56 protein-coding genes and 4 tRNA genes (2 of these 60 only partly in view) are annotated in these 56,812 nt (G+C 67.5%); 46 read left to right on the top strand and 14 right to left on the bottom strand.

Translation table 11 applies throughout. From position 1 onward, the window contains the following. From ffh to leuB, 8 genes are all read left to right on the top strand, one after another. Positions 1-861: the 3' portion of a signal recognition particle protein gene (gene ffh, locus GDI_RS14670; RefSeq protein WP_012227450.1), read on the top strand. The gene continues 525 nt to the left of window position 1, outside the view; the window shows 861 of its 1,386 coding nt (coding positions 526-1,386); the start codon falls outside the window, past its left edge; its stop codon occupies positions 859-861. A gap of 64 nt (positions 862-925) precedes the next feature. Continuing rightward, positions 926-1,267: a 30S ribosomal protein S16 gene (rpsP, locus tag GDI_RS14665; protein ID WP_012227448.1), complete on the top strand. Its 342-nt coding sequence runs from the start codon at positions 926-928 to the stop codon at positions 1,265-1,267. A 37-nt stretch (positions 1,268-1,304) separates the two neighbouring features. Further along, positions 1,305-1,871: a ribosome maturation factor RimM gene (gene rimM / locus GDI_RS14660; RefSeq protein WP_012227446.1), complete on the top strand. Its 567-nt coding sequence runs from the start codon at positions 1,305-1,307 to the stop codon at positions 1,869-1,871. Beyond that, positions 1,868-2,581 (top strand): tRNA (guanosine(37)-N1)-methyltransferase TrmD, encoded by a 714-nt coding sequence (gene trmD, locus GDI_RS14655; protein WP_012227444.1) that lies wholly within the window; start codon positions 1,868-1,870, stop codon positions 2,579-2,581. Before rimM ends, trmD begins: the two co-directional genes overlap by 4 nt. Before the next feature lie 16 nt (positions 2,582-2,597). Beyond that, positions 2,598-2,978: a 50S ribosomal protein L19 gene (rplS, locus tag GDI_RS14650; RefSeq protein WP_012227442.1), complete on the top strand. Its 381-nt coding sequence runs from the start codon at positions 2,598-2,600 to the stop codon at positions 2,976-2,978. Between the two features lie 111 nt (positions 2,979-3,089). Beyond that, positions 3,090-4,493 (top strand): 3-isopropylmalate dehydratase large subunit, encoded by a 1,404-nt coding sequence (gene leuC, locus GDI_RS14645; RefSeq protein ID WP_012554863.1) that lies wholly within the window; start codon positions 3,090-3,092, stop codon positions 4,491-4,493. Positions 4,494-4,496: 3 nt separating this feature from the next. Then, on the top strand, positions 4,497-5,120 hold the full coding sequence (leuD, locus tag GDI_RS14640; protein WP_012227438.1) for a 3-isopropylmalate dehydratase small subunit: 624 nt from the start codon (positions 4,497-4,499) through the stop codon (positions 5,118-5,120). A 33-nt stretch (positions 5,121-5,153) separates the two neighbouring features. Further along, positions 5,154-6,266, top strand: a complete 1,113-nt coding sequence (leuB, locus tag GDI_RS14635; RefSeq protein ID WP_012227436.1) for a 3-isopropylmalate dehydrogenase — start codon at positions 5,154-5,156, stop codon at positions 6,264-6,266. 114 nt (positions 6,267-6,380) lie between these two features. Here the strand turns inward: leuB and rpsU are convergent, their stop codons facing one another. Beyond that, the gene (rpsU, locus tag GDI_RS14630) at positions 6,381-6,584 is read right to left on the bottom strand and encodes a 30S ribosomal protein S21 (RefSeq protein WP_010506446.1); all 204 of its coding nucleotides are present in this window, start codon (positions 6,582-6,584) and stop codon (positions 6,381-6,383) included. A 217-nt stretch (positions 6,585-6,801) separates the two neighbouring features. Between rpsU and def the strand changes: the two genes are divergently transcribed. From def to GDI_RS14605, 5 genes are read left to right on the top strand one after another with little or no spacing between them, the layout of a single operon-like run. Continuing rightward, a complete protein-coding gene (gene def, locus GDI_RS14625) occupies positions 6,802-7,332 on the top strand; it encodes a peptide deformylase (RefSeq protein ID WP_012227430.1) in 531 nt (176 codons plus the stop codon). Continuing rightward, entirely contained in the window at positions 7,329-7,973 is a 645-nt protein-coding gene (locus GDI_RS14620; RefSeq protein WP_012227428.1) for a ubiquinone biosynthesis protein COQ9, read from the top strand. Before def ends, GDI_RS14620 begins: the two co-directional genes overlap by 4 nt. Before the next feature lie 13 nt (positions 7,974-7,986). Further along, positions 7,987-8,538 (top strand): MarR family winged helix-turn-helix transcriptional regulator, encoded by a 552-nt coding sequence (locus GDI_RS14615; RefSeq protein ID WP_012227426.1) that lies wholly within the window; start codon positions 7,987-7,989, stop codon positions 8,536-8,538. Positions 8,539-8,554: 16 nt separating this feature from the next. Then, a complete protein-coding gene (locus GDI_RS14610; protein WP_012554864.1) occupies positions 8,555-9,289 on the top strand; it encodes a response regulator in 735 nt (244 codons plus the stop codon). Positions 9,290-9,339: 50 nt separating this feature from the next. After that, a complete protein-coding gene (locus tag GDI_RS14605) occupies positions 9,340-10,689 on the top strand; it encodes an ATP-binding protein (RefSeq protein ID WP_050935144.1) in 1,350 nt (449 codons plus the stop codon). 8 nt (positions 10,690-10,697) lie between these two features. On the opposite strand, the gene GDI_RS14600 is transcribed toward GDI_RS14605, so the two are convergent. Beyond that, complete coding sequence (locus GDI_RS14600) at positions 10,698-11,267, bottom strand: outer membrane protein assembly factor BamE (RefSeq protein WP_012227420.1); 570 nt, start codon at positions 11,265-11,267, stop codon at positions 10,698-10,700. Positions 11,268-11,413: 146 nt separating this feature from the next. Here GDI_RS14600 and GDI_RS14595 point away from each other — a divergent pair, with 146 nt between their 5' ends. The 7 genes from GDI_RS14595 to GDI_RS14565 all read left to right on the top strand — a co-directional run bounded on the left by GDI_RS14595 (position 11,414) and on the right by GDI_RS14565 (position 15,849). Further along, positions 11,414-11,959, top strand: coding sequence for a YceD family protein (locus GDI_RS14595; RefSeq protein WP_012554866.1), 546 nt, complete (start codon positions 11,414-11,416; stop codon positions 11,957-11,959). Positions 11,960-12,097: 138 nt separating this feature from the next. Beyond that, a complete protein-coding gene (gene rpmF, locus GDI_RS14590; RefSeq protein WP_012554867.1) occupies positions 12,098-12,301 on the top strand; it encodes a 50S ribosomal protein L32 in 204 nt (67 codons plus the stop codon). A gap of 124 nt (positions 12,302-12,425) precedes the next feature. Next, on the top strand, positions 12,426-13,523 hold the full coding sequence (plsX, locus tag GDI_RS14585) for a phosphate acyltransferase PlsX (RefSeq protein ID WP_012554868.1): 1,098 nt from the start codon (positions 12,426-12,428) through the stop codon (positions 13,521-13,523). Positions 13,524-13,604: 81 nt separating this feature from the next. After that, complete coding sequence (locus GDI_RS14580; protein WP_041249515.1) at positions 13,605-14,588, top strand: beta-ketoacyl-ACP synthase III; 984 nt, start codon at positions 13,605-13,607, stop codon at positions 14,586-14,588. A gap of 69 nt (positions 14,589-14,657) precedes the next feature. Then, positions 14,658-15,011, top strand: a complete 354-nt coding sequence (locus GDI_RS14575) for an integration host factor subunit alpha (RefSeq protein WP_261375509.1) — start codon at positions 14,658-14,660, stop codon at positions 15,009-15,011. Next, positions 15,008-15,703 (top strand): MerR family transcriptional regulator, encoded by a 696-nt coding sequence (locus GDI_RS14570; RefSeq protein WP_012227409.1) that lies wholly within the window; start codon positions 15,008-15,010, stop codon positions 15,701-15,703. Before GDI_RS14575 ends, GDI_RS14570 begins: the two co-directional genes overlap by 4 nt. A gap of 72 nt (positions 15,704-15,775) precedes the next feature. Beyond that, a tRNA-Pro gene (locus GDI_RS14565) sits at positions 15,776-15,849 on the top strand. A 21-nt stretch (positions 15,850-15,870) separates the two neighbouring features. Here the strand turns inward: GDI_RS14565 and GDI_RS14560 are convergent. The 4 genes from GDI_RS14560 to GDI_RS14545 form a co-directional block, all read right to left on the bottom strand. Further along, complete coding sequence (locus tag GDI_RS14560; RefSeq protein ID WP_012227406.1) at positions 15,871-17,016, bottom strand: AI-2E family transporter; 1,146 nt, start codon at positions 17,014-17,016, stop codon at positions 15,871-15,873. Between the two features lie 43 nt (positions 17,017-17,059). After that, positions 17,060-19,147 (bottom strand): S9 family peptidase, encoded by a 2,088-nt coding sequence (locus GDI_RS14555; RefSeq protein ID WP_012227405.1) that lies wholly within the window; start codon positions 19,145-19,147, stop codon positions 17,060-17,062. An 87-nt stretch (positions 19,148-19,234) separates the two neighbouring features. Beyond that, a complete protein-coding gene (locus GDI_RS14550) occupies positions 19,235-19,660 on the bottom strand; it encodes a DUF3574 domain-containing protein (RefSeq protein ID WP_012227403.1) in 426 nt (141 codons plus the stop codon). Further along, on the bottom strand, positions 19,657-20,523 hold the full coding sequence (locus GDI_RS14545; protein WP_041249514.1) for an NUDIX hydrolase: 867 nt from the start codon (positions 20,521-20,523) through the stop codon (positions 19,657-19,659). Before GDI_RS14545 ends, GDI_RS14550 begins: the two co-directional genes overlap by 4 nt. A gap of 126 nt (positions 20,524-20,649) precedes the next feature. Between GDI_RS14545 and GDI_RS14540 the strand changes: the two genes are divergently transcribed. The 4 genes from GDI_RS14540 to fusA all read left to right on the top strand — a co-directional run bounded on the left by GDI_RS14540 (position 20,650) and on the right by fusA (position 25,623). Then, a complete protein-coding gene (locus tag GDI_RS14540) occupies positions 20,650-22,479 on the top strand; it encodes an ABCB family ABC transporter ATP-binding protein/permease (RefSeq protein ID WP_012227400.1) in 1,830 nt (609 codons plus the stop codon). Positions 22,480-22,567: 88 nt separating this feature from the next. Next, a complete protein-coding gene (locus GDI_RS14535; protein WP_012554873.1) occupies positions 22,568-22,861 on the top strand; it encodes a hypothetical protein in 294 nt (97 codons plus the stop codon). Between the two features lie 166 nt (positions 22,862-23,027). Further along, complete coding sequence (rpmB, locus tag GDI_RS14530) at positions 23,028-23,330, top strand: 50S ribosomal protein L28 (RefSeq protein ID WP_012227397.1); 303 nt, start codon at positions 23,028-23,030, stop codon at positions 23,328-23,330. Positions 23,331-23,535: 205 nt separating this feature from the next. Then, positions 23,536-25,623 (top strand): elongation factor G, encoded by a 2,088-nt coding sequence (fusA, locus tag GDI_RS14525; RefSeq protein ID WP_041249513.1) that lies wholly within the window; start codon positions 23,536-23,538, stop codon positions 25,621-25,623. 77 nt (positions 25,624-25,700) lie between these two features. Here fusA and GDI_RS14520 read toward each other — a convergent pair whose 3' ends face one another. The 3 genes from GDI_RS14520 to GDI_RS14510 are packed head-to-tail and all read right to left on the bottom strand — an operon-like array spanning position 25,701 to position 31,096. After that, complete coding sequence (locus GDI_RS14520; protein WP_012227393.1) at positions 25,701-27,335, bottom strand: S10 family peptidase; 1,635 nt, start codon at positions 27,333-27,335, stop codon at positions 25,701-25,703. A 60-nt stretch (positions 27,336-27,395) separates the two neighbouring features. Next, on the bottom strand, positions 27,396-28,244 hold the full coding sequence (locus GDI_RS14515) for an MBL fold metallo-hydrolase (protein WP_012227390.1): 849 nt from the start codon (positions 28,242-28,244) through the stop codon (positions 27,396-27,398). Between the two features lie 38 nt (positions 28,245-28,282). Then, positions 28,283-31,096 (bottom strand): phosphoenolpyruvate carboxylase, encoded by a 2,814-nt coding sequence (locus GDI_RS14510; protein ID WP_041249512.1) that lies wholly within the window; start codon positions 31,094-31,096, stop codon positions 28,283-28,285. Positions 31,097-31,318: 222 nt separating this feature from the next. Here GDI_RS14510 and GDI_RS14505 point away from each other — a divergent pair, with 222 nt between their 5' ends. The 9 genes from GDI_RS14505 to GDI_RS14465 all read left to right on the top strand — a co-directional run bounded on the left by GDI_RS14505 (position 31,319) and on the right by GDI_RS14465 (position 39,487). Continuing rightward, positions 31,319-32,632, top strand: coding sequence for a DUF445 domain-containing protein (locus GDI_RS14505; RefSeq protein WP_041249511.1), 1,314 nt, complete (start codon positions 31,319-31,321; stop codon positions 32,630-32,632). A gap of 220 nt (positions 32,633-32,852) precedes the next feature. Next, positions 32,853-33,338: an SUF system Fe-S cluster assembly regulator gene (locus tag GDI_RS14500; RefSeq protein ID WP_012227385.1), complete on the top strand. Its 486-nt coding sequence runs from the start codon at positions 32,853-32,855 to the stop codon at positions 33,336-33,338. 14 nt (positions 33,339-33,352) lie between these two features. Continuing rightward, a complete protein-coding gene (gene sufB, locus GDI_RS14495; protein ID WP_012227382.1) occupies positions 33,353-34,843 on the top strand; it encodes a Fe-S cluster assembly protein SufB in 1,491 nt (496 codons plus the stop codon). A gap of 15 nt (positions 34,844-34,858) precedes the next feature. After that, complete coding sequence (gene sufC, locus GDI_RS14490; RefSeq protein WP_012554879.1) at positions 34,859-35,632, top strand: Fe-S cluster assembly ATPase SufC; 774 nt, start codon at positions 34,859-34,861, stop codon at positions 35,630-35,632. Beyond that, positions 35,629-36,921 carry a Fe-S cluster assembly protein SufD gene (gene sufD / locus GDI_RS14485; RefSeq protein WP_012227379.1) on the top strand — a complete coding sequence of 431 codons (1,293 nt, stop codon included), beginning with the start codon at positions 35,629-35,631 and terminating at the stop codon, positions 36,919-36,921. The genes sufC and sufD overlap by 4 nt, the downstream gene beginning before the upstream one ends. 1 nt (position 36,922) lies before the next feature. Next, a complete protein-coding gene (locus GDI_RS14480; RefSeq protein WP_012227377.1) occupies positions 36,923-38,170 on the top strand; it encodes a cysteine desulfurase in 1,248 nt (415 codons plus the stop codon). Positions 38,171-38,190: 20 nt separating this feature from the next. Beyond that, the gene (gene sufU, locus GDI_RS14475; protein ID WP_012227375.1) at positions 38,191-38,616 is read left to right on the top strand and encodes a Fe-S cluster assembly sulfur transfer protein SufU; all 426 of its coding nucleotides are present in this window, start codon (positions 38,191-38,193) and stop codon (positions 38,614-38,616) included. A gap of 35 nt (positions 38,617-38,651) precedes the next feature. Further along, positions 38,652-39,086, top strand: coding sequence for an SUF system Fe-S cluster assembly protein (locus GDI_RS14470; protein ID WP_041249851.1), 435 nt, complete (start codon positions 38,652-38,654; stop codon positions 39,084-39,086). A gap of 20 nt (positions 39,087-39,106) precedes the next feature. Beyond that, positions 39,107-39,487, top strand: a complete 381-nt coding sequence (locus GDI_RS14465; protein ID WP_012227370.1) for a HesB/IscA family protein — start codon at positions 39,107-39,109, stop codon at positions 39,485-39,487. A 113-nt stretch (positions 39,488-39,600) separates the two neighbouring features. Here the strand turns inward: GDI_RS14465 and GDI_RS14460 are convergent, their stop codons facing one another. From GDI_RS14460 to GDI_RS14445, 4 genes are all read right to left on the bottom strand, one after another. Beyond that, positions 39,601-40,389 (bottom strand): class I SAM-dependent methyltransferase, encoded by a 789-nt coding sequence (locus tag GDI_RS14460; RefSeq protein WP_012227368.1) that lies wholly within the window; start codon positions 40,387-40,389, stop codon positions 39,601-39,603. Positions 40,390-40,452: 63 nt separating this feature from the next. Then, positions 40,453-40,677, bottom strand: coding sequence for a hypothetical protein (locus GDI_RS14455; RefSeq protein WP_012554882.1), 225 nt, complete (start codon positions 40,675-40,677; stop codon positions 40,453-40,455). A gap of 160 nt (positions 40,678-40,837) precedes the next feature. Further along, entirely contained in the window at positions 40,838-42,118 is a 1,281-nt protein-coding gene (locus tag GDI_RS14450) for a class I SAM-dependent RNA methyltransferase (RefSeq protein ID WP_012227364.1), read from the bottom strand. A gap of 63 nt (positions 42,119-42,181) precedes the next feature. Continuing rightward, positions 42,182-43,831 carry a DEAD/DEAH box helicase gene (locus GDI_RS14445; protein ID WP_157871062.1) on the bottom strand — a complete coding sequence of 550 codons (1,650 nt, stop codon included), beginning with the start codon at positions 43,829-43,831 and terminating at the stop codon, positions 42,182-42,184. Positions 43,832-44,074: 243 nt separating this feature from the next. Between GDI_RS14445 and GDI_RS14440 the strand changes: the two genes are divergently transcribed. Then, positions 44,075-45,907, top strand: a complete 1,833-nt coding sequence (locus tag GDI_RS14440; protein WP_012554884.1) for a glycoside hydrolase family 15 protein — start codon at positions 44,075-44,077, stop codon at positions 45,905-45,907. Positions 45,908-45,926: 19 nt separating this feature from the next. On the opposite strand, the gene GDI_RS14435 is transcribed toward GDI_RS14440, so the two are convergent. After that, positions 45,927-46,379, bottom strand: a complete 453-nt coding sequence (locus GDI_RS14435; protein WP_012227358.1) for a CopD family protein — start codon at positions 46,377-46,379, stop codon at positions 45,927-45,929. A 119-nt stretch (positions 46,380-46,498) separates the two neighbouring features. Here GDI_RS14435 and GDI_RS14430 point away from each other — a divergent pair, with 119 nt between their 5' ends. The 12 genes from GDI_RS14430 to GDI_RS14375 all read left to right on the top strand — a co-directional run. Next, complete coding sequence (locus GDI_RS14430; RefSeq protein ID WP_012227356.1) at positions 46,499-47,977, top strand: bifunctional ADP-dependent NAD(P)H-hydrate dehydratase/NAD(P)H-hydrate epimerase; 1,479 nt, start codon at positions 46,499-46,501, stop codon at positions 47,975-47,977. 30 nt (positions 47,978-48,007) lie between these two features. Beyond that, positions 48,008-48,092 (top strand) — tRNA-Leu (locus tag GDI_RS14425). 81 nt (positions 48,093-48,173) lie between these two features. After that, complete coding sequence (tig, locus tag GDI_RS14420) at positions 48,174-49,511, top strand: trigger factor (RefSeq protein WP_012227354.1); 1,338 nt, start codon at positions 48,174-48,176, stop codon at positions 49,509-49,511. A gap of 237 nt (positions 49,512-49,748) precedes the next feature. After that, positions 49,749-50,387, top strand: a complete 639-nt coding sequence (locus GDI_RS14415; protein WP_012227339.1) for an ATP-dependent Clp protease proteolytic subunit — start codon at positions 49,749-49,751, stop codon at positions 50,385-50,387. A gap of 139 nt (positions 50,388-50,526) precedes the next feature. Then, positions 50,527-51,786 (top strand): ATP-dependent Clp protease ATP-binding subunit ClpX, encoded by a 1,260-nt coding sequence (clpX, locus tag GDI_RS14410; RefSeq protein WP_012227337.1) that lies wholly within the window; start codon positions 50,527-50,529, stop codon positions 51,784-51,786. Between the two features lie 359 nt (positions 51,787-52,145). Next, on the top strand, positions 52,146-54,527 hold the full coding sequence (lon, locus tag GDI_RS14405) for an endopeptidase La (protein ID WP_269446545.1): 2,382 nt from the start codon (positions 52,146-52,148) through the stop codon (positions 54,525-54,527). Between the two features lie 161 nt (positions 54,528-54,688). Further along, entirely contained in the window at positions 54,689-54,973 is a 285-nt protein-coding gene (locus GDI_RS14400; RefSeq protein ID WP_012227333.1) for an HU family DNA-binding protein, read from the top strand. A 75-nt stretch (positions 54,974-55,048) separates the two neighbouring features. Further along, positions 55,049-55,123: transfer RNA gene (locus tag GDI_RS14395), tRNA-Val, on the top strand. 94 nt (positions 55,124-55,217) lie between these two features. Next, positions 55,218-55,294: transfer RNA gene (locus tag GDI_RS14390), tRNA-Asp, on the top strand. Positions 55,295-55,573: 279 nt separating this feature from the next. Then, the gene (locus tag GDI_RS14385; RefSeq protein WP_012227331.1) at positions 55,574-55,939 is read left to right on the top strand and encodes an NADH-quinone oxidoreductase subunit A; all 366 of its coding nucleotides are present in this window, start codon (positions 55,574-55,576) and stop codon (positions 55,937-55,939) included. Between the two features lie 22 nt (positions 55,940-55,961). After that, positions 55,962-56,537: a NuoB/complex I 20 kDa subunit family protein gene (locus GDI_RS14380; protein WP_012227329.1), complete on the top strand. Its 576-nt coding sequence runs from the start codon at positions 55,962-55,964 to the stop codon at positions 56,535-56,537. 16 nt (positions 56,538-56,553) lie between these two features. Continuing rightward, a protein-coding gene (locus GDI_RS14375; protein WP_012227327.1) for an NADH-quinone oxidoreductase subunit C crosses the window boundary here: on the top strand, positions 56,554-56,812 show its beginning. It continues 383 nt past the right edge of the window; the window shows 259 of its 642 coding nt (coding positions 1-259); it begins with the start codon at positions 56,554-56,556; its stop codon lies beyond the right edge, outside the window.

The following is a 56,812-nucleotide window of genomic DNA, read 5'->3' as shown; positions in this document are numbered from 1 at the left end:
GCGATGGATACCGGCCGGCGCGAAGGCTATGACGTCGTCATCCTCGATACCGCCGGCCGCCTGTCGATCGACGAGGCCCTGATGGACGAGGTGCGGGCGATCCGCACCGAGACCACGCCGGCCGAAACCCTGCTGGTCGTCGATGCGATGACCGGCCAGGATGCGGTCAACACCGCCCGTGCGTTCAACGAGGCCGTGGGCGTGACCGGCGTGGTGATGACCCGCATGGACGGTGACGCCCGCGGCGGCGCTGCGCTGTCGATGCGCGCGATGACCGGCGCGCCGATCAAGCTGACCGGTTCGGGCGAGAAGCTGGACGCGCTGGAGGAATTCCACCCCGAACGCGTCGCCGGCCGCATCCTGGGGCTGGGCGACATCGCCGGCCTGGTCGAGAAGGCCGCCGACACCCTGGATCATGAAGAGAGCGAGAAACTCGCCCTCAAGATGATGAAGGGCCAGTTCGACCTGGACGACTACGCGGCCCAGATCCGCCAGATCGCCAAAATGGGGTCGCTGTCGGGCATTCTCGACATGCTGCCCGGCATGGGCAAGATCAAGCAGGCGATGGGCGACAAGGACCTGGATACCTCGGTCCTGAAGCGGCACCAGGCCATCATTTCATCCATGACCCGGGCGGAGCGCAAGACGCCCGCCATCATCAAGGCGTCGCGCAAGAAGCGCATCGCCGCCGGGTCGGGAACCAGCGTTCAGGACGTCAACCGGCTGCTGAAGCAGTTCGATGACATGTCCACGATGATGAAGCGGATCAACAAGCTCGGCATGAAGGGACTCATGCGCCAGGGAATGTCCGCTCTCATGCCCAAGGGGGCGAAGCCGCCCGGCGGCCGTCCGTTCGGATGAACGGCCCGCCGCTTTTGCTTCGCCTTTGTCCGCATTCAGAATTTCACTTCGGAGAATCGTCTCAATGAGCCTCAAGATCCGCCTTGCCCGCGCCGGTGCGAAGAAGCGTCCGTACTATCACATCGTGATCGCCGACAGCCGTTCGCCCCGCGATGGCCGCTTCATCGAGAAGGTGGGCGCCTACAACCCGATGCTGCCGTCCGACCACGCCGACCGCGTGCGCCTGGTGAACGAGCGCATCACCCACTGGCTGTCGCAGGGCGCGCTGCCGACCGACCGCGTCGCCCGCTTCCTGGGCAATGCCGGCCTGGCGCCGAAGCCCGCCTACACCGAACAGCCGAAGAAGTCGGCGCCGAAGAAGCGCGCGCAGGAGCGTGCGGCCGCCGCCGCCGCTGCCGCGGCCTGATTCGGACGCGCGGACAGGATCACAGGCAGGCTGAACGGTGGATCGCGAGCGTATCCTGATGGGTGTGGTGGGACGTCCGCATGGCGTGCGGGGGCTGGTGCGCGTGCACAGCTACGCCGCCGTGCCGGAGGACCTGACCGCCTATGGGGCGCTGACCGACGAGCACGGACAGGTCTGGAGCCTGCGCTGGCGGGGTGACGGCATTGCCGAGCTGCGCGACGCGGCGGGGCAGCCCCTGTCGGGCCGCGACGCCGCGCAGGCAATGGTCAACCGGCGCCTCTATGTCGCGCGGACCAGCCTGCCGGAGCCCGATCAGGACGAATTCTACTTCACCGACCTGATCGGCATGGATGTCCGCGCCCAGGGCACCGACGCGCCGCTGGGCCGCGTGCTGGTCGTCCATGATTACGGCGCGGGGGTCAGCCTGGAACTCGGTGGCCAGGGGCATGCACCCCTGATCCTGCCGTTCACCCGGGCGTGCTTTCCGGTGGTCGACGTCGCCGCCGGCCGGATCGAGGCGGTCCTGCCGGACGAGATCGAGGTGCAGGGCGACCTGTCCGACAAGGGCGAGGTCGAGGTTTCGGCAACCGGGGGTGCGTCATGACCTGGCGGGCCACCGTGCTGACCCTGTTCCCCGACATGTTCCCCGGCCCGCTGGGCCAGTCGCTGGCCGGCCGTGCGCTGGAAGGCGGCCTGTGGTCGGTCGAGGCACGGAACCTGCGCGAGTACGGGCTGGGGCGGCATCGCGTCGTGGACGACACGCCGTTCGGGGGCGGGGCCGGCATGGTCATGCGTCCCGATGTGGTGTCGGCCGCGATCCGCGACGTGGCGCCGGCCGGGCGTCCGCTGGTCTATCCCACGCCGCGCGGCCGCCCGCTGCGCCAGGACGACGTGCGCCGCTATGCCGGCGGCCCGGGCCTGGTCGTGCTGTGCGGCCGGTACGAGGGGGTGGACGAACGGGCGCTGGAGGCCTGCGGTGCCGAACAGGTCTCGATCGGCGACTACGTCCTGTCGGGGGGGGAGATGGCGGCCCTGGTGCTGCTGGATTCCTGCGTCCGGCTGATCCCGGGGGTCATGGGCTCCGACGCCAGCGGCACGGAGGAAAGCTTTTCCGACGGGCTGCTGGAATATCCGCACTACACCAAGCCGGCGAGCTGGGAAGGGCGCGACGTGCCCGACATCCTGCTGTCCGGCCACCACGCCGCCATCGCCGGATGGCGGCAGACTGAATCCGAGACGGCGACCCGGACCCGTCGGCCCGACCTGTGGGCCGCACATCTGGAGCGCACCGGCTGCACTGACAGACAGTTTTGAAACGAGGGACTCGATCATGAACATTATCCAGCAGTATGAGGCCGACGAGATCGCGCGCCTTTCCGCCGCCCGCGAAGTGCCGGAATTCGGCCCCGGCGACACGGTCCGCGTGTCCGTCCGCGTCGTCGAGGGCGAGCGCAAGCGTATCCAGGCCTACGAGGGCGTGGTGATCGCGCGGTCGAACAAGGGGCTGAACAGCAACTTCACCGTCCGCAAGATCTCGAATGGCGAAGGCGTCGAGCGCGTGTTCCCGCTCTATGCCCCCACGATCGCCGAGATCAAGGTCGTGCGTCGCGGTGCCGTCCGTCGCGCGAAGCTGTATTATCTGCGTGGCCGTCGCGGCAAGTCGGCCCGTATCGCCGAGCGCGCGCGTGAGACGGTGTCGGCCGAGGCCTGAGCCTCTCCGCCCGCGACGCGGACAGGACCGGGTTCGTCGCTCCGCCATTCGTCCCCGTGACGGATGGCGGCGCTGGCGTATCCGATGACGAAGAGAAAGGAAGAAAGACCGATGGCCGCACGCACGCTGTTCGACAAGATCTGGGACAGTCATGTCGTCGAACGGCTTGAGGACGGCACGGCCATTCTCTACATCGACCGCCACCTGGTGCATGAAGTCACCAGCCCCCAGGCGTTCGAGGGGCTGCGCGCCAGCGGCCGGCGCCTGCGCCGCCCGGACGCCACCATCGCGGTGGTGGACCATAACGTGCCGACGTCGGACCGTACCCGGCCGATCGAGGAACCGGAAAGCCGCAACCAGGTCGAAACGCTGGAGCGCAATGTCCGGGAATTTGGCGTTCCCTATTTCCCGCTGCTGTCCGAACGCCAGGGCATCGTACATGTCGTGGGGCCGGAACAGGGGATTTCGCTGCCTGGCATGACCATCGTCTGCGGCGACAGCCATACGTCCACCCACGGCGCGCTGGGTGCGCTGGCGTTCGGCATCGGCACGTCCGAGGTCGAGCATGTCATGGCGACCCAGACGCTGCTCCAGAAGCCCGCGCGGAACATGAAGGTGGTGGTCGAGGGCCCGCTGGGCGCGGGGGTGACGGCCAAGGACGTGATGCTGGCGATCATCGGCCGCATCGGCACGGCGGGCGGCACCGGGCATGTGATCGAATTCGCGGGATCGACCATTCGCGGGCTGGACATGGCCGGCCGGATGACGATCTGCAACATGGCGATCGAAGCCGGCGCCCGCGCCGGCCTGGTCGCGCCCGACCAGACGACGTTCGACTATGTGCGCGGCCGCCCCTTCGCCCCGCAGGGCGAGGCGTTCGACCAGGCGGTGGCCTGGTGGAAGACGCTGCCTGCGGACGAGGGCGCGCAGTACGACAAGGTCGTCGAATTGCGGGCCGAGGACATTCCGCCGGTCCTGACCTGGGGCACCAGCCCGGAAACCGTCATTCCGGTGACGGGCACGGTCCCCGATCCGCAGGCCGAGCCCGACGAGGCCCGGCGCGGGCAGATGCGGCGCATGCTGGACTATATGGGCCTGCAGGCCGGGCAGCCGATTGCCGGCGTGCCGGTGGATGTCGTCTTCATCGGGTCCTGCACCAACAGCCGGATCGAGGACCTGCGTTCGGCGGCCGCGGTGGTGGCGGGCCGTCATGTCGCGCCGGGCGTGCGCGCGATGGTGGTGCCTGGTTCGGGCATCGTGAAGGCCCAGGCCGAGCAGGAGGGGCTGGACCGCATCTTCCGCGATGCCGGCTTCGAATGGCGCGAGGCAGGCTGTTCGATGTGCCTGGGCATGAACCCGGACAAGCTGACCCCCGGCCAGCGCTGCGCCTCGACCTCGAACCGCAATTTCGAGGGACGGCAGGGCCCGGGCGGCCGCACCCACCTGCTGTCGCCCGCCATGGCGGCGGCGGCGGCGGTCACGGGACATCTGACAGACGTGCGGGAGCTGATCTGAGCCATGGAGAAATTCACCGTCCTGACCGCGATCGCGGCGCCGCTGCCCGAAGCGAACATCGACACGGACAAGATCATTCCCGCCCGGTTCCTGAAGACCACCAAGCGGTCGGGGCTGGGCGTGCATGCCTTCGACGGCATGCGCTACAATCCGGACGGGTCCGAAAAGCCCGATTTCGTGCTGAACCAGGCGCCCTATCGCCAGGCCGGCATCCTGATCACTTACGACAATCTCGGCTGCGGTTCGTCGCGCGAACATGCGCCGTGGGCGCTGCTGGATTTCGGCATCCGCTGCGTGATCGCGCCGTCCTTTGCGGATATCTTCTTCAATAACTGCTTCAAGAACGGAATCCTGCCGATCCGGCTGCCGCGCGAGGTCTGCGACGCGCTGATGGACGATGCGCGGCTGGGCGGCAACGGCCGGCTGACGGTCGATCTGGAACGCCAGGTGGTCATCCGCCCGGACGGCGCCGAAATCGCCTTCGAGATCGATCCGCTGCGCCGGCACCTGCTGCTGGAAGGGCTGGACGATATCGGCCAGACCCTGCAGCACGAAGGCGCGATCGACACTTTCGAGGCCACGCGCGAACGGGCCCAGCCCTGGCAGACGCGGATCGTCATCGACTGACGCCGCACCCGTCGTCACTACTGGAAGACCGAGATGACCGTTACCAAGAAGCTCCTTGTCCTGCCCGGAGACGGGATCGGCCCCGAGATCATGCACGAAGTCGCGCGGGTCGTGGCGTGGATGAGCCGCACGCGCGGCATCGTCTTCGACATTTCCGAGGACCTGGTCGGTGGCGCGTCGCTGGCGGTGCATGGCGTGCCGATTCGTGACGAGGTGATCGCGGCGGCGAAGGCGGCCGACGCGGTGCTGTTCGGTTCGGTCGGCGATCCGAAATGGGCGTCGGCCGGTTTCGACCGCCGCCCGGAAATCGCGATCCTGAAACTGCGCCAGGAACTGGGACTGTTCGCCAACCTGCGTCCGGCCAAGGTGTTCGACGCGCTGGTCGATTCCAGCACGCTGAAGCCGGAGGTCGTGGCCGGGCTGGATATCATGATCGTGCGCGAAACCGTGGGCGGCATCTATTTCGGCGAGCCGCGCGGGATCGAGACCCTGCCCGACGGCACGAAGCGCGGCATCAACACGGAAGTCTACACCACGGCGGAAATCGAGCGCGTCGCCCGCGTCGCCTTCGACCTGGCGCGGCAGCGCGGCAATCGCGTCTGCTCGGTCGAAAAATGCAACGTGATGGAAAGCGGCCTGTTGTGGAAAGAGGTCGTGACCGACCTGCACGCGCGCGAGTACGCGGATGTCGAACTCAGCCACATGCTGGCGGATAATTGCGCGATGCAGATGGTGCGCAACCCGCGCCAGTTCGACGTGATCGTGACCGGCAACTTGTTCGGCGACCTGCTGTCCGACCTGGCGTCGATGCTGACCGGCAGCCTGGGCATGCTGCCCTCCGCCACGCTGGGCGCGGTGGACGCCGCCGGCCGCCGGCCCGCGCTGTATGAACCCATCCACGGCAGCGCGCCCGACATCGCGGGCAAGGGCATCGCGAATCCGCTGGCGCAGATCCTCTCGTTCTCGATGCTGCTGCGCTATTCCTTCGCGATGGAGGCCGAGGCCGCGCTGATCGAAAAGGCGGTCGCCAACGTCCTGGCCAGCGGCCTGCGCACCGCCGACATCATGAGCCCCGGCATGGCCCCGGTCAGCACCGCTGTCATGGGCGAGGCCGTGGTGCGCGAACTCGACAAACTGAACGGCTGAGGCTGTTCCCGCCGGGCCCGGACAGGGCCCGGCCTTTTGGGACAACAGATATGGAAAAGGCCGGCATCCCCAGGATGCCGGCCTTTCTGATTCGGACTGACCCGGAGGGGCAGATTAGAACCCTTCGCGCTCCAGGCGCTTGCGCTCCATCTTGCGGGCGCGGCGCACAGCTTCGGCAGCCTCGCGCGCCTTGCGCTCGGACGGCTTTTCGTAGTGGCGACGCAGCTTCATTTCACGGAAGATGCCTTCACGCTGCATCTTCTTCTTGAGCGCCTTGAGAGCCTGGTCGACATTGTTGTCGCGAACGAGAACCTGCACTTGGTCGTCAACTCCTGTTTGTGGCTGTCCTGATCGGCCACGAAATCCGTCATGGCGGGATGACCGCCCAAGGCCCAGCCCTGCATGCGATTCCCGAGTGGGGCGGACCTATAACATGGGCTTCGCGGAAAACACAAATCATTCCGCCCGTTTCCCGCAGGAAGCGGCCAGACTATTTTAGAGGCCCTGCTTTACCGGCGAAGGACGGCTACAGACCATGACCCTGCTCAAGATTGCCCGGATGGGCCATCCCGTGCTGCTGCGCCGCGCGGACGAGGTCGCGGACCCCACCGCGCCCGACATCGCGCGCCTGATCGACGACATGATCGAGACGATGGAGGACGCGCGCGGCGCGGGCCTGGCGGCGCCGCAGGTCCATGTCTCGCTGCGGCTGTTCGTCTACCGCGTGCCGGCCGAACGCAGCGCCGGAGGGGACGATCCGCCCCGTGAGACCAGCGTGCTGATCAATCCCGTCCTCAGCCTCGTGGATGACGAGATGGCGTTGCGGCCCGAGGGCTGCCTGTCGATTCCCGGCCTGCGCGGCATGGTGCCCCGGCATGTCCGCATCGCCTATTCCGGCCTGGACCGGGCAGGGCAGGCGGTGCAGGGCGTCGCGTCGGGTTTCCTGGCGAACGTGCTACAGCATGAATACGATCACCTGGACGGTATTCTCTACCCGATGCGGATGACCGATCTGGGGCAGATGGGATTCGACGAGGAAATCGGACGATACGGAGTACGCACATGATCGTGAAGCGATGCGCCAGCGGCCTGGCGGCCCGGCTGGCAGGATGCGCCGCCGCCTGCGCCCTTCCGGGGCGGCCGGAACGCAGCGCGGCGCGTGACGCGGCCCTGGCCCGCATGGGCGACGTGGCGGGCCAGCGCGGATGGGGCATGGACGTGTTGCGCGACGTCGCCGGAGCGGATGCCGACCTGCTGTTTCCCGGCGGCCCGGCGGATCTGGTCGAGTCCTGGTTCGACCATGCCGACCGCGCGATGATCGAGGCCGCGCATGGCCTGGACGAACCACGCCTCAGCCGCCGGGTGCGCGCGGTCATCCTGCTGCGGCTGGACAGGGTCACGCCCGACCGCGCGGCGGTGCGCCGGGCGCTGGGCGTGCTGGTGACGCCCGGCCATGGCGCGGCGCTGGCGCGCACCATGGTACGGACGGTCGATGCGATCTGGGAGGCCGCGGGCGACCGCGCGACCGGGGTCACCCGCCAGACCAAGCGCATGACCCTGGGCACGATCTATGCGCAGGTGCTGCTGTTCTGGCTGGCGCGGGGCGATGACCGGGCCGCGGTTGCGGACTTCCTGGACCGGCGGCTGGCCGCTGTTGCACGATTCGGCCGGCTGAAGCAGCGCATGATGGCGCGGCGGGCCGCCTGAGCGGACGGGGAACGTGGCGAACGAATCCAAGGCGCCGGCGCGGCGACCCGGCGGCGCGGCGGCGGGGTCCGGCCTGCTGTTCCTGCGCGAGGAGGAGATGCGCCAGGCGCAGGAATTGATGGGCCTGGCATGGCGCGATTTTGGCGCGGTGGTCGATCCGGTGCTGGAGGGGCTGGGGCTGGGCCGCGCGCATCACCGGGTCCTGCAACTGGTGGGCCACCACCCGGGCATTGCCGTCGGCGCGCTGCTGGACCTGCTGGGAATCACCAAGCAGAGCCTGGGCCGCGTCCTGGCCGACCTGCAATCGCGCGGCTATGTCACGCAGGAAGTGGGCCGGCGGGACCGCAGGTTGCGCCTGTTGCACCTGACCGAATCCGGCGCTGCGGTGGAACGCCAGTTGTTCGATCTGCAGCGCGAGAAGCTGATGGGCGTCTACCGCGATGCGGGGGCGGCGGCGATCGAGGGGTTTCGCCGCGTCATGCAGGGCCTTATGGACGACAGGACGCGCCGCGTGCTGGACAGCGTCAATGCTGCGACCGAGCGTACACGCCGAGGCAGGACATGAGCCGGGACAGGATGTGATGGGTACGGACGGACGGGACAACGCGGTGCGGGACGGGTCGATCGCCGGGGCGCATATTCTGGTGGTGGATGACGATCCGCGCCTGCGCCGCCTGCTGCAACGCTACCTGACCGAGCAGGGGTTTCGCATCAGCGCCGCCGCGTCGGCGGCCGAGGCCCGGCAGGTGCTGGGCTTCATGCAGCCCGACGCGATGGTGCTGGACGTGACCATGCCCGGCGAGAACGGACTGCTGCTGACCCGCGCCCTGCGGCAGGAGGGGCAGGACCTGCCGATCCTGCTGCTGACCGCGCGCGGCGAGCCCGAGGACCGCATTACCGGGCTGGAGGCCGGGGCCGACGATTACCTGGGCAAGCCCTTCGAGCCGCGCGAACTGCTGCTGCGGCTGAAGGCGCATCTGCGGCGGTTCGCGCCGCCGCCGCCGTCGGACAATCTGCGCGTGGTCCGGCTGGGCGGGCTGGAATTCGACCCGGCACGGGGCCTGCTGTCGGGTCCCGAGGGCAGCGTCCACCTGACGGGGGGCGAGATCGCGCTGCTGACCGTGCTGGCGCGCCGCCCCAACGAGACCCTGTCGCGCGACGAGATCGCCCGGGTGCTGGACATGGAGGAAATCGGCGAGCGCGCGGTGGACGTGCAGGTGACGCGCCTGCGCCGCCGGATCGAGCCCGACCCGCGTGAACCCCGATTCCTCCAGACCGTGCGCGGCAAGGGCTATGTGCTGAAGCCCGGGCTGTGACGGCCGGCGGCGCCAACGGCGGCGTGGGGAGGGACAAGCCATCCTCGCCCATGGCGTGGCTGCGCCGCCGGATGGACCGGCCGGTGCGCCGGGTCCTGCCGCGTTCCCTGCTGGGGCGGACCCTGCTGATCGTGTTGATCCCGCTGGTCGTGACGCAGGGGATCTCGCTGGAACTGTTTTACGGCAATTACCTGCAGGTCGTCTCGCGCCGCATGTCGGGCAGCGTCGCGGCGGACATCGTCCTGACGCTGGACCTGATGGGGCGGTATCACGCGGCCGGCGACCGGGCCTGGATCATGCGGCGGGTGCGTGAGCGCACGCAGCTGGACATGATCTGGAATCCGGGTCAGCGCCTGGACCGGACGGGATCGACCCACGTGCTGGGACCGATGGACGAGGATCTGGCCCAGGCGCTGGAGACGTCGATCGGCCGGCCCGCCTTCATCGACTGGATCGACGACCCGCACACCGTTGGTATCCGCATCCAGATGCCCGACGGGGTGCTGGATGTCGGCGCCCCGCGCAAGCGGCTGGATGTCGCGCCGATCTGGCTGTTCGTCGTCTGGACGGTGGGCAGCACGCTGCTGCTGTTCCTGGTTGCCAGCGTGTTCATGCGCAACCAGGTCCGTGCCATTCGTCGTCTGGCCCGCGCGGCGGAATTGTTCGGGCTGGGCCGCGACACCGGGCCCATCCGTCCCGAAGGCGCGCAGGAGGTACGCAAGGCGGCCGTCGCCTTCAACCGCATGCAGGACCGCATCTTCCGCTTCGTGGCGCAGCGCACCGCCGTCCTGGCGGGCGTGTCGCACGACCTGCGCACGCCGCTGACCCGGCTGCGGCTTTCGCTGGCCATGATCCCGCACCAGGGCGCGATCGATGCCGAAATGCTCCGCGCCGACGTGGCGGACATGATCGGCGACATCGCGGAAATGGAGCGCATGATCGAAAGCTACCTGTCCTTCGCGCGGGGCGAGGGGGCCGAGACACCGGTCGCGGTCGATGTCGGCGCATTGCTGGACGAGACCGCCGCCGCCTTCCGCAGGGCGGGCGGCACCGTCCTGTCGATCTCGCTGCCTGCGCCGGTCGAGGCCACGCTGCGGCCCGATGCCTTCCGCCGGGTGCTGGACAACGTCATGCAGAACGCGCGCCGCCATGGCGGCCGCGTCGCCCTCAGTGCCAGCCGCGATGGACGCGGCATCGTCGTCTGCATCGATGATGACGGACCGGGAATCCAGACGGACCGGCTGGAGACGGTCTTTCGCCCATTCGAAAGCGGACAGAACGGGGGAACCGGCCTGGGGCTGACGATCTCACGCGATATCGTGCGCGCCCATGGCGGGGACATCACCCTGCAGCCCAGCCGCCTGGGCGGCCTTCAGGTCAGGATCATACTGCCCGTATAGGGCCGCCGTCAGGGGAGGGAGTTGCCCGTGCCCCCGTGGCCCGGTCCGCTGTTGAAGCCCATCGGGCCGGTGCTGCCGCCGAAGGTGCTGTTCAGGTTGCTCATCGGGTTGTAGCGGCCGACATTGCCCAGGATCTGCTGGACGATGTTGATCCGGGTGCCCGGGGTCGGGGTCACGTCCGGGCTCATGGTCACGGGGCGCGCGTTCTTGAGGTTCAGCGTCCGCAGGTTGCGCAGCACGCCGCCATTGTCGAAGTTCAGGACCACGACATCCTGCTTCCGGATGCCCGGAAAGCTGATCGGGACGTAGACGGTTTCCATGGAGATATAGATCCATGTGTTGTCGTCGAACGTCGCGTGCGTCGTCGGCGACCCCAGCAGGTCCATGACGTCAGAACGCGTGCTGACCCCCGGCTTGAGCTGGGCATAATCGTCCGGCTCGACCAGCGATCCGCGCGGCACCGGCCGCGACAGGAAGACCGAGCACCCGGACAGCAGCAGTCCCATTCCGATGACGGCGCAAGGCAGCAGGCGCCTGATGGGGCGGGAAGTCGGCGTCGTGTCCGAAGATGACCGCATGGCCTGAAGGGCGTCCTGATCCGGGAAAAACTCCTCTGTCGGGTGCCTGATTGGGGTGGCGAAGTCAATTCTTCATCGCCATACATGAGTGAATATCATGTGGATTGCGGGCCGCGCGCGGATCGCCGCTAAGGAGCAGGAACGGAATGGAGGCGGAATTTTCCCGTAAGGTGGCGGTGGGCCGAATCGCGGCGTCGGGCAAGGAAGTGACCATCGAGGCCGAAAAGGCGGAACGCGTCGCCCTGGCCAGGCGCCTGGGCCTGCCGGCCGTCCACGCGCTGTCCTGCCGCTATCGCCTGACGCCGGGTCGGCAGGGCGAGGTCCTGGCCGAAGGCTGGCTGACCGCGGAGGTGGAACAGGTCTGCGTGGTCACGACCGACCATTTCACCGACGTGCTGGCCGAAAATTTCACGGCGCGCTTCGTCCCCGCCGAACGGTTCCGCGAGGACGAGGACCTGGACCCCGAGGCGATCGACGAGATCCCCTACGAACGGGACATGATCGACCTGGGGGAACTGGCGGCCGAGGAACTGTCGCTGGTGCTGGCCCCCTATCCGCGCGCGCCGGGTAGCGTGCTGCCCGAGGGCGTGGGGCATGTCGACGCGCCGCCGGCCAATCCCGAGGACGAGGAGGAGGGCGCCCGTCCATCGCCCTTCGCCGCCCTCGCGGCCCTGAAAAAGGGGTCGCATTAGGCAGGGGGAAAGAGGGGTTGGGAGAACATGCCTTGCGGAATGTGTTCCTGTCTGCTAGAGGCGCCCCCTCAATTATCGATAACTGATCGGGGTCCAGCCGGACCCGATTAAGATCCCAGATCGGAGGGGCCCGGGCCCATGGCTGTACCCAAGAGAAAAACCTCGCCGTCCCGTCGCGGCATGCGCCGCAGCCACGAGGCGCTGAGCGTCCAGGCCCATGCGGAATGCGCGAACTGCGGCGAACTGAAGCGCCCGCATCACGTCTGCAGCCATTGCGGTCATTATGACGGCCGTGAAGTCGTTGCCGCCGGCAAGACGCTGAAGACCGCTGTCCGGGCCTGACCCGACAGCGCATGGTCATGCGGAGGAAATGGCGTGGTCCGGGTAAGAGCGGGCCGTGCCGTTTCATGCGACACGATCCCGTGACCGCCTTGCGTATTTGGTGTACTCCCGGCAGAAGGCAGGCATGAGCGAGACAGGTTCCTCTTTTTCCGGGGCAGAGCCCTTCACGCTGGCCGTCGACGGCATGGGTGGGGACGGCGGTCCGGAAGTTGTTGTGGCCGGTCTGGCGATCGCGGCGGACAGGCATCCCGGTGCGCGGGTCCTGCTGATCGGGGATGAAGCGACGCTCCGCCAGGAACTGGCCCGTCACCCCAAGGCCGCGGCAATCTGCACCATCCGGCCCGCCAACAGTGCCATTCCAATGGACATGAAGCCGACGGCGGCGTTGCGCGTGCGCGATTCGTCGATGCGGCTGTCGATGGACGCCGTGGCCCAGGGGGAAGCCCAGGGCGTGGTCTCCGCCGGCAACAGCGGCGCGATGCTGGCGCTGGCCAAGATCGTTGTCAAAACCCTTCCCGGTGTTTCCCGCCCCGCCATGGCCGCCATCAGCCCGACGCTGAAGGGCGATGTCGTGATGCTGGATCTGGGGGCCAACGTCGCCTGCGACTGGCGCAACCTGGTGGAATTCGCCGTGATGGGCGAGGCCTTCGCCAAGGCGGTGCTGGGTTTGCCCGCCCCCACGATCGGCCTGCTGAATGTCGGGTCCGAGGAACTGAAGGGCGACGAGAAGCTGCGCCAGGCAGCCGATGTCCTGCGCAATTCATCCCTGGCGGCGCAGTTCCACGGCTTCGTCGAAGGGCATGACATCACGGCGGGCACGACCGACGTGGTCGTGACCGACGGCTTCACCGGCAACGTGGCGTTGAAGACCGGCGAAGGGGCGCTGAAGATGGCGTTCGTCCTTCTGCGCCAGGTCTTCCGCTCCGGCCTGCTGGCCAAGCTGGGCTATCTGCTGGTGCGTCCGGGGCTGGAGCGCATGCGGGAATGGCTGGACCCACGGCGTTATAACGGCGCGGTATTCGTGGGCCTCAATGGTGTCGTGGTCAAATCGCATGGCGGGACCGATGCCGAAGGCTTTGCATCCGCCGTGGATGTTGCCATGGATATGGTAACGCACCGTTTCAATGAGAGCATACGGGAGCAGCTGTCGCGGCTGGATACGCTGGCGGCCATGCGCTCGGGTGCGGAAAAAGAGCATCCGGCGGTCGCGGCGGTAAGCTGACCGCGTGACGGGCCGGACGGACGTCATGCCGCGGGTGCTGTGCGGCGGGTCGGGTCCGGCGCCGGGTTTGGAATGATGGGAATGATGGCGAGACGTTCGCTTCTGGTCGGGTTTGGCGGATATCTGCCGGACCGGATCGTGACCAATGACGAACTGGCGGCGCGCCTGGAGACGTCGGACGAGTGGATTCGGGCCCGCACCGGAATCACCCAGCGTCATATCGCCGGGCCGCACGACACCGCCGTCAGCATGGCGGCGGCGGCCGGGGCCCGGGCACTGGATTATGCCGGCATGGCGGCTGCCGATGTCGGCGCGATCATCGTCGCGACCAGCACGCCCGATCAGGCCTTTCCCTCCACCGCCGTGCGGGTCCAGGCCGAACTGGGCCTTCGGGGCGGTTTCGGCTTCGACATCGCCGCCGCCTGCTCGGGCTTCGTCTACGCGCTGTCGATGGCGGATTCGCTGATCCGCAGCGGTCAGGTCGATTCCGTCCTGGTGATCGGCAGCGAGGTCTATTCGCGCATTCTAGACTGGTCGGATCGCGGCACCTGCGTCCTGTTCGGGGACGGGGCCGGCGCGGTCCTGCTGAAGGCCGCGGATGGGCCGGAACCGGGAGACACCCGGCCGAAGGGTATCCTGTCCACCCATCTGCATTCCGACGGCAGCACGGGCGACCTGCTGTATGTCGATGGGGCGATCGGCCTGCGGGAGAGTTCCGGCTTCCTGCGCATGCGGGGGCGGGACGTCTTCCGCCATGCGGTGGCCAAGCTGTCTTCTTCGGTGGACGAGGTCCTGCACGCCAATGGCCTGACCTATGCCGACGTGAACTGGCTGGTGCCGCACCAGGCCAATCTGCGGATCATCGAAGGTGTGGCCCGCAAGCTGGAACTGCCGCCCGAACGGGTGGTCGTGACGGTGGATCGTCACGCCAACACCTCGGCGGCTTCGATCCCGCTGGCGATGAACGAAGCCGTGCGCGACGGGCGTATCCGTCCCGGCGACCTGGTGCTGATGGAAGCCCTGGGCGGCGGCCTGACATGGGGCTCGGCCCTGGCCCGAATGTAACGCGGGCGGGCTGCCGGTGTGGCCCTGTAGGCGCCGGGTGTGAAAAAATAGTGTGTCCCAACGCATTGAATTGACGGCCCATCGCCGCATGCATACCCTTGGCGCATGAGCACAGTGACCCGCGCCAGTCTGGCAGAACATATCTATAGTCAGGTCGGACTTTCCAGGAACGAATCCGCCGATCTGCTCGAACATGTGCTCGAGCGGGTCGCGAAGGAACTCGAGTCCGGAAATACGGTCAAGATCAGTGGCTTCGGGACCTTTTCGGTCCGTCAGAAGGGGCGCCGGACGGGCCGGAACCCCAAGACGGGGGTCGAGGTGCCGATCCTGCCGCGCTCGGTGCTGGTCTTCCGGCCCAGCCAGTTGCTGCGTGCGCGGGTGAATGGCGGCCCGGTCGACGGGATCGAGGATGACGGCGAATGAGCACCGCCGGCCCAGTCCGGGGATCAGGCCAGGGATATTGGCAGGATGCCGACATGCCCGGCCTGGGCGAGGCAGGGCCGCAGGCGGCCGAGGACGGCGCGGCTGACGGCATGGCTGACGGGGCGGCCCGCCTGAAGAAGGCGCCGCATGCCTTCCGCACGATCAGCGAGGTCGCGGACGAACTGCACGTTCCGCAGCATGTGCTGCGTTTCTGGGAAACACGCTTCACCCAGGTGCGCCCGCTGAAGCGCGGGGGCGGCCGACGCTATTACCGCCCTGACGATATCGAATTGCTGCGCCGGATCGCCGACCTGCTTTACGTGCAGGGCTACACGATCAAGGGCGTGCAGCGGATGCTGCGCGAGGGCGACACCGGCGTTCCCACCACCCAGGCCGCGCCCGAATCGGGGGAAGGGGAGGACCTGTTCCTGTCCCCGGACATCTCGGTGGTTCCGGAAGACGAGTCCGGAATGGACGAGGCGCGTGGTGGAAGCGAGGCCGTGCGGGGCGAGGAGATCGAGATGACCCTGGTGCATCGGAACGAGGCAGCCCCCCCTGCGCAGTCGCCTGAAGATGCGGCGGCGGACGCGGCGGAGATCGAGCGAATCCTGAGCGAAAACCAGGTCCTGAAAGAGAATCTGCGCGGGATTCTGGTGGAGTTGCGGGCCCTGCGGCGGCTGATTCCAGTCTGATTCGGATTCGGTGCCGAACACGGGTTGCGGTTCGCGGCGGGCGCTGCTACACGGCGTGTCGTCGCAGACGGACGGGCAGTAGCGCAGCCTGGTAGCGCATCAGTCTGGGGGACTGGGGGTCGTGGGTTCGAATCCCGCCTGCCCGATATCTCCGTCTGCGACCATTTTCAGCACAAATCGTCAGCCTCTTCCCGCAGTCCATCCTGGACGCGGTCGCGCGTCCAGTTGCGCCACAGCAGGTGCAGGACGGACATGATGGCCGGGCCCACGAAGAGGCCCAGCAGGTTCCAGCTTTCCACGCCGCCCAGGATGCCGGTCAGGACCCACAGGAACGGCATCTGGGTCGATCCGCCGATCAGCGCGGGCCGGACGAAATGGTCGGCGATGAAAATGACGGCCAGCCCCAGCGCCAGGATGGCGATGGCGGCGATCGTCGCCCCCTTGACCAGCAGCATCAGCGTCACCGCCGCCACGGCGATGACGGCGCAGAACGGGATCATGGCCGCGACGGCCGTGAACACGCCGAACAGGAACGGATGCTGAGCGCCCGCGATCAGGTAGGCCACCCCCATCAGCGCGCCTTCACCCAGGCCCACCAGCACCAGGCCCGCCACCGTCCCGTGGATCGAGGCGATGATCTGCTGGGCGATGGTCTCGCCCCGCTTGCCGAAGGCCCGGCGCGAGACGACCAGGCACTGGCGGGTCACGCTTTCGCCGTCCTTCAGCAGGAAGAACAGGGTCAGGATCGCGAAGATGAACAGCACGCCGCGATGGAAGATCTGCGTCCCGACGCGCTGCGTCACCTGCATGCCATGCCCGATATTGAACGAATGCAGCAGGTCCGACACGTCGTCCGGATTCGCCAGGTGGTCCTGCCACCAGCCGGCCAGCGTAGCGGAGCCCAGGGGCAGGCGCTGGATCCAGCCGGGCACGGGCATGCCGGAATGCCGGGCCTCGTTCGCCCAGGTCACGACGCTCTGGGCCTCACGCGCGGCTTCCAGGGCGAACAATCCCATCGGCACCAGGAAGATCAGGGCGATCCCGGTGGTGAACAGCAGCGGCAGGATCGTGCCGCCCGGCAGCGATTTCCACCGTTCCCGCGTGGCGGCATAGAGCGGCCAGGCCACGATGGCGAAAATCCCGCCCCAGATCAGGGACGGCAGGAAGCCCCGGATCGTGTAGAGCGCCAGCAGGGTGAAGAACATCGCCAGCAGGAAGCGGGCGACGCGCTGCACGCGATGGCGTTCGCGCATCAGGCGGAAGGGGGAGCGGTCGGGAGGCGGCAGAAGGGGCGAGGGGGGCTGATCCGTCATGCTGTTCCTCGTTGGGCGGATGCCTGTTTCATGTCCGTCTCGCTCATTCGGTTCTCGTATGGTCGGTCGTATCCACCGCCCAGATGGCGAAGGCCTGGATCAGGGCGGCCTCCTTCAATGCGTCGAAGCGGCCGGACGCGCCGCCATGCCCGGCCTCCATGTTGATGCGCAGCAGCAGCGGGCGGGACGACGTCGTGTGCGCGCGCAGCCGGGCGATCCATTTCGCCGGTTCCCAGTAGGTCACGCGCGGGTCCGACAGGCCGCCGATGGCCAGGATCGCCGGATACGGGCGCGGCGCCACCTGTTCATAGGCGGCATAGCTGGCGATCAGGTCGTAGGCCGCTTCATCTTCCAGCGGATTGCCCCATTCCGGCCATTCCGGCGGCGTCAGCGGCAGACTGGTGTCCGACATCGTGTTCAGCTCGTCCACGAACGGCACCACGGCGACGATTCCCGCGAACAGGTCGGGGCGCATGTTGGCGATCGCCCCCATGACCATCCCGCCGGCGGAACGCCCGTCCGTCACGATCCGTCCCGCCCCGGTGAAGCCGTCCGCGATCAGGTGTTCGGCGCAGGCGATGAAATCGGTGAAGCTGTTGGGCTTGTTGCGGCCCCGTCCGCCCAGGAACCAGTTCCAGCCCTTTTCCGACCCGCCGCGCACATGGGCGATGGCGTAGAACCATCCCCGGTCCACCAGGCTGAAGACCCCAGTGGAAAAGGTCGGTTCGATCGCATGGCCGTACGAGCCGTAACCATAGAGCAGCAGGGGGGCGGAGCCGTCGATGGGCGTGCCGTGCAGCCCCAGCACGGTGATCGGCACCTGCGTCCCGTCCAGTGCGGTGGCGGTCAGGCGCCAGCATCTGTAATCGCGCGGGTCGTGTCCCGACGGTACCTCCTGCGTCTTCAGCAGGTGGCGGGTACGGCTGTCCATGTCATAGGCGTACCATTGCCGGGGCGTGGTCGGCGACTGGTAGACATAGCGCAATTCGCGCGTGTCGTATTCGAAGGACCCCGAGAAGGACAGGACATAGGCGTCCTCGTCCGATGACAGGACATGCTCGGTCCCGTCGACGCGGCGGACGACCAGCGCGGTGTTGGCATCCCGGCGCTCGCGCCAGACCAGATGCCCGGAAAAGGCCATGCAGTCGGTGATGTAGCGGCCGGGCAGGTGCGGGACCAGGTCGCGCCAGTGCGCCCGCCCCGGGGTGGTATCGGGCGCTTCCATCAGCTTGAAATCGACGGCGCCGTCGGTGTTGGTCAGGATCGCGAAGCGGTCCCCCCAGTGGCTAAGGCTGTAGAGCACGCCGGTGCGGCGCGGCTCGACGCACGCGGCCGCCGCCTCGGGATTGCCGCCGGGGATCAGCCAGGATTCGGACGTGTCCTGGTTGCTGGCCGAAATGACGATCCAGCGTCCGGAGCGGCTGGCCTCGACCCCGATGAAGAAGCCGGGGTCCGTTTCCTCGTAGACCAGCACGTCCTCGTCGGTGCCGATGCGGCGGCGAAAGATCTTCGTCGGGCGGCCATGCGCGTCCCGCCAGGTCCAGAACAGATGCCGCGCGTCGGGCGAAAACGCGAAATTGCCGCTGCAGTTTTCGATCGCCGGCCCGACCGGCGTGCCGCGCGCGATGTCGCTGATGACGACGCGATAGACCTCGGACCCCTGATTGTCCTCGGCATGGGCGAACAGCAGGTGGTCGGGGCTGTGGGTCGCTGTGGCGACGGCGAAATACTCGTGCCCCTTCGCCATCCGGTCCACGTCCAGCAGGATCGTCTCGGCCTCGGGCCGGCCCTCGGGGTGGCGGGCATGGATCGGGTGCTGGGCGCCGGCCGCGTAGCGCATGTAATAGCGCCAGGGACCGTGCGGCAGCGCGGGATAGGTATCATCCTCGCGGATGCGGGCCTTCATCTCGGCGGCGATGGTGGCCTGCAGGGATTCGGTCGGGGCCAGGATGGCGGCGGTGTAGGCGTTCTCGGCCCGCAGGTGCGCCGCGATGTCCGCGCGCAGCACCGATGGGTCGCGCAGGACGGCCTGCCAGTTCTCGTCCTTCATCCACCCATATTCGTCGATGCGGACCCGGCCGAGCTGCGTGATCGTCTGGGGGTCCGTGCGGGCGACCGGGGGGGTGGTCATCGTGCATCCTCTCCATCGCTGTCCGCCGGGGGCGGGGCCGGTATTGGCTCAAGACCATACCCGACCGCTCGCGGGTGCGACAGACGCTCAGAACGTCTGGCACCCGCCGCGGATCGTAAGACCCACCGATTGTTGCTGGAAATCATGCCGATAGCCCGCGCGGATGGCGTCCAGCCGCGCCCTCAGGTCCGGCGCGGAGGCGTCGGCGGCGATCCAGACGATGCGCGACGGCTCGGCGGTCACCTGGCCGCTGACCCGGTCCCGCCACTGGCCCATGGCCTGGAACACGCTCAGCCCGTCCGGGAAGCGCGGGGTGACCTCGCGCCGCAGGAAATCGGCCCATTCGGCGTCGGTGACCACACCGCCATCGGGTCGGGTCAGGCCGAACAGCAGCGAGATCTCGATTCCCCGATGCGCGCCGAAACGGGCGCACAGGGCCTCGTCCCGGGACGCGGGCGCGCAGCCTGCCAGCGTGGCGAGGACCAGCAGGCCAAGGATCGGTATCGCCCTCATGCGAAGGCCGGAGTGTCGCGTCCGTCCAGCCCCGCGCGCAGCCGGCGTCCCTCCACACTATCCGGGTCGATCATGCCGTGGCGCAGGAACAGGTCGATCAGGACCAGGTTGACGTTGAACTTGAACTCGTCGCTGTCCCGCACGATCCGGTATGCCTCGCGCAGGGGGATCAGCGTGAAGAATTCGACCTCGCCGTCCGCGGGAGCGGGCGTGAAGTCGGGCGGCAGGTCCAGGTCGTAGCAATGCAGCACGTCGCGGCGCAGGCCCTCGGGCCGTTCCATGGCGTAGCGGATGCGCGCCGTGGGCACGGCCCGGGCGATCAGGTCAGGGGGAATGCTGGCTTCTTCCGCCGCTTCCTTGTGCAGCGCCTGTTCCGGGGTGTGGCCGGCCGGAATGCCGCCGGCGACCAGATGGTCCAGCTTGCCCGGGTCCAGGCGCTTGTCCATCGCACGGCGCCCCGTCCACAGATGCAGCCCGTCCGCGCGCCGGACCAGCCCGTTCATGTGCACGCCATGCGCGATCAGCCCGAACAGCGGCAGCGCCCCCCGGTCGATCCGTGCGATCGCCGGCCCGTCGGCCGTGGGCGCGACATCGAACAGTTCGTGATGCGAGCGGTAGAGGCCGGACGCCGCCAGGTCCTCGCCCAGCGATTCCAGCCGGGCCGGGTCGTCCAGCACCAGCGCGCCCGCGCGCCGGGGCAGGCCGAGCCGCTCCAGTTCCGGAACCAGGGCGGGGGCAATCCAGCCGGAGGGTGCCTCGTCCGCCTTCTGGCTGCCGAACCGGAAGGGCGTGCGGTCCCCGGGCAGGCGGGCCGTGTTGCAGGATTCAAGGTGCCGGAAAAAGGAAGCGGCGTCCGATGTCATGCCGGTCTGCTCCTGATGCGTGTGCCTGCCATACCGGGCGGGTCCGATCGTGACAATGCCGCTTTCCGGCCCCCGTCGTGTGGCACGCTGTTTGCAAATCAACGCGCGCATGCCACATCCAGTGGCATGACACCGCCCCCATCCCATACCGGGCGCGCGCCGGAACGCCCGGTGCGCGAGACCCTGCGCGCGCTGCTGCCCTATCTCTGGCCCCGCGACGATCCCCGCACCCGCCTGCGCGTGGCGGGGGCATGCGCCCTGCTGATCGCCGCCAAGGTCGCGACGATCTGCGTGCCGTATCTCTACAGCCGGGTGGTCGATGCGCTGCACGGCCTGGACGGTGCCGGCGTGGCGGCCATCCCGCTGGCGCTGATCGGCGGGTACGGGCTGCTGCGGCTGCTGTCGGCCGGCCTGGGGGAGTGGCGGGACGCGCTGTTCGCCCCGGTGCGCTGCCGCATCAGTTGCGCCGCGGCCATCCGCAGCTTCCGGCACATGCATGCCCTGTCGCTGCGCTTCCACCTGGACCGCCAGTCGGGTGGCGTGACCCAGGCCATCGCACGCGGGACCGAGGCGATCGAAACGATCCTGCGCGTCGGCGTCTTCAATGTGGTGCCCACGCTGATCGAGGCGCTGATGGTCATCGCGGTCATCTGGCGCCTGTTTGACTGGCGCTATGCCGTCATCATGCTGGCCGCGGTCGCGGCCTATGTCGGCTTCACGGTCAGCTTCACGTCCTGGCGCATCGGCATCCGGCGCGTGATGAACGACATCAATACCGAGGCAAGCTGGAAGGCGCTGGACAGCCTGCTGAACTACGAGACGGTCAAGTATTTCGGCAACGAGGAGCATGAAAGCCACCGGTACGAGGAGGCCCAGCGCCGCTACGAACGCGCCGCCGTGCGGACCCAGGTATCGCTGAACGGGCTGAATTTCGGGCAGGCGGCCATCATCGCGGTGACGCTGACCCTGGTCATGCTGCTGGCGGCGCACGACGTGGCGCAGGGGCGGCTGACGGTCGGGCGGTTCGTGCTGGTCAATACCTACCTGATGCAGCTCTACCTGCCGCTGAATTTCCTGGGCAGCATCTATTCGTCGCTGCGGACGGCGCTGGTGGACCTGGAGCAGATGTTCCGGCTGACCGACGAAACGCCCGAAATCGTCGACCGGCCGGATTCGATCGGCCTGCCCGCCCGGCTGGACGAGGCACCGGCGGCGGCGATCCGCTTCGAGCATGTCCGCTTCGCCTACCGGCCGGACCGCGAGATCCTGCACGATGTCAGCTTCAGTGTTCCGGCGGGCGGCCGGGTGGCCATCGTCGGCCCCACCGGCGCGGGCAAATCGACCATCAGCCGCCTGCTGTTCCGTTTCTATGACGTCAGTTCGGGCCGGATCGTGGTGGACGGGCACGACGTGCGCGACTACGCCCAGGCGGCGCTGCGGGCGGCGATCGGCGTGGTGCCGCAGGATACGGTGCTGTTCAACGACACGATCGGCTACAACATCGCCTATGGCCGCCTGGGGGCGTCGCGGGACGAGATCGAGCACGCGGCCCGGCTGGCGCAGATCCATGATTTCATCGTCAGCCTGCCAGACGGATACGCGACCCGGGTGGGCGAGCGCGGGCTGAAGCTGTCGGGGGGCGAGAAGCAGCGCGTGGCCATCGCGCGCACCATCCTGAAGAACCCGCGCATCCTGATCCTGGACGAGGCCACCAGCGCGCTGGACACCCACACCGAACAGGAAATCCAGACCGCGCTGCGCACGGTTTCGGCCGAGCGGACGACCGTCATCATCGCCCACCGTCTGTCGACCGTGGTCGATGCGGATGAAATCCTTGTGATGGGAGAGGGCGTGATCCAGGAACGCGGTACCCATCGCAGCCTGCTGGCCCGCGACGGACTTTATGCCCGCATGTGGGCGGCCCAGGCCGAGGAGCGCGAGGACGAGGAAGTATAGCGGGGCTGGCCTTCCGGCGTGAACGGGGGCACCTTGCGCCGCCATGCGGCCGCGCGGACGGTCGTGAAAGAACGAGGGAGAGCGTGAGATGACCGAGACACAGGGCCCCACCCCGGGTGAAGACCCCACCCTGGGCCAGGACGGATCGGTGCCCGAGGAACTGAGCCATTGCGGCGCGGTGGTCGACAAGGCCATCGAATACATGCTGGGCGAGAATCTGCCGCCCATCGCCATCGCCTCCGCCCTGCTGGGTGGCTCGCTGGGCCTGCTGGCCCGGACGATGAACCAGGCCACGATGCTGGCCATGCTGGAAAACGCCATGCACAGCGTCCGCTCGGGCGACCTGCATCCCGACCGCGACGCGGTGTCCCGGCCCGAATAGCGCAGGGCGGCCGGGGGGCGGCAAGGGGAGGGTGAATCGGGCGAAAATGCCTCGAATCGTTCCTTTCGGCTTGACGGACCCCGCTACCTTGGCCATAAGCCGCGCCTAATCTTGACGATCGTTGCCGGGCATCTTGCCTCGGCCCCAGTTATCCGAGGATGATACCATGTCTCGCCGTTGCCAGATCACGGGCAAGGGCGTGCTGACGGGAAATAACGTCAGCCACGCCAACAACAAGAGCCGCCGCCGTTTCCTGCCCAACCTGCAGGAAACGTCCCTGCTGTCCGATATCCTGGGCAGCGCCGTGCGTCTGCGCCTCAGCACCAACGGCATCCGCACGGTCGAGCATAACGGTGGTCTGGACGCGTTCCTGCTGTCGACCCCGAACCGCAAGCTGCCGACCGAGGCCCAGGCCCTGAAGCGCCGCATCCTGCGCGCCAAGGAAAAGAAGGCCGAAGCCACGGCGTAAGGTTCCGGCATCGGGCCCGGCGCGACTTTTCGGTCGAACCGGGCTTGCATGTTCCAGGCGCCTGACGCATGTCAGGCCCAACTGTCTATTTCGCCGGTCTGCATCTTCCGGAACCCCGGTTTCGGGGCGGGGGCAGCTTCCGGCTCCGGCAGGCGCGAGGGGAAGGGTTCCGTTCGCGCCTGAATTGTTTTGTGGAGGTTCCCCCGTGTCCGAAAAGTCCGATCTTTCGCTGATTCGCAATATCGGCATCACCGCGCACATCGATGCCGGCAAGACCACGACCACCGAGCGGATTCTGTATTACACCGGCGTCTCTCACAAGATCGGTGAGGTCCATGAGGGCAACACCACGACCGACTACATGGACCAGGAACGCGAGCGTGGCATCACGATCACCTCGGCCGCCGTCACCTGCGAATGGAATGGTCGCCGCATCAACATCATCGACACCCCTGGCCACATCGATTTCAACATCGAGGTGAACCGCAGCCTGCGCGTGCTCGACGGCGCGGTGTTCATCATCGAGGGCGTGGCCGGCGTGCAGCCGCAGTCCGAGACCAACTGGCGCCTGGCGGACCGCTACAACGTTCCGCGCATCATCTTCATCAACAAGCTGGACCGCACCGGCGCCGACTTCTACCGCGCGTTCGACACGCTGAAGGAGAAGCTGGACATCGTCGCGATTCCGCTCCAGCTGCCGATCGGGGCCGAGGAAAACTTCGTCGGCGTGGTCGACCTGGTCGAGATGAAGGCCATTGTCTGGGAAGGCGGTGAGCTGGGCGCGAAGTACCATGACGAGGAAATCCCGGCCGACCTGCTGGAAAAGGCCAAGGAAGCCCGTCAGGAACTGCTCGACACCGCCCTGTCCGTCGACGAGAAGGCGATGGAGGAGTATTTCGAGAACGGCGACGTCGATGTCGCGACCCTGAAGCGCTGCATCAAGAAGGGCACGATCTCGGGTGAGTTCCGTCCCGTCCTGTGCGGCACGGCCTTCAAGAACAAGGGCGTGCAGCCGCTGCTGGACGCGGTCATCGACTTCCTGCCGGCGCCTGACGATGTCGAGGGCATCCGCATCGCGCCGCCCGAGGACGAAGAGGTCGACGAGAACAAGCTGCCGATCATCCCGGTCGATCCGGACGGCAAGTTCGCCGGCCTGGCGTTCAAGATCATCAACGACAAGTACGGCACCCTGACCTTCGTGCGCGTCTATCGCGGCGTGCTGCGTTCGGGCGATTCGGTCCTGAACACCACGAAGGGCCACAAGGAGCGTATCGGCCGCATCTTCCAGATGCACGCCGACAAGCGCCAGGAAGTGAAGGAAGTCCACGCCGGCGACATCGCCGCGTTCGTGGGCCTGAAGGACACGCAGACCGGTGACACGCTGGCCGATGCCGCCGATCCGGTGGTGCTGGAGCGTATGAGCTTCCCGGTGCCGGTCATCGACATCTCGGTCGAGCCGAAGACCAAGGACGGCGTCGAGAAGATGACGCTGGCGCTGCAGAAGCTGGCGGGTGAAGACCCCTCGCTGCGCCTGAAGACGGACCAGGAAACCGGCCAGACCATCCTGTCGGGCATGGGCGAGCTGCACCTGGACATCATCATCGACCGTCTGCGCCGCGAATACGGCGTGGATGCGAATATCGGCGCGCCGCAGGTGGCCTATCGCGAGACGATCACCCAGCCGCATGTCGAGACCTACACCCACAAAAAACAGTCGGGTGGTTCGGGCCAATTCCCCGAAGTGAAGATCCAGTTCGCGCCGCTGGAGCGGAACGAGGAGATCAAGTTCGAGAACAAGGTCGTCGGCGGCACCGTGCCGAAGGAATACATTCCGGCGGTCGAAAAGGGCATCCGCATGCAGGCCTCGACGGGCGTGCTGGCCGGCTTCCCGACCGTGGACTTCAAGTACACGCTGCTGGACGGCAAGTACCATGACGTCGACTCCTCGGCGCTGGCGTTCGAAATCGCCGCCAAGGCCTGCTTCCGTGAAGGCATGAAGAAGGCCGGCCCGGTGATCCTGGAGCCGATCATGGATGTCGAGGTCACGACGCCGAACGACCATGTCGGCGACGTGGTGGGCGACCTGAACCGTCGCCGCGGCATGATCCAGAACCAGGAAAGCTCGGGCTCGACCGTCATGGTCCGCGCGCAGGTGCCGCTGAAGGAAATGTTCGGCTACATCTCGCACCTGCGTTCGATCACGAAGGGCCGTGCGTCCTTCACGATGCAGTTCCATCACTACGACCCGGTGCCGCGCAACGTGGCCGAAGAGATCATGGCCAAGTCGGCCTGATCCCGACCGGATCGCAACGAAAGAAGCCGGCCCCTCGCGGGGCCGGCTTTTTTTATGGAGAAACGACCGGGTCTTCCTTATTGCGGCCCGGCCTGGTTGTCCGTGCGCCGGATGAAATCCGCGATATTGTCATGCAGTTGCGTCAGGGACGGCACGTTGGCATAGACCATGTGCCCGGACTGATATTGCTGGAATTCGATGTTCTTCTGCAGCGCTGCCGGGACCGGCAGATGCTGCATTTCGTAGATCCCCTCGTAATACGGGGTGGCGAGGTCGAAATATCCGGCGTTCAGCATGATCTTCAGCGTCGGATTGGTCTTCAGCGCCTGTGCCAGGTCCGGCATGACGTTGGCGGGCCCGTCCGAGGCCGGGGTGTCGGGGCCGCCGGGGGCATGGTGGAAATCCCAGTGCGGGATGGCGATTTCCGCCCGGTAGGCCAGCCCATCGCCATAATTCAGGACCTTGCGCACATAGTCGTTGAACAGCGACACGTACGCCGAACTGATCGAGGTCGATTGCGGATCATACCCGGCCTCCTGGCTCAGCGGGTCCAGGCTGGGGCCCGAGAAGCGGGTATCCAGCCGCCCGGTGGTCGTGTCGCTGTCCGATTGCAGGGTCTTGGAAAACTCGCCGCCGTCGATCCGCAGGTCGGCCCGGCGGATATAATCGGCGGGCAGGCCGGTATAGGCATGCAGCCGGTCGATGATGCGCGCGCGCTCGGCCTGCGGCAGCGCCGCGCCCTGCTGCAGGGCCACCAGATAGTCCGTGCTGGCGAAATGCTCGACCTCGGCCAGGAAGGCCTTCAGGTCGGCGGGTTGCTGCGGCAGCTTGTGATGGTACCACGCCGTGGCGGCATAGGTCGGCAGGGCGAGGACGAAGGGTTCGTCCTCGCCGGGATTCAGCGTCGGCTGGTCGACGCTGTTGTCGTAGCTGAGGATCTGCGACAGCAGGATCACGCCGTTGAAATCGATGTTTTCCTGGTTCTGCGGATCGTTGATCAACACGGCGGACCGCATGGTGCCGTAGCTTTCGCCGAACAGGTATTTGGGCGAATTGTAGCGGCCGAATTTCGCCAGGAACTGGGTGACGAAGCTGGTGAAGGCCTGTGCGTCCTCATCCACGCCCCAGAACTGCTTTTCCTTGTCCTTGCCGGTGATCCGGCCGAAGCCGGTGCCGGGCGCGTCGATGAAGACCAGGTCGGTCGCGTCCAGCAGGCTCTGCGGATTGTCGATCAGCCGGTAGGGGCTGGCGGGGGTATGGGTATCGTCGGCGGTCACCACCCGGCGCGGACCGAACGCGCCCATGTGCAGCCACACCGAGGACGATCCCGGCCCGCCGTTGGAGACGAAGGTGATGGGCCGGGATTCGGGCCGGGCATCCTTGCGGAAATAGGCGACATAGAACATCGACGCCGTGGCGTCGGGGTTGCCGTCGGTGGTGTGGACGTCGCTGCCCGGGGTCTCCTGATGGACGATATCGTCCGAATCGTCCCATTTCTGCGGATGTACCAGCAGGGTGCCCGCCACGGCCTGATAGGCGATGGTCTTGCCGCCGATCGTCACGGTTCCGCTGCTGGTCCGCTCCACCGCCGGCGCGGCATGGGCGGGGGCGTGGACGGCATGGGGCGCATCGGCGCGGTCATCGGCCCGGGCGGGCATCTGGCCCAGGCATAGCAGCGAGGCCGATAGCAAAAGCGACAGGCGTGTCTTCAACTCTCTCTCCGAACAGGATCGTCCGGCACGCAGGGGCCGGAGAGGGGGGGAATACCGGGCTTATGCCGGATGGGGGCTGCCCGCGCGGCCGGGGCGGCCGGGGGCGACGCGCCAGCCATCATGCCCGTGAACCGCGTGCCCGTCCTCCCGCAATTTTTCCAGATGCGCCAGCAGGTTCATCTCCGCCGCGCGATGCAGGGCCGGGGGCACGGCGCGATAGACGCGGCGCATCATGTCCTCCAGCGTGGCCGGGACGGCATCCAGGGCCGCCAGGATGGTGGCCTCGCGCGTCAGGCGATGGTCGATCAGGGCCCGGATGCAGGCGGCGGGGGCGGTGATCGAGGGCCCATGGGCAGGCAGCAGCAGGCGCGCGTCCAGCGCATCGATTCGCGCCAGCCCGTCGAGGAACTGGCGGACCGAACCCTGCGGGGCCGGGGGGACCATCGTCGTGGACCAGCCCATGATGTGGTCCCCGGTGAACACGATGCCGTCCGCCGTGACAAAGCAGAGATGATCGGTGGCGTGGCCGGGGGTATGCACGGCCGTCAGGCCGGCGATGGCGGAGCCGTCATCCAGTGCGATATCGGGGGTGAAATCGGCGACGGCGCTATGGCGAAAGCCGCAGACCGGCGCGCCCGTCGCGGCCCCCAGGGGGCGCGCGCCCGTCAGATGATCGCGATGCGTATGGGTCAGCAGGATATGCGTGACGGGACCCGCCGCTGCGCGAATGGCGTGCAGGTGGGCGGGATCGTCCGATCCGGGATCGATGATCGCGGTGCCCCCGGGATGATCGACCAGCCAGCAATTGGTGCCGTTCCCGGTCATCGCTCCGGGATTGGGGGCGACGATCCGCCGGATGCCGGGTGCGGCCGCCAGCGGCTGCCCGACCGGCGGCGCGGCCTCGCGCACCTGCCAGGTCCGGCGGGTGCGGCGTTCGGGCGAAGCGTTCAGCCGAAGGCCCCGACATGGTGCATGATCGCCATGCCGGTTTCACGGACCAGATTGAACAGGTGCAGCATCGGCTCGAAAATCTCGGCGTGCTCGCGGATATAGGCCCCTTCGTTCCGTGGGCCGTGGTCCTCGTGATAATCCAGGTCCAGTCCGCCGCCGGTGACCGAGGGGAAGATATAGTCCAGCTCCCGCAGCGCGGCGGGAATTTCCAGGCACAGCACTCGCGTCGTCAGTTCGTCGCGCGAAAAGGCGTTGCGCGGCGAAAAGTAGGGAATGCGGGTGGATAGCAGCCAGATCCGCTCGATGGTGGCGATGCGGATCGCGTGCAGCAGCTTTTCCTCGGCCCCCATGGCGGGGGCCTGTTGCCAGGCGCGGCGCAGCGCCAGGTGGTCCGACTGGATGCGGCGGAACATGGCCTGGGTGCTGGCCCAGAAATTCAGCCGCTCCAGCCCGTGCATCAGCGCCAGGTAGGCATCGCGCCGCGCGGGGTCGGACTCGGCGGTGGCGCGGTCCAGCCACATGTCGGGGTCCAGCATGTAGACCACGGCGCGCAGCACCGTATCGTCGGAATGCGCCAGCGCATGCGATGCGAAATCCAGCGCCCGGCGGAAGCGCGGGCTGCGGCTGAGGAATTCCTCGAACGTCTCGGGGTGGCGGGCGGCGGCCGTGCCCAGCCCCTGGATGGTGTTCGCGCACCAGCCCAGTTGCTGCAGGATGGCGTTGTTGGGAATGGCGCGGAGCTGGCTGGGGTGGGTGATGCGGCTGGCGGCGGCGCCGGAATCGCTCTGCCGGGCCGATGGGCGGGACCCCGTCTTGTCGATCAGCGACGGGCCGAAGGCGCCCAGCAGCGCGGCATAGCCCGGATCTTCGACCAGTCCGGCCATGCCGGCCCCGATGGTCGAGAAGAAATCGGCCGAAAAATCGGGCTGGTCATAGACCGGGTCGCGATCGACCACGGTATGCGCGAAGACATGCGACGCGATGATGCTGATGGTCGCGTCGGCCAGCGCCTGGGTGCCGAACAGCAGATAGCCGTCACCGCCCTGGAAGGCCGTTTCCTCGCGGATGCGCAGGCCGGCATCGGCGAAGACGGCGCGGGCGTGCAGCGGCGACAGGTAATCCAGCCGGTCGGACAGGCGGAACGGATGCGCGCCGCGCCCGATGCTCTCGCCATGGGTGTCGAACAGGATGACCTCGACATCCGTCAGGTTCCAGCGCCGCAGCAATTCGCAGATCTTCAGCCGCAGCCGCTCGATCAGGTAGGTCGCGGCCAGCTGCCCGACATAGCGGCCGGAATCGGAATAGCCGAATTGCAGGCTCAGCTTGCCGGTGCGGCGCAGATACTCGCGCCAGTGCGGGGAATGCAGCGCTTCCTCGACGATATGGGCGCCGTTCTCCAGCGCCTCCTGCGTCTCGAACAGCGGCGAGATCTCGACATGTTCCTCGATGCCGAAGGTCCGGGCCAGCCACAGGGCGGCCAGCAGCGTATAGCCGCTCTCGGTCTCGGCGATCAGGAAACGGACCGGGCTCTCGCGGTCGATGTGGCGCACGATCTGGCGCACCGTCATCATCAGGCGCGCGGCCGTCGCCTGTTCGACCAGCAGCGATCCGAAATCGATGTTGACCGGCTGGACGTGGTCCAGTGCCTCGTTGATGCGGCTGAGCAGCGCGCGGCGCTGCGACGGGATCTCGGGACTGTCGTCGATGCCCAGGCGCTGGCGCGCGACGTTGTGGATCTGCGTCGAATTCAGCCGGACATGGGTGTGGGCTGCGGCCATGCCGTGGGCCATCAGGCCGGCCCGGGCGACGGCCAGGGCCATCCGGTCGTCCGGCGGCGCGGTGTCGATGGCTTCCTGGAACGAGGACGCCAGTTCGCTGGCGCCCATGATCGCGTCCTCGCGCCGGCCGATCAGCACGGCGGCGAATGCGGCGACGGAATCGGGGCCGGGCGCCGCGCCCACGGGGCAGGCCTCGATCTGGTCCGTGACCGCGTCCAGCGCGCGGGCCACGCGTTCATGCAGCCCGTCGGCCACCGGGCGCAGCGGGGTGATCTGGTCGCGCAGCCGTTCAAGCTGCAGGCGCTTCATGCGCAGCCGCAGGCGGATCGTGTCCCACCAGCCGATATCGGTCCGCCCGTCCGTGTCGTACCCGACCCAGGTGGTCAGGATCACGGGCCGGGGGCTGAGCACCGACCATTCGTGGGGCCAGCGGGTGCGGGCCTCGGCCAGCAGGATTCCGGTCAGCCGGTCCAGCGCGTTGCGCCCGCGCACGATCGCGGCCGATGCCAGGGCGAATTCTTCCTCCAGCGTCGGCGGGGCGGGGCGGCGGTGGGTGGCCAGGGCCGGCACCGTGCCGGTGCGCCCGTCATCGGACGACGCCAGCGTCGCCAGCACGTCATAGACGGGATTGGCCAGGGCGAAGGTCGGATGGGCGGTGAACACGGCCGCGAAGCGGCTGCGTTCCAGGTTCTTGCGGAAATGCCCGAAATTCGGCGGGGTGCCGTCCGGTCCGGGTTCGCTGGCGACGGTCTGCGCCACGCCGCGCATCCGCCCGGCGATGGCGGCATCGTCCGTGCCCCCGACATAGGCATGCAGCCGCGCCGCCCGGTCGCGGAACGCCGTGTCGCGCAACTGGCGCACCACCTGTTCCAGCGTGTCGGTGGTCAGGGTGCCGGCCGTCAGCTGGCGGCCGATTCGGCGCGCCAGGGCGATGATGGGATTGCCCGATGACGAGTTCTCGTGATCCGCGACAGCTTGCCGCGTAAGGTCGAGCAGCATCTCTGCCGCATCGCGGGTGGGGGTATCGGTCATCGCGGGGCCCAATCATCCATTCCGTGCGTGGCGGCAAGGTTCCATGTTCGCGTTCCCATCGCAATGTCTGCCGGGGCAACTTCACGCCGAATTTCGCCGAAACCGGGGCTGTCGGTCCCCCGGGCGGCCCCCCGGGCGGCCTTCGCGGGCAGCATCAATGTGACCGGCGGCCGGCGTGGGGGGTGCTTGGGTCGGCGCGCGGGGGGTGGTATCCACGGAGGGATGAACACGATCCCCACTGCGGAGAACACGCTGTCCGAAGCGGACAGGGCAGCCTGGCTGAATCTGCGGCGCTACCGTCGCGCGGCCACGGGACTGCTGGCGGGGATGGGCGTGCTGACCGCCGCGGGATACGCGGCGCCGGCCGCGGGCCTGGTGGGGGACGGGCTTTGGCTGGATGTCCTGCGGTCCGGCGCCAAGGCCGGGGTGGTGGGCGGGCTGGCCGACTGGTTTGCCGTCACCGCGCTGTTCCGCCATCCGCTGGGCCTGCCGATTCCCCATACCGCCATCCTGCCGGCCCAGAAGGCCCGGCTGGGCGAGGCGCTGGGCCGTTTCGTCGCCACCCATGTCTTTACCGAGGACGACGTCAACGCGGCGCTGGACCGGATCGACCTGCCGGAAATCGTGGCCGGCCTGCTGGACGACCCCGCGACGGCGGAGACCGTCAGCCGCATGCTGGCCGGCGCGGCCCCCGGGGTGATGAACCGGCTGGAGGATGGCCGTGCCGGATCGGCCATGGGCCGGATCATGCCCATGATCCTGGGCGGCGAGGACGTGGCCCCCATCGTGGCGCGGACCCTGCGCGCGCTGGTCGAGGGCGACCGGCACCAGGAAGTCCTGTCCTTCCTGCTGGCCCGGCTGAAGGACGGGCTGAAGGCCAAGGAGGCATCGCTGCGCGCGATGATCGAGGACCGCGTGCGCGAGCAGGGCGGCCGCGTCCTGGGCTGGGCCATCGGCGGGTCGATCGCGACCAAGGTCCTGGTCGCGGTGAACCAGGAACTGGACCGTGTCGATCCCCAGAACTCGGAACTGCGCGAGAGCTTCACGAACTGGGTCCGTGGCGAGATCGACCGGATCGAGACCGACCCCGAACGCCGCCAGGACATCACCGGCGCGATCATGGGCGTGGTGACCCATGACAGTATCCGGGGCTGGAGCGGCGATGTCTGGCGGCGGATGCGCGTGATGATCGAGGCCGACATGCGCCGCCCCGACGGATGGTCCGCGTCGATCGTCCAGGACACGCTGCTGCGCCTGGCCGACCAGATGCGCACCGATGCGGCATTGCGCGAGCGGATGGTCTGCACCGCGCGGCGCATGATCCTGGGCAGCCTGCCGTTCCTGCGCGAACGCCTGTCGCGCTTCATCGCCTCGGTGGTGGCGGGATGGGATGCCGACCTGCTGTCGTCGCGCCTGGAATTACGGGTCGGCAAGGACCTGCAGTTCGTCAGGCTGAACGGCACGCTGGTCGGTTTCCTGGCCGGGGCGGGCCTGTCGCTGCTGCTGCAACTGCTCTTCGGCCGGGGCGCCGGCTGACGCTCCGCGGGGCGATATCCCTTATCGCCAAAAGGTGATCTCGGCATCGCCGGCCCGCATCGTACGGCCGGTGGCGCGGCCAAAGGGGTGCTGAACTGCGCCGATTGCACTTGACGCTGGCGTCGCGGCGAAGCATCTGGGTAAATCAGGACTGATTTGGTCCGTTATGTCTCTGGCGTACAGGCCGGGGGTGCACAGGCCGGGTAGGAAAGGGGCGCGGATGCTGAAGCTGTCGAAGCTGACCGACTATGCCGTCGTGGCCCTGGTCCGTCTGGCGCAGGAGGACGAGGTGATGACCTCGCCCGCGCTGTCGCAGGCGACGGGTATTCCCGAACCGACCGTGGCCAAGGTGCTGAAGATCCTGGCGGTCCATGACCTGGTGGTATCCCTGCGCGGCGCGCGGGGGGGATACCGGCTGGCCCGTCCGTTGAACGATATTTCCGTGGCGCGGGTCATTACCGCCGTGGACGGGCCGATTTCGCTGACGGCATGCGTGGATGGCGGCGGGTGCGACACGCGCCCGTTCTGCGGCGTGTGCGGGCAATGGGATGCGGTCAACGATGCGATCCGCGGGGCCCTGTCCGCGATCACGCTGGCCGACATGCGCGCGCACGGCCAGGGTGTCCAGGGCCCATGCGTCGAAGGGCAGGGGGGCCGTCACGGGCTCCAGGATACATCCGGCGCCGGCCCGGCCGTCGCGGTCTGAGGGAGAGGAAAGAGATGCCAGCGGTTGCCGAAACCCGCGATACGGTCGAAGGCCTGGGTCAATCCACCTATAAATGGGGGTTCGAGACCGAGATCGAGATGGATCTGGCCCCCAAGGGCCTGACCGAGGACACGATCCGCCTGATCTCGCACCGCAAGCAGGAGCCCGAGTGGCTGCTGGAATGGCGGCTGAAGGCGTTCCAGGCCTGGCAGGCGATGCCCGAGCCGACCTGGGCGAAGGTCAGCCATCCGCCGATCGATTTCCAGGACGCGCATTACTATGCCGCGCCGAAGAAGAAGACCGGCCCGAAATCGCTGGACGAGGTCGATCCCGAACTGCTGCGCACCTACGAGAAGCTGGGCATCCCGCTGCACGAGCAGGCGCTGCTGGCCGGCGTCGAGGTGCCCGAGGGGCAGGAGGCACGCGCCCCCGTCGCCGTCGATGCCGTGTTCGACAGCGTCTCGGTCGTCACCACGTTCCGCGAGACCCTCGCCAAGGCCGGCGTCATCTTCTGCCCGATCTCCGAGGCGGTGCGCGAGCATCCCGACCTGGTGCGCCGCTACCTGGGCAGCGTGGTGCCGGTGGCCGACAATTTCTATGCCGCGCTGAATTCCGCCGTCTTCACCGACGGATCGTTCGTCTACGTGCCCAGGGGCGTGCGCTGCCCGATGGAACTGTCGACCTATTTCCGCATCAATGCGCGCAATACCGGCCAGTTCGAACGCACGCTGATCGTGGTCGAGGACGGGGCCTCGGTCTCGTACCTGGAAGGCTGCACCGCGCCGATGCGCGACGAGAACCAGCTGCACGCGGCGGTGGTCGAACTGGTGGCGATGGACGATGCGTCGATCAAGTATTCGACCGTCCAGAACTGGTATCCGGGCGACGAGAACGGGCGGGGCGGCATCTATAACTTCGTCACCAAGCGCGGCGCCTGCCGGGGCGCGCGGTCCAAGATTTCCTGGACCCAGGTCGAAACCGGCTCGGCCATCACCTGGAAATATCCGTCGTGCATCCTGCAGGGCGACGGCGCGGTGGGCGAGTTCTACTCGGTCGCGGTGACCAACAACCACCAGCAGGCCGATACCGGGACCAAGATGATCCATATCGGACGGAACACCCGTTCGACGATCATCGCCAAGACCATCAGCGCCGGCCATTCCGACAGCACCTATCGCGGCCTGGTGCGGATGATGCCCAAGGCGTCGGGGGGGCGGAATTTCACCCAGTGCGACAGCCTGCTGATCGGCGACCAATGCGGGGCGCACACCGTGCCCTACATCGAAAGCCGCAACATGTCGGCGAAGATCGAGCACGAGGCGACGACCTCCAAGATCTCGGAAGACCAGCTGTTCTATTGCCGCCAGCGCGGCCTGTCCGAGGAGGACGCGGTGGGGCTGATCGTCAACGGGTTCTGCAAGGACGTGCTGAAGGAACTGCCGATGGAATTCGCGGTCGAGGCCCAGAAATTGCTGCAGATCAGCCTGGAAGGCAGCGTCGGCTGAACGGAGATGAGTGACGTGAGCAACGAGTTTGTACGGATCGCCGGCCTGTGCGCCAGAATTTCGGATGGCGGAGTGGAGAAGGAGATCCTGCGCGGCGTCGATCTCGACATCCCCGCGGGCGAGGTCCACGCGATCATGGGGCCCAACGGGTCGGGCAAGTCCACGCTGTCCTATGTCCTGGCCGGGCGAGAGGATTACGAGGTGACGGCCGGCACCGCGACCTTCAAGGGCCAGGACCTGCTGGCGCTGGACCCCGAGGCGCGCGCGGCGCTGGGCCTGTTCCTGGCCTTCCAGGCGCCGGTCGAACTGCCCGGCGTGAACAACGCGAATTTCCTGCGCACGGCGGTCAACGCGGTGCGTCGCGCCCGGGGCCAGGACGAACTGGACGCGGTGGCCTTCCTGAAGGCGGTGCGCAAGGAAACCAAGCATCTGTCGATGTCTGACGACATGCTGAAGCGCAACGTGAATGTGGGCTTTTCGGGCGGCGAGAAGAAGCGCAACGAAGTGCTGCAGATGCGCATGCTGCAGCCCTCCTTCGCCATTCTGGACGAAACCGACAGCGGACTGGACATCGATGCGCTGCGCATCGTGGCCGAAGGCGTCAATTCGCTGCGCGCGCCCGATTTCTCGGCCCTGGTCATCACCCATCACCAGCGCCTGCTGGACTATATCGTCCCGGACCGCATCCATGTGATGGCGCGCGGGCGCATCATCCACAGCGGCGGTCCCGAACTGGCGAAGCAGCTCGAGGCCCAGGGCTATGCCCGCTTCCTGGCGGAGGCCGCGTGAACGCGGTCGCCGAGAACGCGGTCGCCCGGGGGGGCAGGACCGCCGGCGCCAGCGCCGCGTCCTTCCTGGCCCGGTATGACGGGCAGGCGGGCGCGAACCCGTCGCGCGACCGCGCCGCCGCGCTGCTGCGGGCTTCGGGCCTGCCGCGCACCGGGGTCGAGGCCTGGAAATACACCTCGCTGCGGGCCCTGGCCGACATTCCGTTCGCCGCCGCGCCGGCCCGGCCCGACATGTCGGCGGTCCACGCCATCGTGGCCGAGACCGAGCGGGAGTTCGCCCTGGATGCGGACCTGCCGCGCGCCGTCGTGGTCGATGGCCGGTTCGATGCCGCGCTGTCGCGCCTGCCCGACGGCGTGACGGTCACGCGCCTGACCGCGCGGGACGAATCGCCGCCGTACGACGATGTCGCGACGGCGCTGAACACGCTGCTGGCCGATGACGGGCTGGTGCTGCATGTGGGGCCGGGCGTCGATGCCGGGCGGATGCTGCTGCTGTCGGTGACGGTGGCGGACTCCGCGCCGCTGTCCGTCCATCCCCGGCACCGTATCGTGCTGGACCAGGGCGCGCGCCTGTCTGTGCTGGACCTCGCGGTCGGGCGCGGGGCCTACCTGCACAACCCGGTCTTCGACATCACGGTCGCGGATAATGCCGCCCTGATCCATGCCAAGCTGCAGGCCGAGGACCCGGCGGCGCAGCACCTGGCCGTCATCCACGCCGAAGTCGGCGCGGGCGCCAGCTATGACAGTTTCACCCTGACCCTGGGCGCTTCGCTGGCGCGGCACGAGGTCCACGCCCGGCTGGCGGCCGAAGGCGGGATCGTGCACGTGAACGGCGCGCAACTGCTGGACGGGCGGCAGGTGGCCGACCTGACCAGCGTCATCACCCATGCGGCGCCGGCGTGCAATTCGCGCCAGACGGTGAAGAATGTGCTGTCGGGCCATGCGCGCGGGGTATTCCAGGGCAAGATCCTGGTGGAACGCATTGCGCAGAAGACCGACGGCTACCAGATGAATCAGGCGCTGCTGCTGTCCGATACCGCCGAGATCGACGCCAAGCCGGAACTGGAAATCTATGCCGACGACGTGCGCTGCAGCCACGGTGCGACCGTGGGGGCGCTGGACCCGGATCAATTGTTCTATCTCCGCAGCCGCGGCGTGGCCGAGCATGAAGCCCGCGCCATCCTGGTCAAGGCCTTCCTGCACGATGCGGTCGAATTGATCGGGGACGAGAGCCTGCGCGCGGTGCTGGATCGCGCGGTCGAATCCTGGTGGAACCGGAAGGACGCGTAACATGGATGTCTCGCCCGCCGTCATGCCCGACCCGATCGACGCCCTGCGCGCCCGCCGCGACGATTTCCCGATCCTGAACGAGAGGGTGCACGGCAAGCCGCTGGTCTTCCTGGACAGCGCGGCCTCGGCCCAGAAGCCGCTTCCGGTCATCGAGGCGATGGCGGAGACGATGCGTACCCAGTACGCCAACATCCATCGCGGCCTGCACTGGATGAGCGAGCGGACCACCGACGCGTACGAGGGCGTGCGCGACCAGGTCGCCGGCCTGATCGGTGCGGCGCGCGAGGAAATCATCTTCACGCGCAACAGCACCGAGGCGATCAACCTGGTCGCCCATTCCTTCGGCAGCCTGATGCGTCCGGGCCAGGCGGTCGTGATCTCGGAAATGGAGCATCACGCCAACCTGGTGCCCTGGCAGATGCTGCGCGACCGCGCGGGCATCGAACTGCGCGTGGCGCCGATCAGCGATTCCGGCGACCTGGAACTGGATGCCCTGGCGCGGCTGCTGGATGACGGCAAGGTGGCGCTGGTGGCCGTCACCCACATGTCCAACGTGCTGGGCACCATCACCCCGGCGCGCAAGATCGCGGACATCGCGCATGCCGCCGGTGCGCGGGTGCTGTTCGACGGCAGCCAGATGGTGGTCCATCACCGGGTGGACGTGCGGGCGATCGACGCCGATTTCTACACCTTCACCGGGCACAAGCTGTACGGCCCCACGGGCATCGGCGTGCTGTGGGGGCGGCGCGAACTGCTGGAGGAAATGCCGCCCTTCCTGGGCGGGGGCGACATGATTTCCTCCGTCCGGTTCGAGGGATCGAGCTGGGCGACCGTGCCCCACAAGTTCGAGGCCGGCACGCCCGCCATTATCGAGACCATCGGGCTGGGGGCCGCCATCTCCTACGTCGAATCGGTGGGATATGACGCCATCGCGGCGCATGAATCCGCGCTGCTGGACCATGCGCTGCGGCGGCTGGGCGAGGTGCCCGGCCTGCACGTGGTGGGGTCGCCGGTCGAACGCGGCGGCGTGATCTCGTTCACCATGGACGACGTGCATCCGCATGACATCGCCACCCTGCTGGACCGGAACGGCATCGCGATCCGGGCCGGCCATCATTGCGCGGAACCGCTGATGCGGCGCCTGGGGCTGTCCGCCACCGCGCGGGCCAGCTTCGGCCTCTATACGACGCGCGAGGAGGTGGACGCTCTGGCCAGGACGCTGGAGCAGATCCGCTCCTTCTTCCTGTAAGGCGCGGGGGGAAGAGGACGATGGACCAGGACGGGCTCTACCAGCGGCAGGTGATCGAGCGGGCCCGCGCGCCCGTTCATGCCGGCCCGCTGGACGGGGCGACCCATCAGGGCGAGGGCACGAATCCGATGTGCGGCGACCGGGTGCGGCTGGGTGTGACGCTGGACGCGGCGGGCCGGGTCGTGATGGTCCGGCATCAGACACGGGGATGCGCCATCTGCGTCGCCTCGGCCGATATGATGGCCGACCTGGCGCCGGGGCGCAGCGTCGCGGAACTGGGGGTTCTGTCCCGCGCCTTCACCGACATGCTGCGGACCGGGGGCGACGCGCCGAACCCCGAACTGGCGACTTTCGCCGGCCTGCACCGGCACCGCTCGCGAATCCGCTGCGCCACATTGCCGTGGTCGGCGCTGGATGACGCGTTGAACGAGTCGAAGGAGGGATGAGGCGGATGAACGCACAACCCGAGAAGACGGAAGCGATGGACGAACCCGCGACCAGACCGGCGGAAGAGGCATTTTCGTTCGCTCCCCCCGCGACGGCCGAGGGGGGATCGGTCGAAAGCTGGACGCCGGACGACATGCCGGCCGCCGACGCGCGGACGGAATCGGATGCCCCGGACGAGGATTCGGTGATCGCCGCGATCGCCAGCGTCTACGATCCGGAAATTCCCGTGAATATCTACGAACTGGGCCTGATCTACGCCATCGACCTGCACCGCGACGGTGCCGTGCATATCGAGATGACGCTGACGGCCCCGAATTGCCCCAGCGCCCAGGAACTGCCGGCCCAGGTGCAGGAAGCCGTGCGCGCCGTCGCGGGCGTGACCAGCGCCGATGTCGAAATCGTCTGGGACCCGCCATGGGACATGTCGCGCATGAGCGACGATGCCCGCCTGGCCCTGAACATGTTCTGATCATTCCCAGGAGGACGCCTATGACCCTTCCGACCGAACACACGGCCACGCCCTCGCGCCCCGCGCGGCCCCTGCCACCGCTGATGGCGCTGACCGACCGGGCGGCCGACCGGCTGCGCGTGCTGTACGAAACCGCGCATGCCGGCCAGAAGCTGCGCATCGCGGTCTCGACCAAGGGCTGCTCGGGCCACGCCTACGACATGAACTTCGTCGATGCCGCCGGCCCCGGGGACGAGGTCGTGACCGACAAGGGCGTGACCGTGCTGGTGGACCGCAAGGCGACGCTGTTCCTGATCGGCACGACGATGGATTACGAGACCAGACAGCTCGAATCCGGCTTCACCTTCAGCAATCCCAACGAAAAGGGACGCTGCGGCTGCGGCGAGAGCTTCCACGTCTGATCCCGGGTCCCCGAGAGTCAGCGGAAAGAGCCCGGCCTGGCGGGCCTGCTGCAGGTCCGGCGCGCCTGCCAGGTCCAGCAGCAGATTCGGTCCCCTCCTGTTCTTCTTGAGGATCAGGGCTTGCGGAATTTCAGCACGACCTGGTCGGTATGGCCGCGAATCGACGGGTCGAAGACCGTGAGGGTGTGGGAATCCGCGGGATTGGCCAGCAGCTTGCTCTCGCCCTCGAACTGGAAGCCGGCGGCCTCGACCTGCTGGCGGATGATGGCGGGGTCGATCCGATGCAGCTTGCGGACCGCGTCCGGCGTCATGCCGGGATTGGCGACATGATCCACCACCATGAAGGTCCCGCCCCGCCGGAGTGACGCGAAAACCGCCTTGTCGAGGGCGAGCGCCGCATCCGGTCCGGCGCCGTAATAGACGTCGTGATAATTCTGCGATGTCCAGGCGAGATCGAGGGGCTTGGGAAACGAAAGCGCATCCAGCTTCTGGACCAGTGCGGTGACGTTGCCGAAGGATGCATCGGCGGCAATCGCCTTGACCGCGTCCGCCGCCCTGGGATTCTGCGCCAGGCGCGCGGCCGGGACCACCGCCCAGACATGGCCGCCCGCGCCGACCAGATTGCTGAAGATCCGCGTGAAATAGCCCTGGCCCGGCATGATGTCCGCGACGTTCATCCCGCGCCTGACGCCGGCGAAAGCCAGCAGGCTGGCGGGCTTGCGGTTTGCGTCCGCCGCACGGTCCGCCTCCGGCCGGTCGCGGTTGCTCAGCGCCGCGGCAATGCGAACCCCCTCGCCGTGACGGAGGGCGGGCGCGGCAAGCTGGGCCGAGGCGGGCATGATCGCCGTGCCGCTGAATAGTCCGACAAGGCCGAAAATAATGAAGAACCTGCGTGTGGTCATGAGTCCACTTTCCTAAGATGTCGGACTCGGAGCGTAACAGGAATTGCAGTGGAATGTGACCGATCAATGGATCGTGTCGCTTTTCCAGCGGGACGTTCTCAGCAGCACGGTGGCCCGGTTCCTGACCCGGAGCCAGAATTCGGCCTCGTCGGTCAGGTTGTCCTCCACGCACCGGCTGATATGGCGTCGGATCGTGCCGATGGCCACCGCGCCGTAAATCCGGATCAGGGCCGTCGCGACACTGGACGCGGTTGTTTCGGCTTCATCCGGTTCATCCTTGCTCGCCATACCCGCCCCGATCGCTTCCGATGGACGTTCGATACCAGCGTGACGGGCACAGCCCGGTTTCGTCAGCGGCAGGCTCTCCGGCCGGACAGACCGTCTTGATGCAGAACAGCAGGTCAAGCCTAGCGCAAGGCAGGCCCTGTCGTCACCCAAAGCGCCGTGATTACCGCGTCCGGCGGCGGGGGGCGGGTGGGGCGGTGAAGACGCAGACGGCTTCGACCTCGGTCGACCACAGGAACTGGTCGATGATCGTCACGCCGTCCAGGCGATAGCCCGCCGCCTGCAGTCCGGCGGCGTCGCGGCCCAGCGCCTGCGGATTGCAACTGACATAGACGATTCGCTCCGGCCGGCCGGCGACGATCTCGGCCATCTGCGCCCCGGCCCCGGTATAAGGCGGGTCCAGCACCACCGCCCGCGCGTCGGCAATCTGGCGCGCCATCACCGGCTGGCGGTTCAGGTCGCGCTGTTCGGCGACCACGCGCGTGCCCGTCGTGGCGCGGCGCAGGGTCGCGACCGCGTCGGGCTGTCCCTCGAACGCCAGGGTGCGCACGTGCTGCCCCAGCGCGAAGGACAGCGTGCCGCACCCGGCATAGAGTTCGATCACCGTATCCTTCCGCACCAGTCGGCGCGGTAGGCCGGCCAGTACGGCGGCGATGATCGCGGCCTCGCCCTCGCGCGTCGGCTGCAGGAACGCGCCGGGCGGCGGCATGGTGGCGACGCCGGACAGTTCATGCCGAACCGATGCGGTCTGGGCGGCGGTTTCCGGCACGTCCGTCGTGCCCGCACGGCGCCAGGCGATGCGGGGAATCCGGTGGTCGCGGGCAAAGGACGCCAGCTTGGCACGGTCCGCCGCTTCCAGCGGGCCGTCGGTCGCCAGCAGCAGGTCGGGGCCTGAATCCAGCATGTTGATCAGGGCGTCACCGTCGCGCCGCAGAGCCCCCAGCGACTGCATCACGGCACGCAGGGCCGGGAGCAGGGCGAACAGCGCCGGTTCCAGGACCGGGCAGGCGGTCAGGTCCACCACGTCGCCGCGCCGGGCATGCAGCCCGATGCATACGCCCTCCGGCCGGCGCCGGACCGCCAGGTCGATCCGCCGGCGCGATCCGGGCGGGCTCTGGACCGTTCCGGTGATCGCGGGGGCGGCGAATCCGGCGCGCTCCAGCGCATGGACGACCAGCCCGGCCTTCCAGTCCAGCGCGGCGGCCAGCGACAGATGCTGGATCGCGCATCCGCCGCAGGTTCCGAACAGCGGGCAGGGCGGCGTCACCCGGTCCGGGCTGGGCCGCAGGATGGATGTCAGGTGGGCGGTGCGTTCGTCCACCCGGTCGGCCAGGACATGCTCGCCCGGCAGCGCGCCGGGGATGAACAGGCGGTCGCCTTCGGCGGTGCGGGCAATGCCGTCCCCGTCCGTGCCCAGAAGGGCGATATCGGCTTCGATCGTCATGTCATCCAGGCGAATGGGGTTTCGAAGGGCAGGGCCCCGGCCTTTCTCAGGCCGTCTCGTCGATCACCTCATCGACACCGGGCACGATGGCGGGCCCCGCCGGGGCAGCGTCATGAAGGCGGGGACGTCGTCGCCGAACCCGATGACCGTCCCGTTCTGGCCGGATATCCCGTCCTCGGCATGCCGGTCGCGATCGCGGTCCCGCTGGCGGTTCGGGCCGGACCGGCGCGGCGACGCCGCCTCGGCGGGGACGGCCGCGGGGGACGGGGGCGGAACGGGGGCGGAAACGGGCTGGGGGGGCGCGACGGGTTCGGCCTTGTCCTCGGCTGGCGTGGCGTCGTTCCGGGCGCGGTCGGGCTTGCCGCCCCGCCGGTCCGGGGCCTTGCCCTTGCCGCGACCACGGCCACGCCCGCCACGGGTGCCCGATTCCTCGGACCATTCCAATTGGGTCACGCCTTCGACCTCCAGCCGGGGAATCGCATGGCCGATCAGCGTTTCGATGGCCTCGGCCAGCGCGCGGTCATACGGGGTCGCCAGGCTGTAGGCATGGCCGGATCGCCCGGCGCGGCCGGTACGGCCGATCCGGTGGACGTAATCCTCGGCATGGAACGGCAGGTCGAAATTGAAGACATGCGACAGGCCGCCGATATCGATGCCGCGCGCGGCCACGTCCGAACAGACCAGGATCTTCAGTTCGCCGGACTTGAAACGCTCCAGGGTCGCGAAACGGACCGACTGCGGCAGGTCGCCATGCAGCGCCCCGGCCGAGAAATCATGCTTCACCAGCGATTTGTACAGGACATCGACATCGCGCTTGCGGTTGCAGAACACGATGGCGTTCTGCACCGCGTCGTCGCGCAGCATGCGGCGCAGCACCCGCCGCTTGTCGGCCTCGTCGACGACGACCAGCCCGGTCTCGATGGTGGTGGCGACCGAGGACGGGCGGCTGACGGTGATTTCCTTGGGGTTCTGCAGGAACATGTCCGCCAGGCGGCGGATCTCCGGCGCCATGGTGGCCGAGAAGAACAGCGTCTGCCGCACGGGCGACAGCATGGCGACAATCTTCTCGATATCCGGGATGAACCCCATGTCCAGCATGCGGTCGGCCTCGTCGATCACCAGCAGGCGCGTCTGCGTCAGCAGCAGGCCGCCGCGCTCGAACAGGTCGATCAGCCGGCCCGGAGTCGCGATCAGCACGTCGACGCCGCGATTCAGCACGTCCTTCTGCTCGGCCATGCTCTCGCCGCCGATCAGCAACGCGTGATTCAGCTTCAGATACTTGCCGTAATTGACGAAATTCTCGGCCACCTGCAGCGCCAGCTCGCGCGTCGGCTCCAGGATCAGCGATCGCGGCATGCGCGCCCGCGCCCGTGATCCGGACAGGATTTCCAGCATCGGCAGGGTGAAGGACGCGGTCTTGCCTGTCCCGGTCTGGGCCACGCCCAGCACGTCGCGCCCCATCAGCACATAAGGAATGGCCTGCGCCTGGATCGGCGTGGGATGGCGGTATCCCATGTCGTCGATCGCGCGCTGGATCGGGTCGGACAGCCCCAGGTCGGAAAAGAGCGGTTGCGGGGCGGCGGACTCCCCGGCATCCGGAACAGGCGATTCGTCGGCGGGCGACTCTGCGTCCGTGGCGGACGGAACGAGGGCGACGGGATGGGCTTCGGCTTCTTGCGCGGCCGAAGGGGAGGCATTCGTCTTGGCGCTCAAAATTCTCTCGAACGTGTCAGTGGTGTGGTCCCGTTCGTTCCGCCACGATGCGGTTCGGCAGGCATTTCGGCCTGTTTTTCCTGCAACGAAGCAGGGCCTTGCGAAAATGAAGGCGAATCCCCCGATTCCGCGTGTCTGTCCCTATCGACAAACGGAACGAAAATCAAGCGCGGAGCGTTGGGGATACGGGTTCATGCGTATCGGGTTGCAACGGGTCCTGGCGTCGTGTCCCTTGGAGGTGTCGTGGTCACTGTCGAGCCGCTGAAAATTGAGGATTACGGGCTGATCGGCGATGGTCGAAGCTGTGCGCTGGTGGGGCGGAACGGATCGATCGACTGGCTGTGCTGGCCACGATTCGATAGTCCGGCCTGTTTCGCCGCCCTGCTGGGCGATGGCGAGAACGGGCACTGGCTGCTGGCCCCGGACGACGAACGCGGCGGCGAGCCGGTTTCGATCACCCGCTCGTACCGCGAGCAGGGCATGGTGCTGGAAACCGTGTTCGAAACCCGTACCGGCGCGATCGCGGTCCTGGATTTCATGGCCATCGGCACCGAAACCCCGACCCTGATCCGCATCGTCGAGGGACGAAGGGGCTCGGTTCCGGTCCTGAACTGGCTGGTGCTGCGCTTCGATTACGGCCTGTCCGTACCCTGGGTCACGCGCCTGCCGGACAATATGGGCATCACCGCCATTGCGGGCCCGTCGCGCTGCGTGCTGCGCTGCCCCGTCGCCCTGCATGGCGAGGACCGCCACACCGTGTCCCGCTTCATCGTGTCCGAGGGCGACCAGGTGCCGTTCGTGCTGACGCACCTGGAATCGCACGGCCCGGTGCCGGACCCGATCGACGCGCTGGCCGCGCTGCGCCGGACGGAACAGTTCTGGGCGGACTGGATCTCGCGCTGCACCTATCAGGGCGAGCACGCGCCGGTGGTGCGGCGGTCGCTGCTGACGCTCAAGGCGCTGATCTATCAGCCCACGGGCGGAATCGTCGCCGCCCCGACCACCTCGCTGCCCGAGGAACTGGGCGGCGGTCGCAACTGGGATTACCGCTATTGCTGGCTGCGCGACGCCTCGCTGACCCTGATCGCGATCATGGCCGGCGGCTATTATGAGGAGGCGATGGAATGGCGCAACTGGCTGCAGGCCGCCGTCGCCGGCAGTCCCGACCAGGTACAGATCATGTACGGCATCGGCGGTGAACGCCTGCTGAACGAATGGGAGGCCGGGTGGTTGCCGGGCTATGCGGGCTCGACCCCTGTGCGGATCGGCAACGCCGCCGCCGGGCAATTGCAGCTCGACGTGTATGGCGAGGCGATCTCCGCCCTGCATGTCGCGCGTCAGACGCGCCTGTCCGCGATCACCGACGGCTGGCGGCTGCAGGTCGGGCTGCTGACGCACCTGGCCACGATCTGGAAGGAGCCCGACGAGGGCATGTGGGAGGTGCGGGGCGGCCGGCGCCAGTTCACGGTCTCCAAGATCTCCTGCTGGCTGGCATTCGACCGGGCGATTCGCGATGTCGAGAAATACGGGCTGGAAGCCCCGCTGGAGGAATGGAAGGCCCTGCGGCAGGAAATCCACGACACGGTCTGCCGCGAGGGCTTCAACACCGAAAAGAACAGCTTCGTGCAGTATTTTGGCGGCAGCGGGCTGGATGCCGGGCTGCTGCTGATCCCGGTCGTCGGCTTCCTGCCCGCCGAGGACCCGCGCGTGGCCGGCACCATCGCCGCCATCGAACGCGAATTGCTGGACGAGCACGGATTCGTCCGCCGCTACCTTCCCGACCATGCGGTCGAGGGTGTCGCGGGGGGCGAGGGCTCGTTCATCGCCTGCTCGTTCTGGCTGGTGAATACCTATGTCGCCCAGGGACGGATGGAGGAAGCCCATGCCCTGTTCAACCGGCTGCTGGCGCTGTGCAGCGATCTCGGCCTGCTGGCCGAGGAATATGACGCCGTGACCGGGCGGCAGGTGGGCAATTTCCCGCAGGCGTTCTCCCACCTCTCGCTGATCAACACCGCGGCGATCCTCAGCGCCGGGCGCATCACGGTGATGGGCGCGGCCCCCTTGCCGGTCCTGTAGCGGGCGCGGCGCGCGGGGCCTACAGCCCGCGCGCCATCGCGGCGGCCAGGATGGTCAGGAACCCCATTCCGATATTGATCATCACCAGCGACCGGATGCTGTCGAAGGTCGCGGGTTGCGGGCGGATGGCGCGCCGGACCTTCTGGAACGGGCCGAAATAGATCCGGGCGAACAGGGCCGCCATCGCCAGGCCCAGCACCTGCATCGCGTTCACCTGCCACGACACGGCGGCGAAGCCGCCCTCATGCAGGATCATCAGCCATCCGGTGACCAGAACCGTCGGCATCGTGTGCCAGACGATGCGGAAGAAGCGGGTCAGGGTCTGCAGGTGCACCGAGGCGCGCTGTGTCGCATCCAGCAGTCCCAGGCTGGGCCGCACGATGAAGACGGCATAGACCATGCCGCCGACCCAGGCGGTCATTCCGATCAGGTGGATGGCGAGCACGAGGCTCCAGAGGATCGAATGGGACATGTCTGCTCCGCTGAGATCGGGGATAGCTCGGGTGACCTGCCGTGCACGCCGATGGTATGCTTGATCGCTAATTCCGGACCGCCGCGCAAGTCGGCAGCAAACGGGAGTGATATCGCGCGATGGATGGTACCTGTACGTCGCTTCTTCTTCCCGATCCCACGCAGATGGGGCTGATCGACCGCGCCGCCAGCCGCACCGTGCCGGTGCGCGACCTGATGGAAAACGCGGGCCGGGCCGTGGCGCGGGCCGTGCTGCGGCATGTCAGGCCGTGCCGGGTGCTGGTCCTATGCGGCCCGGGGAATAACGGCGGCGACGGCTATGTCGCCGCCCGCCGGCTGGTCCAGGCCGGCTGGCCGGTCGCGGTCGCCGCCCTGGCGCCGCCCCGTCCGGGCGGGGACGCGGCCGCCGCCGCCGCCGACTGGCGCGGCCCCCGCGTACCCTTCACGGCGGAAGAGGCCGCGCGGGCCGACCTCGTGGTCGATGCGGTGTTCGGCGCCGGCCTCAGCCGCGATATCGATGCCGGCCTGGCATCGGTGCTGGCGGCGGCCCGCCGCGTGGTCGCGGTGGACATGCCCAGCGGCATCGACGGCGGCACCGGCGCGGTCCGGGGCTATGCCCCGCACGCCGAAATGACGGTCACGTTCGTGCGCGCCAAGCCGGGCCATCTGCTGCTGCCGGGGCGCGAGCGGCTGGGGCGGCTGGTGGTGGCGGATATCGGCATGCCCGACACGGTCTGGGACGCGGTGGACATCCGCACCTGGCGGAACGAGCCAGGGCTGTGGCGGGTGCCGGGCGACGCGGTGGACAGTCACAAATACGCGCGCGGCGTCGTCAGCATCTGCGGCGGCGCCACGATGCCGGGCGCCGCCCGCCTGTCCGCCGCCGGGGCCCGGGCGGCGGGCGCGGGGCTGGTGCGTCTGGCGGCGGGGGCGGCAGCGGATCTGTACCGGCTGGGCGAACCCGGGCTGGTGGTCGATGGCGGCGACCTGACCGACCTGCTGGCCGACCGGCGCCGCGCGGTCTGGGTCTGCGGCCCCGGCCTGACGGTGGACGAGGTCGATCATACATTGCCGATCCTGGTCGGGGCGGGGCGCACGGTGCTGGCCGATGCCGGGGCCTTTGCCGTGGCGGCGGACCAGCCGGACCGGCTGCGGGGGGTGGCGGTGATCACCCCGCATGCCGGGGAATTCGCCCGCGTGTTCGGCCATCCCGGCGACGACAGGCCGGCGGCCGCGCGCGCCGCCGCCGCGCGAACCGGCGCGGTGGTGGTGCTGAAGGGCCCCGATACCGTGGTCGCCGCGCCGGACGGGCGGGTCGCGATCAATGCCCACGCGTCCTCGGCGCTGGCCACCGCCGGGTCGGGCGACACGTTGACCGGGGTGATCGCGGCATTGCTGGCGGCGGGGATGGAGCCGTGGCCGGCCGCCTGCGCCGGGGTGTGGATGCATGGCGAAGCCGGGATGCGGGCCGGCCCCTGGCCGCTGGCCGAACAGTTCGACCAGCATCTGGGCGCCGCGCGGGCGCGGGCGGTGGAACTGGGCGCGCGGCGCCCGGCCTATCGGCATTGTCGGCTTGCCGGATCGGGTCTCGTGCGCTAAAGCCGCGCCCTTGGAAGACCGGGCGTCGTTGCGGGCGTGGTGGAATTGGCAGACACGCCAGATTTAGGTTCTGGTGGCGCAAGTCGTGGGGGTTCAAGTCCCTCCGCCCGCACCAGCCCGGCCAGTCGCGCGCGGATGCCGGCCCGAAGGGCCCCGTGCGTTCTATGAAGTTCTGACCGAGAGGATGGCCTGGCAGATGCAGGTTACTGAAACGCTTTCCGCCGGCCTGAAGCGCGGATTTACCGTCACGGTGCCCGCCGGCGAACTGGAGAGCAAGCGGACCGCCCGCCTGAAGGAACTGGGGCAGTCCATGAACCTGCCGGGCTTCCGTCCCGGCAAGGTGCCCCTGAGCATCGTCAAGCAGCGCTACGGCGACGCCGTGCAGGGCGAGGTGCTGGAACAGGCGGTCAGCGACGCCACGCGCGCGCTGATGGACGAGCGTGGCCTGCGTCCGGCGATGCAGCCGCGCGTCGACCTGGTGGCGGGTGCCGAGCCGGGCGGCAAGGCCGACCTGGAATTCAAGGTCGAGGTCGAACTGCTGCCGGACATCGCGCAGCCCGACCTGTCCACCCTGTCGCTGACCCGCCTGAAGGCCACCCCGGACGCCGAGACGATCGACAAGGCGCTGAAGGACATCGCCAGCCGCCAGCGCGATTTCGAGACGATCGAGGACGTCCGTCCGGCCGCGCAGGGCGACGTCGTGGTCGTGGATTTCGTCGGCAAGGTCGATGGCGTGGCGTTCGAGGGCGGCACCGCCCAGGACGTCAATGTCGAACTCGGCGGCGCGGGCTTCATCCCCGGATTCGCCGAGCAGATCGAAGGCATGTCCCCGGGTGAGGAGAAGGTCATCACCGTGACCTTCCCGGCGGATTACTCGGCCGAGAACCTGGCGGGCAAGGAAGCGACCTTCGACATCACCGCCAAGGCGCTGAAGCGCCCGGTCGATGTCGAGATCGACGACGAGATGGCGAAGAAGATCGGATTCGAGGGGCTGGAACAGGTCCGCGAACTGATCACCAGGCAGGTCGAGCAGGAATACGAGCAGCTGTCGCGCCTGCGCATCAAGCGCGAGCTGCTGGACGCCCTGGCCGAGAAGACCGACTTCGAGGCCCCGCAGGGCATGGTCGAGGCCGAGTTCGCGCAGATCTGGCAGCGCGTCGAAGCCGACCGGAAGGCCGGCGAGCTGGACGAGGAAGACAAGGAAAAGGACGAGGACACCCTGCGCGCCGACTACCGCAAGATCGCGGAACGGCGGGTGAAGCTGGGCCTGCTGCTGGCCGAGATCGGCCGCGCCAACGCCATCACCGTCTCGCAGGACGAGATGCTGCAGGCCATCCGGGCCGAGGCCATGCGCTATCCCGGCCAGGAACAGCAGGTGTTCGAGTTCTTCCGCAAGAACCCGCAGGCCGCCGAGAGCCTCCGTGGCCCGATCTTCGAGAACAAGGTTGTCGACTATGTGATCGAGCTGGCGACGGTCGAGGACAAGGACGTCACCCCCGAGGAACTGGCCGAGATCCCGCCCGCCGACCTCTGAGCGGCGCGGGTCCTGGATGGAACGCCCCGGCGCGCAGCGCGCGCCGGGCGCGGAGGACCGCCCTTCGCCGGATTTATCGCCATGAAATGATGGCGGCGGGGTGGTATCCGCACGGTTTATCTCTATCTTATCCAGAATAACCGGGGAACGACCCGGCCACCGGCTTCGACCGGCGCCCATGGCGCCGTTCCCAGGCGGTGCGTCGGGTCTTCGCGTTTCAGGAACGGGAATGATACTATGAGGGATCGGGATCCCGTGGAGATTTTCAGCAGCGCCCTAGTGCCCATGGTGGTCGAGCAGACCTCGCGCGGGGAACGGGCCTTCGACATCTATTCCCGCCTGCTGCAGGAACGGATCATCTTCCTGACCGGGCCGGTCTACGATCAGGTGGCCGCCGTGGTGTCGGCGCAGCTCCTGTATCTGGAGAGCGTGAATCCGACCAAGGAAATCTCGTTCTACATCAACAGCCCGGGCGGCGTCGTGTCGGCCGGACTCGCGATCTACGACACGATGCAGTACATTCGCAGCCCGGTCAGCACCGTGTGCATCGGCCAGGCGGCATCCATGGGCTCGCTGCTGCTGGCCGGCGGCGAGAAGGGGCGGCGCTTCGCCCTGCCGAACGCACGGGTCATGGTGCATCAGCCCTCGGGCGGCGCGCAGGGGCAGGCCAGCGACATCGAAATCCAGGCGCGCGAGATCCTGACGATCCGCCAGCGCCTGAACGAGATCTACGAGACCCATACCGGCCAGACGCTCGAGGATATCGAGCGCAGGCTGGAACGCGACAGCTACATGTCGGCCGAAGAGGCCCAGGCCTTTGGCATCGTGGACGAAGTGGTACGCAATCACGCGGCTCCGGCATCGGCCAAGAGCTGAGGGGCGGGGGCGGGCACGCTTTTTTAGCTTGGCGGCGCCCGCGGGCTTGGGCAGGGTTGATGAAACCCTGTCGTGAGTCAGGATTTTCGACCCCGGTCCGGGCGCCACGCGGCCCGGCATCCCGGGGGTAGGAGCGGTTATGAACAACAAATCCAGCGATTCGAAGAACACACTGTATTGCTCGTTCTGCGGCAAGTCGCAGCATGAGGTCCGGAAGCTGATCGCTGGTCCGACTGTCTTCATCTGCGACGAATGCGTCGAACTCTGCATGGACATCATCCGTGAGGAGCACAAGACGCACCTGGTGAAGTCGCGCGACGGCGTGCCGACTCCCAAGGAGATCTGCAAGGTCCTGGACGATTACGTGATCGGGCAGTTCTACGCCAAGAAGGTGCTGTCGGTCGCGGTCCACAACCATTACAAGCGCCTGGCCCACAGCCAGAAGAACAACGACGTCGAAATCGCGAAGTCGAACATCCTGCTGGTCGGGCCGACCGGTTCGGGCAAGACGCTGCTGGCCCAGACGCTGGCGCGTATCCTCGATGTGCCCTTCACCATGGCCGACGCGACGACGCTGACCGAGGCCGGCTATGTCGGCGAGGATGTGGAGAACATCATCCTCAAGCTGCTGCAGGCGGCCGACTACAATGTCGAGCGCGCGCAGCGCGGCATCGTCTATATCGACGAAATCGACAAGATCTCACGCAAGTCCGACAACCCCTCGATCACCCGCGACGTCAGCGGCGAGGGCGTGCAGCAGGCCCTGCTGAAGATCATGGAGGGCACGGTGGCCTCGGTTCCGCCCCAGGGCGGCCGCAAGCATCCGCAGCAGGAATTCCTGCAGGTGGACACCACCAACATGCTGTTCATCTGCGGCGGCGCGTTCGCGGGGCTGGACAAGATCATCAGCGCGCGGGGCAAGGGCTCGGGCATCGGATTCGGCGCGGACGTGCAGTCCCCCGACGAACGGCGCACCGGCGCGATCCTGCGCGACGTCGAACCCGAGGACCTGCTGAAATTCGGCCTGATCCCGGAATTCATCGGCCGCCTGCCGGTGGTCGCGACGCTCGAGGACCTCGATGAGGCCGCGCTGATCGAGATCCTGACCAAGCCCAAGAACGCGCTGGTGAAGCAGTACGCGCGCCTGTTCCAGATGGAAGGCGTGAAGCTGACCTTCACCGACGATGCGCTGAAGCAGGTGGCGCTGCGCGCGATCGCGCGCCGGACCGGCGCGCGCGGCCTGCGCGCGATCATGGAAAGCATCCTGCTGTCCACGATGTTCGACCTGCCGGGGCTGGAGAACGTGGACGAGGTCGTGATCAACAAGGACGTGGCTGAAAGCAAGACCAGCCCCGTCTATGTCTACGGCAAGGAGAAGCCGGCCGAACAATCGGCCTGATTTCCGCTTTCCAGGGGTGCCCCGGCAAGGTCATCCCGTTCCACACGGCGAACCGGGCTCTGCCCGCCTGGTCCGGTTCGCCTGTTCCTTCCCCGTCATTCGGGGGTCTTGCCGTGGCGGTCCCGAATGACGACATATCTCTCAGGTGATCGCGTCAGCGACACGCCGGGTGGTGCAGGCCGCGTCTGGATGCCCGCCCGGGATCGTCCTTCAGGAGGTCACACGATATGCCCGATTCCAATCGGTCCGATTCCAAACGGCTAAACCGCGACCAGTCCGTTGCGGCCGAGGCGGAAACCTCCGTCCACGCGCCCGAAACCACCGATGACGCGCAGGCGGTGTCCGACTCCGACCCCGGGATGATGGCGGTGCTGCCGTTGCGCGACATCGTCGTGTTCCCGCACATGATCGTTCCGCTGTTCGTCGGCCGCGAGAAATCGGTTCGCGCCCTGGAGGCCGTGACCAAGCATGACAAGCAGATCCTGCTGGTCGCGCAGAAGAACGCGTCGCAGGACGATCCGGCGGCCGACGACATCTATCGCTACGGCACGGTCTCGACGATCCTGCAACTGCTGAAGCTGCCTGACGGCACGGTCAAGGTGCTGGTCGAGGGCAGCCGCCGCGCCCACATCACCGCGCTGCACGACATCGACGGCCATTTCGAGGCCGAGATCGCACCCGTGGCCGAGGACCCGGCCAGCGGCAGCGAAGGCGAGGCGCTGGGCCGCACGGTCGTGTCGCAGTTCGAGCAATATATCAAGCTGAACAAGAAGATCGCGCCCGAGGTCCTGGTGTCGCTGAACCAGATCGAGGATCTGTCGAAGCTCGCGGATACGATCGCCAGCCACCTGAACCTGAAGATCGCCGAGAAGCAGGAAATCCTGGAGATCCCGGGCGTCAACGCCCGGCTGGAACGCGTCTTCGCGCATATGGAAGCCGAAATCGGCGTCCTGCAGGTGGAAAAGCGAATCCGCAACCGCGTCAAGCGGCAGATGGAGAAGACGCAGCGCGAGTACTACCTGAACGAGCAGCTCAAGGCGATCCAGAAGGAACTGGGCGAGGGCGAGGAAGGCAAGGACGAGACCGCCGAGCTGGAAGAGCGCATCGCCAAGACCCGCCTGCCGAAGGAAGCGCGCGACAAGGCGCTGGCCGAGCTGAAGAAGCTGCGGACCATGAGCCCGATGTCGGCCGAATCGACGGTGGTGCGCAACTATCTCGACTGGATCCTCAGCATCCCCTGGAAGAAGCCGTCCAAGGTCCGTCGTGACCTGGACGGTGCCGAGAAGGTGCTGGATACCGACCATTACGGGCTGGAGAAGGTCAAGGAGCGGATTCTGGAATATCTGGCGGTCCAGAGCCGTGCCAAGAAGATCAAGGGACCGATTCTCTGCCTGGTCGGGCCGCCGGGCGTGGGCAAGACCTCGCTGGCGCGGTCGATCGCCAAGGCGACGGGGCGGCATTACGTGCGCATGTCGCTGGGCGGCGTGCGGGACGAGGCCGAGATCCGGGGGCATCGCCGGACCTATATCGGTTCGATGCCCGGCAAGATCATCCAGGGGATGAAGAAGGCCAAGTCGTCCAATCCGCTCTTCCTGCTGGATGAAATCGACAAGCTGGGCGCCGACTGGCGCGGCGATCCGTCCTCGGCGCTGCTCGAGGTCCTGGACCCCGAACAGAATTCCACCTTCGCCGACCATTACCTGGAGGTCGATTACGACCTGTCCGACGTCATGTTCGTGACCACGGCCAACAGCCTGAACATGCCCCAGCCGCTGCTGGACCGCATGGAGGTCATCCGCCTGTCCGGCTACACCGAGGACGAGAAGGTCGAAATCGCGAAGCGGCACCTGCTGAACAAGCAGGGCGAGGCCCACAGCCTGCGTGCCGACGAATGGTCGGTCAGCGACGACGCCCTGCGCGAACTGGTGCGCAGCTACACGCGTGAGGCCGGGGTCCGCAACCTGGAACGCGAAATCGCGACCCTGGCCCGCAAGGCGGTGCGCGAGATCGTGACGGGCAAGGCCAAGAAGGTCTCCATCACGCGCAAGAACCTGGAAAAATACGCGGGCGTGAAGCGGTTCCGCTATGGCGAGACCGAGGCCGAGGACATGGTCGGCGTCGTGACCGGCCTGGCCTGGACCGAGGTCGGGGGCGAGATCCTGACCATCGAGAGCGTGATGGTGCCGGGCAAGGGCGCGGTCAAGCAGACGGGCAAGCTCGGTGACGTGATGCAGGAAAGCGTGGCGGCGGCCCTGTCCTATGTCCGCAGCCGCGCGGTGACGTTCGGCATCAAGCCGACCCTGTTCGAAAAGCGCGACCTGCATGTCCACGTGCCCGAAGGGGCGACTCCCAAGGACGGTCCGTCGGCGGGCATCGCCATGGCGACGTCGCTGGTCAGCGTGCTGACCGGTATTCCGGTGCGGCGTGACGTGGCGATGACGGGTGAAATCACCCTGCGTGGCCGGGTGCTGGCCATCGGCGGGCTGAAGGAAAAGCTGCTGGCCGCCCATCGGGCCGGCATCAAGACGGTCTTCATCCCCAAGGACAACGAGAAGGACCTGGTCGACATTCCCGACACGGTGAAGAAGGGCCTGCGGATTCTGCCGGTCGCCCATGTCGACGACGTGATCGGCCAGGCCCTGGTGACGCGCCCCGAACCCATCGAGTGGAGCGAAGCGCCCGAGCCCGTCGCCGCTTCGGCCCCCGCCGCGGGAATAGCTGCCTCGTCCCTGCCGCATTGAATGTGTCAAAAACGCACCAGCCCTCCGATTTGGCCGGGTTTTCCGCCGGACCGGGCGGGCTGGTCGGTTGACGCCGCGAAAAACGGCTGCATAGTGCGGCCCAATGCGGCGTAGGCAATCATATCGGTCCTGGCGCGCGCGCAGTGAAAGAAAGGCGTAAAATGGAGAAGCCACTCAACAAGCAGGAACTCGTCGCCGCCGTGGCCGACGACGCTGATCTGCCGAAGGCAAAGGCCGGAGAAGTGGTCGATGCCGTGTTCAGCGCTATCGAGAAGGCCCTGTCGAAGAAGCAGGAAGTGCGTCTGGTGGGTTTCGGCACGTTCGTGACGGCGACGCGCAAGGCAGCCAAGGGTCGCAACCCCCGTACGGGCGAGGAAATCGACATTCCGGCGTCCACCTCGGTTCGTTTCAAGCCGGGCAAGAACCTGAAGGAGGCCGTGAGCTGATCACGCGCTGACTTTGGCAGGGGCCTGGCCGGCCGCGCGTCGTGCCGTGGCCCCTTTTATTTTTTTCCGTCTTTGGGGCGATTAGCTCAGCGGTAGAGCGTCTCGTTTACACCGAGAGGGTCGGCGGTTCGATCCCGTCATCGCCCACCATGCCGGGGTCCCATACCTCGGATAGTTCGAACAAAAATCCTGCTCGTCGGTTGACGCGTCCCGGGGGGATGGCTAAACACCGGCTCACGCCTTCGCGGGTGTAGCTCAGTTGGTTAGAGCGCCGGCCTGTCACGCCGGAGGTCGCGGGTTCGAGCCCCGTCACTCGCGCCAGGGTCGCATCGTTGAAGATGCCGACCGGCGCCCAACGGATCATTTCTTGCCCGCTCCAATATTCATGAAAAAATCTGATGCGGAATTTGATTGCCACGCAAGTAAATCGTGGTAAACGCGCGGATACGCGCGTTTTTTCATCATCACGGGAATGTTCACCATTCCATGGTGCATCGCACACTGGTCGCATCCGGATGTTGGGTCTAACCTGTCGGCCATGTCGAAGCCCTGTTTTCGTCATGACGTCGGAACGGCGTGCCACCAGTCAGGGGAAGCAACATGCAGTCCGTCCTCGCGGATTACTTTCCGGTCCTCATCTTCGGCGTGCTGGCCGTCGTCATCGCCGGCGCCATGCTGGGAAGCTGCCTTCTGTTCGGCCATCAGAAGCCGTATGCCGAAAAGGTATCGGCCTACGAATGCGGGTTCGATGCGTTCGATGACGCGCGGCATCGCTTCGATGTGCGATTCTACCTCGTGGCGATCCTGTTCATCATCTTCGATCTCGAGGTCGCCTTTCTCTTTCCCTGGGCGGTCAGCCTGTCGCGGATCGGCCTGTTCGGTTTCCTGTCGATGATGGGTTTCCTGGGCATCCTGACGGTCGGGTTCATTTACGAATGGTGCAAGGGCGCGCTGGACTGGGATTGATGTACGGCAAGGAGACACGGGCATGAGTGCCGCGAACGCGACGGGCGAGGGCCAGGACGCCATCGCCTGGAACAGGGAGATGCTGCCTCCGGGGCCGGAGCAGGATGCCGTCATCAAGGGCATCACCGGCGAAATCACCGAGAAGGGCTTCGTCGTCGCCAGCCTGGACAAGCTGGTGAACTGGGGCCGAACCGGCAGCCTGTGGCCGATGTCCTTCGGTCTGGCCTGCTGCGCCGTTGAAATGATCCACGCCTACATGCCGCGCTACGACCTGGACCGGATGGGCATCATCCCCCGCGGGTCGCCGCGCCAGTCGGACGTGATGATCGTGGCGGGCACCCTGACCAACAAGATGGCGCCGGCCCTGCGCCGGGTCTATGACCAGATGGCCGAGCCCCGCTGGGTCATCTCGATGGGCTCCTGCGCCAATGGCGGGGGATACTACCATTATTCCTATTCCGTGGTGCGCGGCTGCGACCGGATCGTGCCGGTGGACGTCTACGTCCCCGGCTGCCCGCCGACGGCCGAGGCCCTGATCTACGGCATCTTTCAACTGCAGAAGAAAATTCGCAGGACAGGGACGATTCTCCGTGGCTGACACCGGAACGGATCTGATGGCCCGGACGACCCGGGCATTCGGGGCCCTGGGGTCCCTGGCGTTCGCACTCTCCACCTCGGTGCCGGGCATCCAGTCCGCGGCGATCGAAGGGGGCGAGCTGGTCGTGCGCACCGGACGCGACAACCTGATCGCGCTGATGGGCATGCTGCGCGACGATCCACGCTATGCGTGCGAGCAGCTCATGGATCTGTGCGGGGTGGATTATCCGGCGCGGACCGAGCGTTTCGACGTCGTCTACAACCTGCTGTCGGTGA

This window comes from Gluconacetobacter diazotrophicus PA1 5 (genome assembly GCF_000067045.1).
GTDB lineage: Bacteria > Pseudomonadota > Alphaproteobacteria > Acetobacterales > Acetobacteraceae > Gluconacetobacter > Gluconacetobacter diazotrophicus.
The sequence above is the reverse complement of the archived record's forward strand: the minus strand, read 5'-3'. Positions and strand labels throughout refer to the sequence as shown.

Coding starts and splice junctions, on each gene's coding strand:
- rpsP (WP_012227448.1), top strand. CDS start 926: ATGAGCCTCAAGATCCGCCTTGCCCGCGCCGGTGCGAAGAAGCGTCCG.
- trmD (WP_012227444.1), top strand. CDS start 1,868: ATGACCTGGCGGGCCACCGTGCTGACCCTGTTCCCCGACATGTTCCCC.
- rplS (WP_012227442.1), top strand. CDS start 2,598: ATGAACATTATCCAGCAGTATGAGGCCGACGAGATCGCGCGCCTTTCC.
- leuC (WP_012554863.1), top strand. CDS start 3,090: ATGGCCGCACGCACGCTGTTCGACAAGATCTGGGACAGTCATGTCGTC.
- leuD (WP_012227438.1), top strand. CDS start 4,497: ATGGAGAAATTCACCGTCCTGACCGCGATCGCGGCGCCGCTGCCCGAA.
- leuB (WP_012227436.1), top strand. CDS start 5,154: ATGACCGTTACCAAGAAGCTCCTTGTCCTGCCCGGAGACGGGATCGGC.
- def (WP_012227430.1), top strand. CDS start 6,802: ATGACCCTGCTCAAGATTGCCCGGATGGGCCATCCCGTGCTGCTGCGC.
- GDI_RS14620 (WP_012227428.1), top strand. CDS start 7,329: ATGATCGTGAAGCGATGCGCCAGCGGCCTGGCGGCCCGGCTGGCAGGA.
- GDI_RS14610 (WP_012554864.1), top strand. CDS start 8,555: ATGGGTACGGACGGACGGGACAACGCGGTGCGGGACGGGTCGATCGCC.
- GDI_RS14605 (WP_050935144.1), top strand. CDS start 9,340: ATGGCGTGGCTGCGCCGCCGGATGGACCGGCCGGTGCGCCGGGTCCTG.
- GDI_RS14600 (WP_012227420.1), bottom strand. CDS start 11,267: ATGCGGTCATCTTCGGACACGACGCCGACTTCCCGCCCCATCAGGCGC.
- GDI_RS14595 (WP_012554866.1), top strand. CDS start 11,414: ATGGAGGCGGAATTTTCCCGTAAGGTGGCGGTGGGCCGAATCGCGGCG.
- rpmF (WP_012554867.1), top strand. CDS start 12,098: ATGGCTGTACCCAAGAGAAAAACCTCGCCGTCCCGTCGCGGCATGCGC.
- plsX (WP_012554868.1), top strand. CDS start 12,426: ATGAGCGAGACAGGTTCCTCTTTTTCCGGGGCAGAGCCCTTCACGCTG.
- GDI_RS14580 (WP_041249515.1), top strand. CDS start 13,605: ATGATGGCGAGACGTTCGCTTCTGGTCGGGTTTGGCGGATATCTGCCG.
- GDI_RS14570 (WP_012227409.1), top strand. CDS start 15,008: ATGAGCACCGCCGGCCCAGTCCGGGGATCAGGCCAGGGATATTGGCAG.
- GDI_RS14560 (WP_012227406.1), bottom strand. CDS start 17,016: ATGACGGATCAGCCCCCCTCGCCCCTTCTGCCGCCTCCCGACCGCTCC.
- GDI_RS14555 (WP_012227405.1), bottom strand. CDS start 19,147: ATGACCACCCCCCCGGTCGCCCGCACGGACCCCCAGACGATCACGCAG.
- GDI_RS14550 (WP_012227403.1), bottom strand. CDS start 19,660: ATGAGGGCGATACCGATCCTTGGCCTGCTGGTCCTCGCCACGCTGGCA.
- GDI_RS14545 (WP_041249514.1), bottom strand. CDS start 20,523: ATGACATCGGACGCCGCTTCCTTTTTCCGGCACCTTGAATCCTGCAAC.
- GDI_RS14540 (WP_012227400.1), top strand. CDS start 20,650: ATGACACCGCCCCCATCCCATACCGGGCGCGCGCCGGAACGCCCGGTG.
- GDI_RS14535 (WP_012554873.1), top strand. CDS start 22,568: ATGACCGAGACACAGGGCCCCACCCCGGGTGAAGACCCCACCCTGGGC.
- rpmB (WP_012227397.1), top strand. CDS start 23,028: ATGTCTCGCCGTTGCCAGATCACGGGCAAGGGCGTGCTGACGGGAAAT.
- GDI_RS14510 (WP_041249512.1), bottom strand. CDS start 31,096: ATGACCGATACCCCCACCCGCGATGCGGCAGAGATGCTGCTCGACCTT.
- GDI_RS14505 (WP_041249511.1), top strand. CDS start 31,319: ATGAACACGATCCCCACTGCGGAGAACACGCTGTCCGAAGCGGACAGG.
- GDI_RS14500 (WP_012227385.1), top strand. CDS start 32,853: ATGCTGAAGCTGTCGAAGCTGACCGACTATGCCGTCGTGGCCCTGGTC.
- sufB (WP_012227382.1), top strand. CDS start 33,353: ATGCCAGCGGTTGCCGAAACCCGCGATACGGTCGAAGGCCTGGGTCAA.
- GDI_RS14480 (WP_012227377.1), top strand. CDS start 36,923: ATGGATGTCTCGCCCGCCGTCATGCCCGACCCGATCGACGCCCTGCGC.
- sufU (WP_012227375.1), top strand. CDS start 38,191: ATGGACCAGGACGGGCTCTACCAGCGGCAGGTGATCGAGCGGGCCCGC.
- GDI_RS14470 (WP_041249851.1), top strand. CDS start 38,652: ATGGACGAACCCGCGACCAGACCGGCGGAAGAGGCATTTTCGTTCGCT.
- GDI_RS14465 (WP_012227370.1), top strand. CDS start 39,107: ATGACCCTTCCGACCGAACACACGGCCACGCCCTCGCGCCCCGCGCGG.
- GDI_RS14460 (WP_012227368.1), bottom strand. CDS start 40,389: ATGACCACACGCAGGTTCTTCATTATTTTCGGCCTTGTCGGACTATTC.
- GDI_RS14455 (WP_012554882.1), bottom strand. CDS start 40,677: ATGGCGAGCAAGGATGAACCGGATGAAGCCGAAACAACCGCGTCCAGT.
- GDI_RS14450 (WP_012227364.1), bottom strand. CDS start 42,118: ATGACGATCGAAGCCGATATCGCCCTTCTGGGCACGGACGGGGACGGC.
- GDI_RS14435 (WP_012227358.1), bottom strand. CDS start 46,379: ATGTCCCATTCGATCCTCTGGAGCCTCGTGCTCGCCATCCACCTGATC.
- GDI_RS14430 (WP_012227356.1), top strand. CDS start 46,499: ATGGATGGTACCTGTACGTCGCTTCTTCTTCCCGATCCCACGCAGATG.
- tig (WP_012227354.1), top strand. CDS start 48,174: ATGCAGGTTACTGAAACGCTTTCCGCCGGCCTGAAGCGCGGATTTACC.
- GDI_RS14415 (WP_012227339.1), top strand. CDS start 49,749: ATGAGGGATCGGGATCCCGTGGAGATTTTCAGCAGCGCCCTAGTGCCC.
- clpX (WP_012227337.1), top strand. CDS start 50,527: ATGAACAACAAATCCAGCGATTCGAAGAACACACTGTATTGCTCGTTC.
- lon (WP_269446545.1), top strand. CDS start 52,146: ATGATGGCGGTGCTGCCGTTGCGCGACATCGTCGTGTTCCCGCACATG.
- GDI_RS14400 (WP_012227333.1), top strand. CDS start 54,689: ATGGAGAAGCCACTCAACAAGCAGGAACTCGTCGCCGCCGTGGCCGAC.
- GDI_RS14385 (WP_012227331.1), top strand. CDS start 55,574: ATGCAGTCCGTCCTCGCGGATTACTTTCCGGTCCTCATCTTCGGCGTG.
- GDI_RS14380 (WP_012227329.1), top strand. CDS start 55,962: ATGAGTGCCGCGAACGCGACGGGCGAGGGCCAGGACGCCATCGCCTGG.